Raw genomic sequence first — 56,445 nt, 5'->3', positions numbered from 1 at the left:
AAAACACCGCGCCCCGGGCCTTGTCGGGCCCGGGGCGCGAGTGCTGCATTGGTTCTCTGAGTGCCGTTGCGCGGAACTTACTGCTTGGCGGCGGCCTTCGGCTCCGGGATGGCATGCGGCTTGCACGTCACGTCGTGGGAGTCGACCTTGCCGGTGAGCAGGTAGGAGTCCACGCGCTCGTTGATGCAGGGGTTCACCAGGCCGGTGACACCGTGCGAACCGGCGCCCTGCTCGACGATCAGGCGGGAGCCCTGGAAGCGCTTGTGCAGCTCGACCGCGCCGGCGAACGGCGTGGCGGCGTCACGGGTGGACTGGATGATGAGGGTCTGCGGCAGGCCCTTGTAGGACTTGACGTCCAGCGGGTTCTGCTGCTTCGTCTTCCAGGTCGCGCACGGCAGGTTCATCCACGCGTTGGACCAGGTCATGAAGGGGTACTTCTTGTTGAGACGGGTGTTGTCCCGGTCCCACTTGGCCCAGCTGGTCGGCCACTTGGCGTCGGCGCACTCGACGGCGGTGTAGACGGCGTTGCCGTTCTCCGCGCTGACCGCGTCCTCGGGCTTGGTGGTCGCCGCGTCGACCAGGGCCTGGGTGTCACCGGCGCGGTACTTCTGCCAGGTGTCGGCGACCGAGATCCACACGGTGTCGTAGTAGGCGGCGCTCTGGAAGAAGTTGATCAGCTCGGCCGGGCCGACGAGGCCGCCGATGGGCTTCTTCTTGGCGGCGGCGCGCAGCTTCAGCCACTGCTCGTGCACCTTGGCCTGGGTGTTGCCGATGTGGAAGACGGCGTCGTGCTTGGCGACCCAGGTCTCCCAGTCCTTGAAGCGGGACTCGAAGGCGACGTCCTGCTCCAGGTTGGCCTGGTACCAGATGTTGCTCTGCGCCGGGTTGACGACGCTGTCCACGATCAGGCGGCGGACGTGGGTCGGGAAGAGGGTGCCGTAGACGGCGCCCAGGTAGGTGCCGTAGGAGACGCCCAGGTAGTTGAGCTTCTTCTCGCCGAGGGCGGCACGCACGACGTCGATGTCACGGGCGGTGTTCGGCGTCGTGAGGTACGGCAGGAGCTTGCCGCTGCGCTTGGCGCAGCCGTCCGCGTACTGCGCGGCCAGCTTGCGCTGGGCGCGCTTGTCGGCCTCGCTGCTGGGCACCGGGTCGGCCTTGGGGGCCTTGATGAACGCCTTGGGGTCGACGCAGGAGATCGGGTTCGACCGGCCCACGCCGCGCGGGTCGAACCCGACGAAGTCGTACGCCTTCGAGATCTTCGTGTAGAGGGGGTTCTTGGTCGTGACCTTGCGCGGGAAGCGCAGGCCCGAACCGCCGGGGCCGCCCGGGTTGTAGACGAGGGAGCCCTGGTGCTCCTTGGCGGTACCGGTGGAACGCACCCGGTCGACCGCGATCTTGATCGTCGGCCCGTTGGGCTTGGCGTAGTCGACGGGAACCGTGACGAAGCCGCACTGGATGGGCTTCTCCAGGCCCCAAGCCGCAGGGCAGTCCTGCCACTTGACGCCCGTCTTCGCCGCCTTCGCGGCGGCCACGGCCACGCCCTTCGCCTCGGCGGCGCCGCCCGGCACCGACTCGGTCGCGCCGGCCGACGGAGCGGCCAGGAATCCGGCGACGAGCGCACCGGTCACCACGGTGCCGGCTGCGCCGAATATCGCTTTAGGTCTCACGTAGGAATCCCCCTGCTGGGACCGCCGCACAGGGCGGCGATGATCACGAAGCTGCTGGGAGGATCCTTCCGTCTCCCCTGCCACGAAGGACAGGCCGTCCGGGCGATTCTTTATCAATCTGTAAGGATGACAACATGCCGGCCGGCATGTACGGCGGTGCTCACCGCAGCCCAAATGCCCCGGAATCCAGCAGTTTCCGGAGGCTCAGCGCGTCCGGCGCCACCGCCGTCGTCACCACCGCGGGACCGGCGAGCGGGGTGACGGCCACGGTGGGGCCGGGCGGGCGGGCCGGGGGCGGGGCGGTGGCGAAGGCCGGATCGACGACGAGGAGTTGGCCCACGGCCCGGTGGCCGCCCAGCACGGCGCCGCCGTCCCAGCCGGGTGCGCCGGGCCCGTAGCGGAGTTCCTGGTCGTAGAGCGTGCGCCCGCCGCGGCGGATGGTCAGCCGGGTGGTGAGCCTGCCGGTCGGCTCGCCCGCCCTGCCGAGGACCTGTTCCTCGCGCAGCACCAGCCGGGCGGTCGGGGCGAGGTCGACGCGGGTGGTCATCCGCAGGTCGCTGCCCCGGGCGGAGATGAGGGGCTCGGGGAACCAGCGCAGGGCGGCGCCGTCGCCGACCGTGATCCGGGTGTCGTACGCGGCCGGTGCGCCGGTGCGGCCGGGCAGCGCGATGGTGGCGGCCGTGGTCGTGAAGCGCAGCGAGGCGCCGTCCTCGAGGTGCACGGTGAGGCCGAGGAGGTCGCCGCCGAGCGGTGCGCTCATGGCGCCGACGAGGCAGACACGGGCCTCGCGGCCGTCCGGGCGCAGCCGGCGCAGGGCGAACGGGCCGTCGCCGTCGAGGACGGGCAGGGCCGTGCCGCCCCGCCCGTCGGGCGCGGCGACGATGCGGGCGGCGGCCCGTACGGCGGTGGCGGTCACGGCGGTGGCGGTCACGGCGGTGGCGGTCACGGCGCCTCGGGAGCGGTCCAGGCGGCGAGCCGCTCGCGCACCCAGTCGCGTACGGGGGCGACGCCGCCCTCGGTGGCGAGGGAGGTGAACGCGACGGGGAGATCGCCGCGTTGGGCCTTGGCGTCGCGGGCCATGCCCTCCAGGTCGACGCCGACGTGGGGTGCGAGGTCGGTCTTGTTGACGACGAGGAGGTCGGCGGTGGTGATGCCGGGGCCTCCCTTGCGGGGGATGTCATCGCCGCCCGCGACGTCGATGACGAAGATCTGCGCGTCGACGAGGCCCTTGGAGAAGGTGGCGGTGAGGTTGTCGCCGCCGGATTCGACGAGGACGAGATCGAGCGGGCCGACCGTGTCCTCGAGGTCCTCGACGGCCTCGAGGTTGGCGGAGATGTCGTCGCGGATCGCGGTGTGCGGGCAGGCGCCGGTCTCGACGGCGGCGATGCGCTCGGGCGGCAACACGGCGTTGCGCAGCAGGAATTCGGCGTCCTCACGCGTGTAGATGTCGTTGGTGACGACGGCGATGGACAGCTCGTCGCGCAGCGCGCGGCACAGCGCGGCTACGGTCGCGGTCTTGCCGGAGCCGACGGGCCCGCCGAGGCCGATGCGCAATGCCCTGCGGGCGCCGTCGGGGCGGAGGGGTTCCGCCGCGCTGTAGGTGTGGCGGTGAGGGAAGGTGTCGTTGGAGTGGTCGAGATGCATGGCGCCTCCATATCAAGCCCGTCCGGCGATTGACGGTGAAAGGGTGGGTCAGGGGCACAACTCCCCCTACGACGCGAACAGCCGCACAGCCCAACCCGCGTGCTGTTCGGCCGTGATGTCGAGCAGGGGTGCCGATGCGGCGGGCAGGGCGTCGGTCCCCTCGTACGCCGCGCGCAGCACGGCCTCCGCGGCGCGCTCGGCGACCCGGTCCAGCTCCGGGGCCAGCCGGGCGAGCACGGCGGTCGCCTCGAACGGGTCGAGGCTCAGCAGCCGTACGACCGCCGTGGCCGGGCCGCCGACCGACTCGTACGCGGCGGCGTACGCCGCGTCGAGCGGCCCGAGTCCGGCCGCGCGGGCGGCGAGGCCGAGCACGACGGGCTGGTGCGCGCCGCGTGGCCGGGCGCCGGCGAGGGCGTCGAGCGCGGGGGACGGCCAGGCCGCCCGTGCGGCGCGCATCATCTGCCGGCCGAGCCGGCGCGCGGCGGCGCGCAGGGCGGGCGAGGGGGTACGGGCGTCGGCGGCGTCGTCGAGTTCGAGCGGGTCGATCCCGGCGGCGGCCGCCGCGGCGAGCCCGGCGGAGGTGAGCCCGGCGGTGTGCAGCCGGCCCCGGCAGAAGTCCTCGAGGCCGGCGGCGTCCCGGATCCGTCCGGCCTTGACGGCCGCCTCCGCGCCGCCGGAGTGCGCGTGCCCGCCGGCGGGGAAACGGCCGTCGGCGAGGACGAGGAGAGCTGCCCGGGTGGCCATCAGAAGAGGAAGTACCGCTGTGCCATGGGCAGTTCCACTGCCGGCTGCGGCTCGACGGGGTCGCCGTCGATGGTGACGGTGAAGGTGTCGGGGTCCACCTCCACGTGCGGGCGGGCGTCGTTGTTGCGCATGTCGGCCTTGGTGACACCACGGGTGCTGCGGATGGGGACGAAGCGCTTGCCGAGGCCGAGGCGTTCGGGAAGGCCGTCGTCCAGGGCCCATGAGGTGGTGAAGTTGAGGGAGTTGGCGGCGGGCGCCCGGCCGAGTGCGCCGAACATGGGGCGCGGCAGCACCGGTTGCGGGGTGGGGATGGAGGCGTTGGCGTCGCCCATCTGTGCCCAGGCGATCTGCCCGCCCTTGATGACGAGCAGCGGTTTGACGCCGAAGAACGCCGGTTCCCACAGCACCAGGTCGGCGAGCTTGCCCTCCTCCACGGAGCCGATCTCGTGGTCGAGGCCCTGGGCCACGGCCGGGTTGACGGTGTACTTGGCGACATAGCGGCGGGCCCGCTGGTTGTCGGCGGGGCCGTCGCCGGGCAGGGGGCCGCGGCGCCGCTTCATCACATGGGCGGTCTGCCAGGTGCGCAGTACGGTCTCGCCGATGCGGCCCATGGCCTGGGAGTCCGAGGAGATGATCGAGATGGCGCCGAGGTCGTGCAGGACGTCCTCGGCGGCGATGGTCCCGGGCCGGATGCGGGATTCGGCGAAGGCGAGGTCCTCGGGGACCGTGGGGTTGAGGTGGTGACAGACCATCAGCATGTCGAGGTGCTCCTCGACGGTGTTGACGGTGTGCGGGCGGGTCGGATTGGTGGAGCTGGGCAGGACGTTGGCCTCGGAGACGACGGTGATGATGTCGGGTGCGTGCCCGCCCCCCGCGCCCTCGGTGTGGTAGGCGTGGATCGAGCGCCCGGCGATGGCGGCGAGGGTGTCGCCGACGAAGCCCGCCTCGTTGAGCGTGTCGGTGTGGATGGCGAGCTGGGACCCGCTCTCCTCGCACACGTGCAGACAGGCGTCGATGGCGGCGGGGGTGGCCCCCCAGTCCTCGTGAATCTTGAATCCGACGGCTCCGCCGCGCAGTTGGGAGCGCATCGCGTCGTACGAGACGGTGTTGCCCTTGCCCAGCAGGCCGATGTTGAGGGGGTAGGCCTCCATCGCCTCGAACATCCGGGCAAGGTGCCAGGAGCCGGGGGTGATGGTGGTGGCCTTGCTGCCCTCGGCCGGACCGGTGCCGCCGCCGACGAGGGTGGTGACGCCGGAGGCGAGCGCGGTCTCGGCGGCCTGGGGGCAGATGAAGTGGACGTGCGCGTCAATGGCCCCGGCGGTGAGGATGCGGCCGTTCCCGGAGATGATCTCGGTCTCGGGGCCGATCACGAGGTCGGGGTGGACCCCGTCCATGGTGTCGGGGTTGCCCGCCTTGCCGATGCCGGTGATCCGGCCGTCGCGGATGCCGATGTCGGCCTTGACGATGCCCCAGTGGTCGAGAACGACCGCACCGGTGATGACGGTGTCAGGCGCGCCGTCGGCGCGGGTGACGCGGGACTGGCCCATGGACTCGCGGATGACCTTGCCGCCGCCGAAGACGGCCTCGTCGCCGGCGTGGCCGGGGCCGCCGCTGCGGTCCTCCTCGATCTCGACGACCAGGTCGGTGTCGGCGAGGCGGATGCGGTCCCCGGTGGTGGGGCCGTAGAGGTCGGCGTAGGCGGCGCGGCCGAGTATCGAGGGGTCGGACATCAAGGGGTCAGACATCGAGAGGGCCCCCGCATGCGCCGCGCAGTCCCCCGACGATCCGCTTGCCCGCGAGGGGGACGAGGGTCACCTCGGCCGGGATGCCCGGCTCGAAGCGCACGGCCGTGCCGGCCGCGATGTCCAGGCGCTTGCCGTGGGCGGCCGGACGGTCGAATTCCAGGCCGGGGTTGGCCTCGGCGAAGTGGTAGTGCGAGCCGACCTGTACCGGGCGGTCGGCGGTGTTGAGCACGGTCAGCCGGGTGCGGTGCAGGCCCTCGTTGAGGCGCACGGGACCGTCGGCGTAAAGGATCTCTCCGGGAATCACCGGTGTCCCCCCGTCAGGAAATGGGCTCGTGGACGGTGACGAGCTTGGTCCCGTCCGGGAAGGTGGCCTCGATCTGGACATCGCGGATCATCTCCGGGATGCCGGACATCACCTCGTCGCGGGTGAGCACCTTGCGCCCGGAGGACATGAGCTCGGCGACGGTGCGGCCGTCGCGGGCGCCCTCGAGGATGTGCGCGGTGATCAGGGCCACCGCCTCGGGGTGGTTGAGGAGCAGTCCGCGGCCGCGGCGCCTCTCGGCGACGTCGGCGGCCACGTGGATGAGCAGCCGTTCCTGTTCATGCGGGGTCAGTTGCATGCGCCCACCTCACTGTCGTTCTCGAGCGGCGGGACATCACCCGGGCTCAACAGGATGTTGACCTTTGGGAATCCCCGTCGGGAAGAGGTGATTGCACGTTAGTGCTCAAGCTTTTCCGGCACGTTAACTGTTGCTTTGCCGCACCATGGCGCAGGCCGGGCGTCAGTGACGCATGGTGCCCCCGGGGTCGCGGTGCTCGGCGGCGATGCCGAACCGCCGGCGTTCGCCGGGAGCGGACGGCAGGGGGCGCACACCGGACACCGTGCTGATCACCTGCTCCTCCGCCTCCGCTCCGCCCTCCTCGAGTCGCTGCAGGTCGGCAGCGGACACCAGGGCGACAAGCGGCTTCCCGTGGCGCGTGACGACCACCCTCTCCCCGCCATAGACGACGCGGTTGATCAGGTCCGCCAGCTCGGCTCGGGCTTGCGTCACAGGAATCTCGTAGGCCATGCTCCCATTCTAACTGGATGTACGTCCTGTACATTTTTTACAGAAACACAGGCGCACAGACGCCGAGGAGCGAGGAGCCGTCATGCATCCGTTCAGCGCCCGCCACGTCCTGCCGGAGTTCACCGAGCGCACGGCCACCGGAACCCGCACAACGGACCCGTACTCGAAGCTGCTGTCGGAGCGGATCGTCATGATCGGCACCCCGATCGACGACACCACCGCGAACGACGTGATGGCGCAACTGATGCATCTGGAGCACGCGGCGCCCGAACAGGACATCTCGCTGTACATCAACTCCCCCGGCGGCTCCTTCTCCGCCATGTGCGCCGTCTACGACACCATGTGCTTCGTCACCTGCGACATCGAGACGATCTGCCTGGGCCAGGCCGCGTCGGCCGCCGCCGTGCTGCTGGCCGCGGGCACCCCGGGCAAGCGGGCGGTGCTGCCGCACGCTCGGGTGCTCATCCACCAGCCCGCTCTCGCCGAGCCGGTCCAGGGCACGCCGTCCGATCTGGAGCTGCACGCACGGGAGTTGGAGCGGGTCCGGGAGCTCCAGACCGGGATCCTGGCCCGGCACACCGGGCAGAGCACAAAGCGCGTCGACACCGACACCGACCGCGATACGGTCTTCGACGCCGCCGCGGCGGTGGCCTACGGGCTGGCCGACCGGGTGATCGGCAGCCGGAAGCACGACCTCGCGCTGCCCGGGGCCAGGTGAGCGCCGTGCTGCCGCCCCCGCTGCCGCCGCTGCCCGCGCTGACCCGGGCGGAGGGCGAACTGGTGGACCGCTATCTGGAAGTACTGGATCTCCTCGGCCGGATCAACCCCGCCCGCGCACGTGACACGTACAGCGGGCTACGAGCGGCGCAGGCCCTGGTGTCCGCCGCCACGGCACTGCGCGAGGCACTGACGGTCATGTACGAGCGAGGTGAACGGGAGGTGTACGCGGGCACGTTGGCACAGGCGATGCGGATCCTGGACGGCGAACGGCGGGCCGGGCGGGTGATGTCGCCACCGCCGTCGGCCGGTTGAGAAACGAAAACGCTTTTCGACAGGTTTCCTCCAGACGTCGGAGGCGTACGTAGACACCACGCAGCGATCATCCCGATCGGAGCGCGCATACCGCGCTCGGGTGATCCGTAGCCCGCGCAGGTGGCGGACTCAGCAGCCCCGTTCACCGAGTCCCAAATGCCCTCGCGTCCACCTGAATTGCCCACAGGTGATGAGGCTCACATATCGCTGGATCCGCTCGGAATCGGCGCCGCGGCTGCGCCAAGATCCTCGGGACGACAAGACCCCGCCACACGGCGGGGCGGTCCGGGCGGACGCCGAACCCTGCCGCCGCCCGGCCGGTGGGTCGAAGGAGTGCACCGGCAGGGGTGGAGGACCCGAGCACGACGGGGCGCTGGGGGTCATGACAGCGCTCCTTGGGGTGAAGCCGCTCAGGCGGCCGGGCATTCTTCGCCTGCCCGAACCCGACAGGTCACCCTTCACAGGCGACTGACGAAGGGTTCGCGCATGGGCAAGCACAAACGACCGCCAAAGCTGTCCAAGGCCAAGGCCGCTTCGGCCCTGACCCTCGCCGCCGTCGGCGCCACGGTGCTGGCGCCGGGCAACACCTCCAGGGCCGAGGCCGTGTCGGTCCCGGTCCGGGCACTCCAGATCGCCGCCTCCAAGGTCGGCTCGCCCTATCAGTGGGGCGCCACGGGCCCGTACCGCTTCGACTGCTCCGGGCTGACCCAGTACTCCTTCAAGCGGGCCGGCAAGAAGCTGCCCCGCACCGCCGAGGAGCAGTACAACCGCACCCTGCACATTCCCCGTTCGGTCCGTGAGCGCGGGGACCTGGTGTTCTTCCACCACGGGGGCGCGGTCTACCACGTCGGGATATATGCCGGGAACGGCCTGATCTGGCACGCGCCCAAGACCGGCGCGGCCGTCCGTCTCGAGCGGATCTGGAACCGCAACGTCTGGTACGGCCGCGTGGCGGACTGAAGTCCGCTCCGCCGCACGGCGGCACCACACCGACCGCCGCCCGGCGACCGGCCGGCACGACCGGCCCTCCTCCTGCGAGCGCGTCACGAGCGCGCCGGGCGGGTGGCGTACGGCCAGGAGCTCCCAGCCGTACGCCACCCGCCCTCCCGTCCCCGGCGTCAGCGCACGGGCACGGTCCACGGCAGGCAGATCCACACGGTCTTGCCCCCGTCGGCGGTCGGGGTCACCGAGACCCTGCCACCGCGCTCGGCGGTGAGGCAGCGGATGATGACCATGCCGCGCCCGTTGTCCTGCTGGACGGCGGCGGGCAGCCGCCGCGGATGGCGCGGATGGCTGTCCGTGACACCGATGCGCAGCCGCTCGTCCCGCTCGAGACGGACGTCCACGGTGAAGGTCGGCGACTGGCCCCGTGTGTGCTGCACGGCGTTGGTGGCCAGCTCGGAGACGATCAGCCGCACCCTGTCGGCGTCCTCGGTACCGTCCGGCATGCCCCATTCCGCGAGGACCCCCGCGACATAGCGGCGGGCCGTGGAGACCGAGGCGGGGGCGCTCGGCAGAGTGACGGAAGCTTCCTGGTGATCTGCCATGGCGCTGTCCCTTTCCCGCCCGAGACCGGTACGGCTCTGCGCGACAGACTGCCACCGACAACGCCCGTGATGGGAGCGATCCACCGAGATATGCATATATCTGTCCCTCGAAGCGGTGAACTCTGCTACGAGAGACCGGATTTGGCAGCCAACATGGTCTATTGACTCTGACGTGTGGATTTGGGGCACCGCAGACAGGCCCCGGGAAAGGAGGGGCGGCAGATGCGCTACGGACCCGCGGTGCGCCGTCGCAAGCTCGGCGCGGAACTGCGCCGCCAGCGCGAGCTGACCGGGCTGACCAGCCGGCAGGCCGCGGAGGCGGTCGGCTGGCACCAGTCGAAGGTGAGCCGGATCGAGACGGGCAGCAGCGGTGCCAAACCGTCCGACGTGGCCCGGCTGCTCGATGTCTACCAGGTGTCGGACCCCGAACTGCGCGCCCTGCTGGAGGCGTTGTGCGGTGCGGACCGTACAAGCGGCGGAGGCGCCAGGCGCGCGCCGCGCCGCGGCTGGTGGTACGCGTACCGCGATCTGCTGCCGTCCGCCTATCTCGACTTCATCAGCCTGGAGTCGGAGGCGTCCCGTTCGCGCACGCTGGAAACGACCGTGGTGCCGGGCCTGTTGCAGACGCCGGAGTACGCCCGCGCCGTGACCCGCGCGGCCCTGGGCGACCCGCCCGCGCAGCAGGTCGAGGAGCTGGTGCGGGTGCGGATGGCGCGGCAGTCCGTGCTGCACGGCGACCGTCCGCTGGAGCTGTGCGCCGTGCTGGACGAGGCCGTCCTGCGTCATGAAGTGGGCGGCCCGGAGGTGATGTCGGGACAGCTGCGGCATCTGGTGGAAACGGGTTCACTGCCGCATGTGCGGCTCCATGTCCTTCCCTTTTCACAGAGCAACCACATTGGCATCACCGGCCCTTTCGTTATTTTTTCCTTTCCTCGCATCGCCGATCTGGACGTGGTTGTTCTCGACCACTTGACGAGTAGCCTCTACTTAGAGCGGAAAGAGGACCTCCGGGCGTACAGCTCGGCTTTCGGCATGCTCCGGGCGCACGCCCTCTCGCATGAGAACTCGCTGGATTACATCGCCGGGATCCATGGCAGCGCGTAAGAATCACGCAGGGAGGCGCAATGTCCGCACCAACGTGGCGCCGAAGCAGCTACAGCACCGGAATGAACAACTGCGTCGAAGCCGCGAGGGTCGCGCCGGAACTGCTCGCGGTGCGCGACTCCAAGTACGCCCGCGGTCCGGCCCTGTTACTCTCCCCCGCCGCCTGGACCCCCTTCGTCAGGGGCGTGTGCGACGGCGGGTTCGACGAGTTCCCGCGCGGGGTCTGAGCGGTCAGAGGCCCGGCGCCGTCCGCACGATCACCTCGGCGGCGGCGGCCACTTGGCGGTCCGACAGGTCCGCGCGGGCGGTCAGCCGCAGCCGCGAGACGCCGTCCGGCACGGACGGCGGCCGGAAGCAGCCCACCGCGAGCCCCGCCTCCCGGCAGTCGGCGGCCCACCGCACCGCCGCCTCGGGCGAGGGGGCCCGTACGGAGACGACGGCCGCGTCGGGGCGTACGGCCGTCAGCCCCGCCTCGGTCAGCCGGCGGTGGAGCTCGCGGGCGACGGACCGGACCCGGGAGGCGCGCCACGGTTCGCGGCGCACCAGTTCCAGGGCGGCCAGGGCCGCGCCGGCCGCGGCCGGTGCGAGGCCCGTGTCGAAGATGAAGGTGCGGGCGGCGCTGACGAGATGCCTGATGACCCGCTCGGGACCGAGCACCGCACCGCCCTGGCTGCCGAGCGCCTTCGAGAGCGTCACCGTGGCCACCGTGTCCGGGGACCCGGCCAGGTGGGCCGCGTGCAGTGCGCCGCGCCCGCCCTCGCCGAGCACGCCGAGCCCGTGGGCGTCGTCCACCAGCAGCGCGGCGCCGCCGTCCCGGCACGCCCGGGCGAGGGCGGGCAGCGGGGCGGCGTCGCCGTCGACGGAGAAGACGGAGTCGGTGATGACGAGGGCGCGTCCGTCGTGCGCGGCGAGCGTCTTGGCCACGGCCTCGGGGTCGGCGTGCGGGACGACGGCCCTCGGGGCCCGGGCGAGCCGGCAGCCGTCGATCAGCGAGGCGTGGTTGCCCTCGTCCGAGACCAGCAGGGTGTCGCCGTCGGGCGCGGCCGAGAGCGCCGTCACGGCGGCGAGGTTGGCGGCGTACCCGGAGGAGAAGACGAGGGCGGACTCGAAGCCGCAGAACGCGGCGAGTTCCCGCTCCAGCCTGGCGTGCAGTTCCGTGCTGCCGGTGACCAGGCGGGAGCCGGTGGCCCCCGCGCCCCAGCGCCGGGCCGCCTCGGCGGCGGCCTCGGTGACCTCGGGGTGACGGGTCAGGCCCAGGTAGTCGTTGCCCGCCAGATCGGTGCGGCCGTCGTCCGCCGGACGGGGGCGCAGGGTGCGGACGAGCCCGGCGGCGCGGCGCCGCTCGTGCTGCTCGTCGATCCAGTCGAACACATCGGCACCGGCCATGGATTGTCCTCGGCTTCTGTGGGGTTCGCATAAAACCGTATGGGGGCACACGGGGGACGGGGCCCCAACCTAGCCGCCATCCAGGCTGGTCAGGGTGTGGTGATCCACACACCCCAGACACCCCCTGTTGTTGGGTCTCCACCTTGGCCGGGCATGGGAGCGTAGGCAAGGATCACCGCCATGGACCTGCTCAACACGCTCGTGGACAAGGGGTTGCGGCGCGAGCTGCCGACCCGCGAAGAGGCGCTCGCCGTGCTGGCGACCTCCGATGACGACCTGCTCGACGTGGTGGCCGCGGCCGGCAAGGTGCGCCGCAAGTGGTTCGGGCGACGGGTGAAGCTCAACTACCTGGTCAACCTCAAGTCCGGCCTGTGCCCCGAGGACTGCTCGTACTGCTCGCAGCGGCTCGGCTCCGAGACCGGCATCCTGAAGTACACCTGGCTGAAGCCGGAGGAGGCCTCGAAGGCGGCCGCCGCGGGGGTCGCCGGGGGCGCGAAGCGCGTCTGCCTGGTGGCCAGCGGCCGCGGGCCGACGGACCGGGACATCGACCGCGTCTCGAAGACCATCGAGGCGATCAAGGAGCAGAACGAGGACGTCGAGGTGTGCGCGTGCCTCGGGCTGCTCTCCGAGGGCCAGGCGGACCGGCTGCGCGAGGCGGGCGTCTACGCGTACAGCAACAACCTCAACACCTCCGAGGCGACGTACGCCGACATCACCACCACGCACACCTACGCCGACCGCGTGGACACCGTGCGCAAGACGCAGGCGGCGGGCATGTCCGCCTGTTCCGGGCTGATCTCCGGCATGGGCGAGACCGACGAGGACCTGGTCGACGTGGTGTTCGCGCTGCGCGAGCTGGACGTCGACTCGGTGCCGGTCAACTTCCTCATCCCGTTCGAGGGCACGCCGCTGGCGAAGGAGTGGAACCTCACCCCGCAGCGGGCGCTGCGCATCCTGGCGATGGTGCGGTTCGTCCACCCGGACGCGGAGGTGCGGCTGGCCGGCGGGCGGGAGATCCACCTGCGCTCGCTGCAGCCGCTGGCGCTGCACCTGGCCAACTCGATCTTCCTGGGCGACTACTTGACCAGCGAGGGCCAGGAGGGCAAGGCCGACCTGGCGATGATCACGGACTCGGGCTTCGAGGTGGAGGGCATGGGCACCACGACGCTGCCCGCCCACCGGGCCGACGTCGCCGCCGGCGCGGGCTGCGGCGGCGGGAGCTGCGGCCCGTGCGGGGACTCGGGGGACGCCGGGGACGGCGCTGCGGAGGCCACGGCCTCCGACGAGGCGCGGACCGACCTGGTCGCCGTGCGCCGCCGCGGCGCGGGAACGGACCTGCCGCCCAATGCCTGAGCCCCTCTCCCCCGCCGAGCTGCTGGCCCTCGACCGGCAGCACGTGTGGCACCCCTACGGGCCGATGCCCGGCCGCCAGGACCCGCTGATCGTCGAGTCCGCGTCCGGCGTACGGCTGCGGATCACCGAACCGTCCGGGGAATCCCGCGAGTTGGTGGACGGGATGGCGTCGTGGTGGTCGGCCCTGCACGGCTACAACCACCCCGTGCTGAACGAGGCCGCCCACGCCCAGCTGGAGCGCATGAGCCATGTGATGTTCGGCGGGCTCACCCACGAGCCCGCCGTCCGGCTGGCCGCCGAGCTGGTCGGGATCACGCCCGAGGGGCTCGAGCACGTCTTCCTCTGCGACTCCGGTTCGGTGTCGGTCGAGGTGGCCGTGAAGATGTGCCTGCAGTACTGGCGTTCGGCCGGGCGGCCGGAGAAGCAGCGGCTGATGACCTGGCGCGGCGGCTACCACGGGGACACCTGGCAGCCGATGTCGGTCTGCGACCCCGACGGCGGCATGCACACGCTGTGGTCGGGAGCCCTGCCGCGGCAGGTGTTCGCGGACGCTCCCCCCATCGGCTTCGACGCCGGTGTGGACCCGGCGTACGAGGCCCACCTCCGCGAGCTGATGGAGCGCCACTCCCACGAGGTCGCCGCGATGATCGTGGAGCCGGTGGTGCAGAACGCGGGGGGCATGCGCTTCCACTCCCCCGGCTATCTGCAGGTGCTGCGCCAACTGTGCGACGAGTTCGACGTGTTGCTGGTGTTCGACGAGATCGCCACCGGCTTCGGCCGTACGGGCGCGCTCTTCGCCGCGGACCACGCGGGCGTCACCCCGGATGTGATGTGCCTGGGCAAGGCGTTGACGGGCGGCTATCTGACGATGGCCGCGACCCTGTGCACGCCCCGCGTCGCCGACGGCATCTCGCAGGGCGAGGTACCGGTGCTCGCGCACGGCCCCACGTTCATGGGCAACCCGCTGGCGGCGGCGGTGGCGTGCGCGTCCCTCGGCCTGCTGACCGGACAGGACTGGCAGGGCGAGGTCAAACGCATCGAGGCGGGCCTGCGGGAGGGCCTGTCGGGCGCTCTCGGCCTGCCGGGCGTACAGGACGTACGGGTGCTCGGCGCCATCGGTGTCGTCCAGCTCGACCACGACGTCGACATGGCGGCGGCACGGCGGGCCGCGGTGCGCGAGGGCGTCTGGCTGCGGCCGTTCCGCAACCTCGTCTACACCATGCCGCCGTACGTCACCGGGGACGCGGACCTGGAACGCATCTGCGCGGCCGTGCACGCCGTCGCCCGGGAAGCCTGAGGCTCCCGTACAAAGCCCGTACGAAGAAAGGGGAACTGTCGTGTCAGTACTGATCGTCTCGGGCACGGGCACGGAGATCGGCAAGACGATGACCACCGCCGCGGTCGCCGCGGTGGCGCTGTCCCAGGGGCGCTCGGTGGCCGTGCTCAAGCCCGCGCAGACAGGCGTCTCGGCCGGCGAGCCGGGGGACATCGCGGAGGTCGAGCGGCTGGCCGGTCCCGTGACGGGCGTCGAACTCGCCCGTTTCCCCGAGCCGTTGGCGCCGGGCACGGCCGCCCGTCGGGCGGGCCGGGCACCTGTGCGGCCGCGGGAGATCGAGCGGGAGGCGGCGCGGCTGGCGAAGGACCACGACCTGGTCCTGGTCGAGGGCGCGGGCGGACTGCTGGTGCGCCTCGACGACGCGGGCGGCACCCTCGCGGACGCGGCCCGGCTGCTGGACGCGCCCGTCCTGGTCGTCGCCCAGGCGGGCCTCGGCACGCTCAACGTCACCGCGCTCACGGCGGAGGCGCTGCGGGCGCGGGGGCTGCGCTGCGCGGGTGTGGTCATCGGCAGCTGGCCCGCCGCACCGGATCTCGCGATGCGCTGCAACCTCGGCGACTTCCCCCGGGAAGCGGAGGCCCCGCTGGTGGGCGCGATCCCCGAGGGCGCGGGCGCCCTGGCACCGGGCGCTTTCCGCGCGGGGGCGCCCGGCTGGCTCGCCCCGGAGCTCGGCGGCGTCTGGGACGCCGCCCGGTTCGCGGCGGACGGGCAGGGCTGAGGGCGTACAACTGGCACCGCCGCACGGAAGGTTGCGGCGCGGCGGCGGTGCCGGCCGGCGCGGCCGGGGGAACAATCGCGGTAGCCGTCGTACCTCCGGGAAGAGGTGTGCCATGCCGCTCCGCAACGCGAGAACGCCGCACGACGCCGTGCACCATCCGGTCTTCGCACGGGTCTGGGCGAAGGTGAGTCCGGTCATGGACGAGCGGTCCGGGATGGCGGCGTACCGGCGCGAGCTGCTGACCGGGCTGTCGGGCCGGGTGATCGAGATCGGTGCGGGGAACGGCCTGAACTTCGCCCACTATCCGGGTGCCGTCTCGGAGGTGGTCGCGATCGAACCGGAGCGGGAGTTGCGCAGGCTGGCCGCGGAGGCCGCGGTACGCGCCGGGGTTCCGGTGGACGTGGTGCCGGGCGCGGCGGAGGCGCTGCCCGTCAAGAGCGAGGCGTTCGACGCGGCGGTCGCGTCCCTGGTGCTGTGTTCCGTACGGGACGTGCGGCGGTCGCTCTCGGAGCTGCGGCGGGTGCTGCGGCCCGGGGGCGAACTACGGTTCTTCGAGCACGGGATCGCGGAGGAACGGGCGCTGGCGACCGTGCAGCGTGCTCTGGACGGCACGGTGTGGCCCCTGTTGTGCGGCGGCTGCCACACCTCGCGGGACGTGCTGGGGGCACTCGAGGCGGCGGGCTTCGCGCCCGTCACGTACCGCAGGCTGCGGATGCCCGACACCCGGATCCCGCTGCCGGCTTCCACGTGCGTACTGGGAACAGCGGTGCGGCCGACGGTTATCGGAGATACCTTCCGATAACCGGTCTGACCTCTTTCGCCCGCTAGGTGACCTCAACAGGTGGGCATCGGAGGAGGCCCAGTAAAGGCCGAACACAACAGCCCGGGGCTGTCGTTCGACTCGCCGCGCGAGCGGGTCGCACACCGTCACCGAGCTGAAGCGACTGCTCGGCGACCCCGAGCACAAGCCGGGCGTCGCGCAGTCGCCGTTCCCGCCGCTGATGCTCGGCGGCAACGGCGACCGGGTGCTGTGGCTCACCGCACAGCACGCGGACATCGCGGCCTTCACCGGAGCGGTGGAAGATGCCGAGGGCACGCTGAAGCTCATCAGCCCCTCCGCGCTCGAGGAGCGCGTCGCGCGCTACCGGGGCTTCGCGGCGGACCGCGAGTCGCCCGCGGAGCTCAACTACATCGTGCAGGTCGTGTTCGCCACGTCCGACCGGCGCGCCAAGGCCCGCGAGCTGGTCCCGCGCGCGCAGGGCCTCGGCGAGGACGAGCTGCTCGAGCACCCGGCGCTGCTGATGGGCTCGGCCAAGGAGATGGCCGAGCAGCTGCGCGCGCACCGGGAGCGGTTCGGCTTCACCTACTTCACCGTGCTGGAGCCCGGCGCCGACGCCTTCGCCCCGGTGATCGAGGAGCTGCGGGGCAGCTGATCACTGGCCGACCGGTCACGGCCGACGGCGGGGTTTGCCCATCCTTTACGATGGATCGTTGTCCTCCCCGTCGATCCCGTCGATCAGTGAAAGGTGTGAGCGTCCGCCCATGGGCGAGCCTCCCAGTACCGTGTTCCTCCGGCCCGTATCCGATCATGGGGCGGAGGTGACCCGATGACTCACGCGCTCCTGCTGGTGCTCGCCCTGCTGCTGACGGTCGCCTGTGCCGTCTTCGTGGCCGCCGAGTTCTCCCTGACCACCGTCGAGCGCAGCGAGCTGGAGCGGGCCGCCGAGAGCGGCGACCGAGGTGCGCAGAGCGCCCTCAAGGCCGTCCGCGGACTCACCTTCCAGCTCTCCGGGGCCCAGCTCGGGATCACCCTCACCGGGCTGGTCATCGGCATGGTCTCCAAGCCGTCCGTGGCCGCGCTGCTCACCGGCCCGGTGGAGGCGCTCGGGCTGCCCGCCTCGGTGTCCTCCACGGTCGCGCTGATCCTGGGCACCGTGCTCTCCACCGTGGTGCTGATGGTCATCGGCGAGCTGGTGCCCAAGAACTGGGCGATCTCCCGGCCGCTGCCGGTGGCGAAGAAGGTCGCGGGTCCGCAGCGCGCGTTCACCGCGGCCTTCCGCCCGCTGATCCGGCACCTGAACAACACCGCCAACCGCTCGCTGCGCAGGATGGGCGTGGAGCCGGCCGAGGAGCTGGCCACCGCGCGCGGTCCGCAGGAGCTGATCGCGCTGGTCCGCCACTCCGCCCGGGAGGGCGCGCTGGAGGCCGACACCGCCGAGCTGTTCGTGCGCACGCTCAACCTCGCCGACCTGACCGCGGAGAACGTCATGACCCCCCGGGTCCAGGTCACCGCCCTCGACGCGCGGGCCACCGCCGAGGACGTCGCGAACGCCACCCGGGACACCGGCCTGTCCCGCTTCCCGGTCTACCGGGGCAATCTGGACACGGTCATCGGCATCGCCCACATCAAGGACGTCCTGGCCATACCGGCCGACCAGCGCCCGCTGCGCCCGGTCACGGCCTTCCTGCGCGAGCCGCTGCTCGTGCCGGAGTCGCTGACCGTGGACCGGCTGCTGGACCGGCTGACCGCCAAGCGCAGCATGGCCGTCGTCATCGACGAGTACGGCGGCACGGCCGGCGTGGTGACCTTCGAGGACATCGTCGAGGAGGTCGTCGGCGAGGTGCGCGACGAGCACGATCCCGACGAGCTCCCCGACCTGGCCCCGGCCGGCGCGGACGCCGAGGGGCGCATGCTCTACGACGCGGACGGCGCCGCCCGGACCGACGACCAGCTCGAGGCGATCGGGCTGCGGGTGCCGGAGGGGCCGTACGAGACGCTGGCGGGCCTGATCGCCACCGAGCTCGGCCGCATCCCCGCCGAGGGCGACACGCTCGAGGTGGCGGGCTGGCGGATCGAGGTGACCGACGCCTCCGGGCGGCGCGCCGCGCGCGTCCGGCTGACGGCGCCGGCTTCCGGGGAGGCGGCCCGATGACCATCGTCCAGTTGCTCGTGGGCCTGGCGACCCTGGTCGTCAACGCCTTCTTCGTGGGCGCGGAGTTCGCCCTGATCTCGGTCCGCCGCGGCCAGATCGAACCGCTCGCCGAGGACGGCGACCGGCGTGCCCGCAGCGTGCTGTGGGGTCTGCGGCACATCTCGGCGCTCATGGCGGCGGCGCAGCTCGGCATCACGCTGTGCACGCTGGTGCTGGGTGTGGTGGCCGAGCCGACCATCGCCGGGCTGCTCGAGCCGGTCTTCGACGCGGCGGGTGTCCCGTCGGGCCTGACCCATGTGTTCTCGTTCGTGATCGCCCTGGCGGTGGCGACGTACCTGCACATGCTGTTCGGCGAGATGGTGCCGAAGAACGTGGCGCTCGCCGAGCCCGTGCGTACGGCGCTGCTGCTGGGTCCGCCGCTGGTGGGGCTGGCACGGGCGCTGCGCCCGGTGGTCTTCGCCATCAACCAGCTGGCGAACGCGCTGCTGAAGCTGCTGCGGGTGGAGCCGAAGGACGAGGTGGCGGCCGTCTTCTCGGACGACCAGCTCGCCCGGATGGTCACCGACTCCAGCGAGGCCGGTCTGCTGGACGCCCGGGCCACCGAGCGGCTGCAGGACGCCCTGGAGCTGGGCAAGCGTCCGGTCGTGGACGTGGTGATGCCGCTGGAGCGGGTCGTCTCCGCGCGGCTGGGCGTCACGCCCGAGGGGCTGGAACGGCTCGCCGCCGCGTCCGGCTTCTCCCGCTTCCCGGTCACCGACACCGCCGACCGCATCCTCGGCTATCTGCACGTGAAGGACGCGCTGGACGCCGAGCCCCGCGACGTGCCGTTCCCCCGGGAGCGGATGCGCCCGATCGCCCGGGTGCGGGCGGACACCCCGCTCGACGACGTGATCACGGCGATGAGCGGCACCGGTGCCCACCTCGCCGCGGTGATCGGCGAGGACGACCGGCTCAGCGGGCTGGTCACGCTGGAGGACGTGCTGCGCGAGCTGGTGGACCGCCGGCCGTGACGACTGGCGGTCCGTAAGGTTGAATGAGCAAGTGATTGCTCCGTACACCAGTTTTGTCGCGGTCGGCGACTCCTTCACCGAGGGCATGTCCGACGAGCTGCCGGACGGTTCGTACCGCGGATGGGCCGACCTGCTCGCCGCGCGCCTCGCGGCCCGTACGCCCGGCTTCCGCTACGCGAACCTCGCGGTGCGCGGCAAGCTCATCGGGCAGATCGTGGACGAGCAGTCGGCGCCCGCCGCGGCGCTGGGCGGCGACCTGGTGACGCTGGTCGGCGGGCTCAACGACGTGCTGCGGCCGTCGTGCGACATGGACGTGGTGTGCGGCCGCCTCGGCGAGGCGGCCGCGCGGCTGGCCCCGGGCTGCCGGCAACTGGTGCTGATGCGCAGCCCGGCCCGACAGGGACCGGTGCTGGAGCGGTTCCGGCCGCGGGTGGAGCGGCTGTTCGATTTCGTGGACGAACTGGCCGAGCGGCACGGTGCCGTGGTCGTCGACCTCTTCGGCGCGCGTGCGCTGAGCGATCCCCGGCTGTGGGCCGAGGACCGTCTCCATCTGAACGCCGAGGGGCACCGGCGGGTGGCGGAGGCGGTCTGGCAGGCCCTCGGGCACGCGCCGGAGTCCGACTGGCACACCCCGCTGCCGCCGGCCGTGCGCCCGGGCTGGGCCGCCCGGCGCGGCTCCGACCTGCGCTTCGCCCGCGAGCACCTGCTCCCGTGGATCGGGCGCCGGGTCACCGGCCGCTCGTCGGGCGACGGCAGGACGGGCGCCCATGTCGACGCCGCGTCGGGGCGGGCGTTCTGGGTCACGCCCGAGGACGGCGGCCCGGTGGCGCGGTGGCGGCGGGTGCCCGCCTCATAGCAACCCACAACCCGGGCCATGGCGCTGGCCTGCACGAACCACCAGTGCTGTGCCATCCCGGGGGACAACCCCCGGACCCCCGGCCAGTAAGATTCCGTCACGTGACTGCAAAGCCCCGCATCCCCAACGTCCTGGCCGGCCGCTACGCCTCCGCCGAGCTCGCCGTCCTGTGGTCCCCCGAGTACAAGGTGACGCTGGAGCGGCGGCTGTGGCTCGCCGTGCTCCGCGCCCAGAAGGACCTGGGCGTCGATGTGCCCCAGGCGGCGCTCGCCGACTACGAGCGGGTGCTCGACCAGGTCGACCTCGCCTCGATCGCGGAGCGCGAGAAGGTGACCCGGCACGATGTGAAGGCGCGCATCGAGGAGTTCAACGCGCTCGCCGGGCACGAGCAGGTCCACAAGGGCATGACGTCCCGCGACCTCACCGAGAACGTCGAGCAGCTGCAGATCCGGCTGTCGCTGGAGCTCGTGCGCGACCGGGTCGTCGCCGTGCTGGCCCGGCTGGGGAAGCTGGCGGCCGACCACGCCGAGCTGGTCATGGCGGGCCGTTCGCACAACGTCGCCGCCCAGGCCACCACGCTCGGCAAGCGTTTCGCGACCACGGCCGACGAACTGCTGGTCGCCTACGGGCGGCTGGAGGAGCTGCTGGGCCGCTACCCGCTGCGCGGGATCAAGGGCCCGGTCGGCACCGCCCAGGACATGCTCGACCTGCTGGGCGGGGACGCCGCGAAGCTGGCCGATCTGGAGCAGCGCATCGCGCGGCACCTCGGTTTCGGGCAGGCCTTCACCTCGGTCGGCCAGGTCTACCCGCGCTCGCTCGACTACGACGTGGTGACCGCGCTGGTGCAGCTGGCCGCCGCCCCGTCCTCGATGGCGAAGACGATCCGGCTGATGGCCGGGCACGAGCTGGTCACCGAGGGCTTCAAGCCCGGCCAGGTCGGCTCGTCGGCGATGCCGCACAAGATGAACACCCGTTCCTGCGAGCGGGTCAACGGCCTCATGGTGATCCTGCGCGGCTACGCCTCGATGACGGGCGAGCTGGCGGGCGACCAGTGGAACGAGGGTGACGTCTCCTGCTCCGTGGTGCGCCGGGTGGCGCTGCCGGACGCGTTCTTCGCGCTCGACGGCCTGCTGGAGACGTTCCTGACGGTGCTGGACGAGTTCGGCGCGTTCCCCGCGGTCGTCGCCCGTGAGCTGGACCGCTACCTTCCCTTCCTCGCCACCACCAAGGTGCTGATGGGCGCGGTGCGGGCGGGTGTCGGGCGCGAGGTGGCGCACGAGGCGATCAAGGAGCACGCGGTCGCGTCCGCGCTGGCCATGCGCGAACAGGGCGCCGAGCGCAACGAGTTGCTGGACAAGCTCGCCGCCGACGACCGCATCCCGCTGGACCGTGCCGCGCTCGACGCGCTGATGGCCGACAAGCTGTCCTTCACCGGTGCCGCCGCCGACCAGGTGGCCTCCGTGGTCTCCCGGATCGAGGAGATCGCCAAGCGCCACCCGGAGGCCGCCGCGTACGCGCCGGGGGCGATCCTCTGACGCCCGCCGAGTTGGAGGCCGCCCGCGACCGCATCGTTCCCGATGTGGTCGGGGGCGGCCTCCGCGTGCTGTTCTGCGGTATCAATCCGAGCCTGATGACGGCGGCCACCGGTCACCACTTCGCCCGGCCCGGCAACCGATTCTGGCCGGTCCTGCACGCTTCCGGTTTCACTCCGCGCCGTCTGCACCCGTCGGAGCAGGGGGTGCTGCCGGAGTACGGGCTCGGCATCACGAACGTGGTGGCGAGGGCGACGGCCCGCGCGGACGAGCTCTCCGCCGAGGAGTTCCGCGTGGGCGGGATCGCCCTCGCCGACAAGGTGGCGCGGTGGAAGCCGCGTTGGCTGGCGGTCGCGGGCGTGACCGCCTACCGGGCCGCATTCGGTGAGAAACAGGCACGAATCGGCGCCCAGGAGCGGACGTTCGGGACAACCCGGATATGGGTTCTGCCCAACCCCAGCGGTCTCAACGCGCATTGGTCGCTCGCGGCGATGGCCGAGGAGTACGGACGACTGCGGGAGGCCGCCGAAGCGCCGGAGTGACTCCCGCCCTCGCCACCCTCCTGCTCACCGGCTACGATCCGGAACGCAAAGAGCACGCAAAGCGAGGAGGCGGCGACGTTGGGGCGGCTCACCGGTGGGGATCCGTCCCTGCTGCGGCGAATCAATTCGGCCGTTGTGCTGCACGCGCTGCGCGCCGCCGGGTCCCCGGCGGCACCCACGCTCAGCGATCTGGTCAGGGTGACGGGGCTGTCCCGGCCCACCGTCGAGGGCGTGGTCGAGGGACTGATCGGCAGCGGTCTGGTGGCGGAGGCGTCCGCCGAGGAGGGCACGGCACGGCGGCAGGGCCGCCCGGCGCGGCGGTTCCGGTTCCGGGTGGAGGCCGGCCATCTGCTGGGCGTCGAGATCGGGCCGCACCGGATCGCCGCGCTGCTCGCGGACCTCAGCGGGCGGGTGACGGGCGCCGAGTCGGCGGAGGTCTGCGAGACGGCTTCGGCGGACGAGCGGCTGGAGCGGGTGCGCACCACCGTCACCACGCTGCTGGAGCGCACGCAGGTGCCGTGCGACGCGCTGCGGGCCGTGGGCGTGGCCACTCCCGGCATCGTGGAGGCGGGCGGAACGGTCCGGCTCGGGACGGCACTGCCCGACTGGACGGGCCTGGCGCTCGGCGAGCGGCTGCGCAGCGCGTTCCGCTGCCCGGTGCTGGTGGAGAACGACGCCAACGCGGCCGCGGTGGCCGAGCATTGGAAGGGCGCCGCGATCGGCTGCGACGACGTCGTGTTCGTCCTCGCGGGGCTGAGCCCGGGGGCCGGGTCGCTCATCGGAGGGCGGCTGCACCGGGGGTACGGCGGCGCGGCCGGGGAGATCGGGGCGCTGCATCTGCTGGGCCGGGAGGCCACGCCGGAGGAGGTGCTGTCGACCACCGGGGAGCCGTTGCACCCGCTGGACGAGGCGCAGGTGGCGCGGGTGTTCGCGCTGGCCGGGGCGGGCGACGAGCGGGCGCGTGCCGCCGTGGACCGGTATCTGCGGCGCCTGGTGCACGATGTGGCCGCGCTGGTGCTGGCGCTCGATCCGGAACTGGTCGTGGTGGGCGGCTGGGTGGCGGGCCTGGAGGGCGTCCTCGACCCGCTGCGCACCGAACTGGCCCGCTACTGCCTGCGCCCGCCGCGGGTGGCGCAGTCGCTGCTCGGCGACTCGGCCGTGGCGACGGGCGCGTTGCGGCTGGCTCTCGACCATGTGGAGGCGGAGCTCTTCGCGGTCGAGAGCACGGTGACGGCGCGGCGCTGAGCGCAGGGGGTGTCCGGTGGGTCGGCGCGGGCCCTTGGTTCAGCCGACGAGCAGCCGTACGTCTCCGAAGGTGAGGCGGCAGGTGTCGGCCCGGTAGGTGGCCATGGCCACGGCCGCGGTGCGGCCGCCCGCGAAGTAGCGGGTGGTGACGATCAGTACGGGCGCGCCGGGCAGCCGGTCGAGCTGCTTGGCGTCGTCGGCGCGGGCCGAGCCGAGCTCCACCGCCCGGTCCTGGCCCTCCAGTTGGAGCTGCTGGAGTTCCCGGAGCACGGCACGGGCGCGTGCCGTCGCGGGGAGCGCGCCGAGTCCGGCGAGCGCGGGCACGCTGTCCCCCGGTACGTACAGCAACTCGGCGGCCACGGGCTGGCCGTGGGTCTTGCGGCTGCGGCGCACGGTGTGCACGGTCTCGCCCTGTTCCGTGCCGAGGAGCCGGGCCACCACGTGGGGCGGGGCCGCCTCGGTGCAGTCGACGGGCTGCCAGGAGTCGGCGGCCGTGCCGGGCCAGGCGTGTTCGGGGTCGCCGACGGCCACGCCCATGCGGGGCGGTGCGACGGTGGTGCCGACGCCACGGCGGCGCTGGAGCCGTCCCTCCAGCTCGAGTTGCTCGAGGGCCTGCCGGAGGGTGGCCCGGGCGACGCCGAAACGGGCCGCGAGCTCACGCTCGTTGGGCAGGATCTCGCCGACCGCGAACTCGGAGTCGAGCGCGTCGCTGAGCACGGTCTTCAGGTGCCAGTACTTCGGTTCCGGCACCGTCGCCGACTGCGTGGTCCCCACCCTGATCCTCCGCAAGCTCTTTTCGCGCGCTTCTTTATTAAAGGTTGTTGCAGTATGCCTGTGACCATAGGACGGTGTGCCCACTTGGTCAAGACCAATGCAGGGCCCGGGGATCGTCCCACCGACGCTCTACCGATCGGTAACCGTTGCTGACATCCTGTCCAGTAACTGTCGGCCGCGGATGACCCGGAGTGCGCTCATGCCCGAGAAGATCTCCTTCCCCCTCGACACCCCTTCCGGGCCGCGGACGGCCGAGGTGGTGTACGAACGGGTCGGCGGCGGCGAGCCGTTGGTGCTGCTGCACGGCATCGGTCATCATCTCCAGGCCTGGGACCCGGTCATCGGCGCCCTCGCTGCCGAACGCGACGTCATCGCCATCGACTTGCCCGGCTTCGGCCTCTCCCCCGCGCTCCCCGACGGCGTCGCCTACGACCTGCGGGGCGTGCGCTCCACGATCCGCGCGTTCTTCGGGGCGCTGGGCCTGGAGCGCCCGCACATCGCGGGCAACTCGCTCGGCGGCCTGATCGCCCTGGAACTGGGGCACGCGGGGCTCGCGCGGTCCGTCACCGCACTGTCCCCGGCCGGATTCTGGACCAACCCCGAACGCCTCTACGCCTTCATGGTGCTGAGCGGCATGCGCTACGGCGCCCGGCTGCTGCCGCCGGAGACCGCGGCCCGGCTGGCCCGTACGACCGCGGGCCGCGCGGCGATGACCAGCGCCATCTACGCCCGTCCCGGCAGACGGTCGCCGGAGGCGGTGGCAGCGGAGACCCAGGCGCTGCGCGAGGCGACCGGGTTCGAGGCCACCCTCGCCGCCGGGCAGACGACGCTGTTCGCGCACGATATCCCGGACATTCCCGTCACCATCGGCTGGGGCACCAGGGACCGGGTGCTGCTGCGCCGACAGGGCATACGCGCCAAGAACGTGATCCCCGGGGCCCGGCTGGTGCGCCTGCCCGGCTGCGGCCATGTGCCGATGAACGACGACCCGGCCCTCGTGGCCCGCGTCATCCTCGACACCACGCGCGTCGCCCTCGACACCACGCGCTGACGAGGCGCCGTCGCGCGCGCCCGGCCCCGGGGGCATCCTGGCAGGGAGGCCCCCGGAGAGCAGGGAGGCAAGGGATGGCCGAGCAGGTGGACGTCGTCGTCATCGGCATGGGCCCCGGTGGCGAGCATGTGGCGGGGCGGCTGGCGGAGTCCGGGCTGGCCGTGGTCGGTGTGGAGGCCGAACTGGTCGGCGGCGAGTGCCCGTACTGGGGGTGCGTGCCGAGCAAGATGATGATCCGGGCCGGGAACCTCCTGGCGGAGGCGCGGCGCGTGCCCGGCATGGCGGGGGCGGCGCAGGTCGCCGCCGACTGGGCACCGGTCGCCGCCCGGATCCGCGACGAGGCGACCGACGACTGGAACGACAAGGTCGCGGCCGACCGCTTCACCGGCAAGGGGGGCCGCCTGGTGCGCGGACGGGGCCGGCTCGCCGGCCCGGGCCGGGTGGCGGTCGGCGACGAGACGTTCGAGGTGCGGCGCGGCGTGGTGATCGCGACCGGCTCCCGCCCGTGGACTCCCCCGGTGGCCGGCCTGGCGGACGTGCCGTACTGGACGAACCGGGAGGCGATCGCCGCGAAGGAGCCGCCGCGCTCGCTGCTGGTGCTCGGCGGCGGCGCGATCGGCGTCGAACTCGCCCAGGTCTACGCCCGGTTCGGCACCGCCGTCACCATCGTGGAGGCGCTCGACGGGCTGGTCTCCGCCGAGGAGCCCGAGGCGGGCGCGCTGCTGGCCGAGGTGCTGGGCGCGGAGGGCCTGACGCTGCGGACGGGCGCACGGGTGGCCGCGGCGCGGCACGAGGGCGGCATGTTCACGCTGGCGCTGGAGAACGGCGAGGAACTGACCGGGGAACGGCTGCTGGTGGCCACCGGCCGCCGGCCGGATCTCTCCGCACTGGGCCTCGAGACCGTGGGCCTGGACCCGTCCGCGCGGGCCCTGCGGACGGACGGGCAGATGCTGGCGGCACCGGCCCTGTGGGGCGTGGGCGATGTGACCGGGCACGGGGTGTTCACCCATGTGGCGATGTACGAGGCGGAGATCGTGGTCCGCGCCGTGCTGGGCGATCCGGGGCCCGAGGCCGACTACCGCGCGCTGCCGCGCGTGACGTTCACGGACCCGGAGGTCGGCGCGGTCGGCCTGACGGAACGTCAGGCCCAGGAGCGGGGGCTCGACGTACGTACGGGCCTGTCCCGCGTGCCCGCCTCGGCGCGTGGCTGGATCCACAAGGCGGGCAACGCGGGCCTGGTGAAGCTGGTCGAGGACGCCGCCCGCGGCGTGCTCGTCGGGGCGACCACGGCGGGGCCGATGGGCGGTGAGGTGCTCTACGGGCTGGCCGTCGCCGTCCAGGCAGAGGTGCCGGTCGCCTCGCTGCGGCACATGATCTACGCCTATCCCACCTTCCACCGGGGCGTGGAGGACGCCCTGCGCGATCTTGCGGAATCAGGGTGACAATTCCACCAAGGCGGACTTAACCCGTCGGACACAGGCCGTTCGTGATCACGCAACACCGCTTCGCCAGGGTGGGCGGCATGACGGACGAGACCCCCGCGCAGTACACCCGCCGCCCCCACCACTGGCGGCGGGAACTGACGGAACTGGCCGCCCTCTTCACCGCCGTGGCCGCCGCCGACTGTGCGGCCAACACAGTGGCGCACGTGCCCCAGGGCCCGATGCTGCTCGTCGGCTCCGCCGCCGCGCTGCTCGCCGCTGCCGGCATCCACACCTGGTGGGCGCGCCGGCAGCGCCGCCGGGACTCCGAGCCCCTCTCCCGGCCGTCCGGCGGCAACCCGCGCGACGCGGGCGGCACGGCGCTGTGGCGGATGCGGACGACCGTGCGGGACGAACCGGGCAGCCTGGCCGCGCTGTGCCTGGCCCTGGCCCACCGCGACGTCGACATCCTCTCCCTGCAGACCCACCCGCTCGCCGAGGGCACGGTGGACGAGCTGCTGCTGCGCGCCCCGGCCGCGCTGGCGCCCGCCGAGCTGACCCGGGCCGCCGCCAGTGGCGGCGGAAGCGGGACCTGGCTGGAGCGGGCGGACGCTCACGACCTCGTGGACGCCCCGGCCCGGGTGCTCGCCCTCGCCACCCGCATCGCCCTGGACACGGCCGAACTCCCCCTGGCACTGCGGCAGTTGCTCGGCCGCTGCACGATCCGCTCGACGCCGTCCGGCACGGCCTGCGACATACCGCCGGAGGGCGCCTGGGAGGAGAGCGTGATGCGGCTGCGCGACCCGTCCGGCGGTGCGATCACCATCGAGCGCCCTCATCTGCCGTTCACCCCCACCGAGTTCGCCCGCGCCCGGGCCCTGGTGGAGCTGGAGGCGCGTCTGGGCCCCCGCGCGCCGCGGCACAGCGACGTGCTGACGCTGCCCGAGGGCAACGCGATCACCATCCGCCGGGCCGGCGCGGGCGACTTCGCGGCGGCGCGCGCCATGCACGAGCGGTGCACCCCGGCGACGCTGGCGCTGCGCTACCACGGACCCGTACGGGACGTCCGGGCCGCCGACCGCTACCTCGGCCACCTGCTCAGCCCGCGCTTCGGCCGCACCCTGGCCGCCTGCACGGCCTCGGGCCGCCTGGTGGGGCTCGGCCATCTGCTGTGGGACGGCGAGGAGACCGAGGTGGCACTGCTCGTCGAGGACGCGTGGCAGCGGCGCGGGGTAGGCGGCGAACTGCTGGCCCGGCTGGTGGGCATGGCGCGCGAGGCGGGCTGTGAGAGCGTCTACGCCGTCACCCGGTCCTCCAACACCGGCATGGTCGCGGCGATGCGCGCCCTGGACCTGCCGCTCGACTATCAGGTGGAGGAGGGCACACTGGTGATCACGGCACGGCTCGCCCCGGTCCGGGCGACGTCGGGGTCACGGGTCCGGGGCGATTGAGGGCCGACCCCCGATGACGCGGCGGCACCGCACGTACGAGGATGTACACATGCCGAACACCACCAGCGCCCCGCTGCCCCGCCAGGTCGCCGACGCCTATGTCGACGCCCTCGTCGAACTCGACCCCATCACCGGCACCTATCTGGGAGTGGCGGCGAGCTCCTCGAAACTGCCCGACTACTCGCCCGCGGGGCAGGAGGCCCTCGCCGGCCTGGCACGCACGACGCTGGAGCGGCTGGCCGAGGCCGAGCAACGGCCGGGCGCGGAGAGCGATATCGAGCGGCGCTGCGCCCGCCTGCTGCGCGAGCGGCTGACCGCGGAGCTGGCGGTGCACGAGTCGGGTGAGCCGCTGCGCGCGATCAGCAACATGCACTGTCCCCTGCACGCGGTGCGGGAGATCTTCACCCTGATGCCCATGGAGACCACCGAGGACTGGGCGGCGATCGCCCGGCGGCTGCGCGCGGTGCCCGCCGCCCTCGAGGGCTGGCAGGCTTCCCTCGCCGAGGGCCTCAAGCGCGGTCTGCCCGGCGGCCCGCGCCAAGTCGCCACCGTGCTCGAGCAGTTGGCCGAGTGGATCGACACGGGCGCCGGCTGGTTCGCGGACTTCGTCGCCGAGGGTCCGAAGGAGCTGCGCGCCGAGCTGGACGAGGCCGCGGCCGTCGCCGCGGCGGCACTGGCCACGGTCCGCGACTGGCTGCGGGATGTCTACGCCCCGGCCGTGGCGGACGCCCCGGACGTGGCCGGCCGCGAGCGGTACGCCGTCTGGGCGCGCTACTGGAACGGCACGGACATCAGCCTCGAGGAGGCGTACGCCTACGGCTGGTCCGAATTCCACCGCATCCTGGGCGAGATGCGCGCGGAGGCCGGCAAGGTCCTGCCCGGGGCGGGCTCCCCGTGGGAAGCGCTGGCTCACCTGGACGCGCACGGCACGCACATCGAGGGCGTCGAGGAAGTGCGGGACTGGCTGCAGAGCCTGATGGACGAGGCCATCGAGGCACTGGACGGCACGCACTTCGACCTCGCCGAGCGCGTCAAGCGCGTCGAGTCCCGCATCGCCCCGGCGGGCAGCGCGGCGGCGCCGTACTACACCGCGCCGTCGGAGGACTTCTCCCGTCCCGGCCGCACCTGGCTGCCGACCATGGGCGAGACCCGTTTCCCGGTGTACGACCTGGTGTCCACCTGGTACCACGAGGGCGTGCCCGGCCACCATCTCCAGCTCGCGCAGTGGGCCCACGTGGCCGACCGCCTCTCGCGGTACCAGGCCACGGTGGGCATGGTCAGCGCCAACGCCGAGGGCTGGGCGCTGTACGCGGAGCGGCTCATGGACGAGCTGGGCTTCCTGAGCGACCCCGAGCGCCGGCTGGGCTATCTGGACGCGCAGATGATGCGCTCCGTGCGCGTCATCATCGACATCGGCATGCACCTGGAGCTGGAGATCCCCGCGGACTCCCCCTTCCACCCCGGGGAGCGCTGGACGCCGGAGCTGGCGCAGGAGTTCTTCGGTCTGCACAGCAGCCGCCCCGCGGACTTCGTCGAGAGCGAGCTGGTGCGGTACCTGGGCATGCCGGGCCAGGCCATCGGCTACAAGCTCGGCGAACGCGCCTGGCTGACCGGCCGGGAAGCGGCCCGTGCGGCGCACGGCGACGCCTTCGACGCGAAGGCGTGGCACATGGCCGCGCTCTCGCAGGGTTCGCTGGGCCTCGACGACCTGGTGGCCGAACTCTCCGCGCTCTGACGCCGCGTAGGGTTCCGGCCATGGAACCCCTGCTCCTCCTGTGCCGCGACCCGCTCAACCCCCGCCGCGCCGACCCGCATTTCGCGCACGAGGCGAAGGCCGCGCGCGAACTGGGGCTGCGGGTCGCGCTGGTCGACCACGACGCCCTGCTCGCCGGGGACGCGGACGCCGCCGTCGCCGGGGTGCCGCGCGATGCGGGAGCGGCGTGGTACCGAGGGTGGATGATGCCCTCGGAGCAGTACGCCGCGCTGACAGAGGCACTCGCCGCCCGCGGGGTGCGGGCGGCGACCTCGGCGGACCGTTATCGCCGGGCGCATGAACTGCCGGGCTGGTACGCCACGTTCGCGCCGCTCACCCCGCGGAGCGTCTGGCTGCCGGCCGGGCCGGGCGCGGCCCCCTCCCGGCAGGAGCTCGCGGTCTGTGCGGCACCGCTGGGCGGTGGCCCGGCGGTCGTGAAGGACTTCGTCAAGTCCCGCAAGCACGAGTGGGAGGAGGCCTGTTACGTGCCCGACCTCGCGGACACGGACCGCCTGGCGTCCGTGTCCGCCCGGCTCGTGGAACTGCAGGGCTCCTTCCTCGCGGGCGGTGTGGTGATACGCGCCTTCGAGCACTTCCCGGATGCGAGCGAGGCCCGCGTGTGGTGGGTGGACGGCACCCCGGCCCTCACCACCGCGCACCCCGACAGCCCCGACCGCCTGCCGCAGCCGCCGCTCGGCGAGGTGGCGCCGTATATCGCCGCGCTCGGCTGCCGGTTCGTCACCACGGACCTCGCGCTGCGCGAGGACGGGGTGTGGCGGGTCGTGGAGGTCGGCGACGGCCAGGTGAGCGAACTGCCGCGCGGAGCCGATCCGGTGCGGCTGCTGGAGGCGCTGGCCGACGCGTACGCAGGCCCGTACGCATCTGAGTAGCGAGCTGAGTACGCGTGCTCAGGGCCGAGCCGCTCCCGGCCCGGATGCTGGGGGCATGACCACGCCACTTCTCCCCAGCCAGCCGCCCTGCCCACCCCTGCCCCCGGCCAGGCGTCCGGGAAGCCGCCGCATGGTGGTGGCCGGCCTCGTCGCCGGGCTCGTCCTCGTGCTCGCCGGAGGAGCCGCCTGGTGGCTGACCGACGAGGACGGCTCGTCGCTGGCCGGTCGGCCACGGGTCACGGACGGTGCGACGGGACTCTCCTACGCGGTGCCCGAAGGCTGGGAGCCCAGCAAGAAGCGGCTGATCTCCGCCTTCACCTCGGCCATCGGCGCGAAGGACACCGGCAGCCGGAGCTACGCCACCGTCCTCACCGGCCCGGTCAGGGCCCTGCCGCAGTCCGCGCTGAGGCGCGAGGCGGAGAGAGCGGCCCGGTCGAACGCCGTGTTCTTCTACCCCGACGGGAATTCGGCGGTCGAGGAGTCCCGGGCAACGACGGTGAGCGACCGCCCGGCGCACACGGTGGCGATGAAGGTGCGCGACGGCCATGGCGGCACGGCCCACCTCCGGATGACAGTCGTCGCGGCGCGTGACGACCGCGCGGCGTTCCTCCTCGGCATCAGCCGGCCGTCCGCGACGGAGCGGAGCCAGGAGGTCGACGCGGTGCTGGAGAGCGCCTCGGTGATGTGAACGGCGGTGAGGCCTCAGCCGTCCGTCCCCGCCGTCCGGTGGCAAAGGGCCGATCCCGAGCGGCCTTTGACGACCTCGAGCTGGGCCGGGACGCGGCGGCGGAGGTCGGCGACGTGGCTGACGATGCCGACCGCACGGTCGCGTTCGCGCAGGGAGTCCAGGACGTCCAGGACCTCGTCGAGGGTCTGTTCGTCCAGGCTGCCGAACCCCTCGTCGATGAAGAGCGTGTCCAGCCGGGTGCCGCCCGCCTCGTCCGTGACGACGTCGGCGAGGCCGAGGGCGAGGGCGAGGGAGGCGTAGAAGGTCTCCCCGCCGGAGAGCGTGGCGGTGTCGCGTTCGCTGCCGGTCCAGGAGTCGATGACGTGCAGGCCGAGGCCGGAGCGCCCGCGTCCGCCGGTCCGGGCGTCGGAGTGCACGAGGGCGTAGCGGCCCGCGGACATGCGCTGCAGCCTGGCGGTCGCGGCGGCGGCGACCTGCTCCAGCCGGGCGGCGAGGACGTACGACTCCAGGCGCATCCTCCGCTCGTTGGAGGTGGACGTACCGGCGGCGAGCGTGGCGAGGTGGGCCACGCGGTGGTGCTCCTCGCGGAGCGGGGCGAGCCGGTGGGCGTCCCTGAGGGCCTGGCCGGACAGCTTGTCGAGTTCCGCGCAGCGCTCACGGGCGGCTGCGTCGCGCGCCGCGGCGTCCCGCAGCGCGCGGGTGGCGGCCTCGGCGGCCGCGTGGGCGGCCGAGGGGTCGGCCGGGGGCCGGCCGGCGGCGTCGGGCACCGCCGGGTCGTCGAGCTCGTCGAGGCCGGCGGCCTCGTCGCGCTGCCGCCGCTCGAGCCGGTCGCGCAGTTCGCGCTGCGCGACCGCGCCCAGCAGTGCGTGCGCGGCGAGGGCCGGGGTGGCGAACCCGGCGCGGTAGGAGGCGTCGGCGAGCCGTGCGTCGGCCTCCTTCAGCCGCGTCGCCGCGCTCTCGGCGGTGCGTACGGCCTCGGCGGCGTGGGCCAGCAGCGCCGCCTGCCTCTCCAGCAGCGCGGCGCGTTCGGCGACCGTCGCCGCTCCCCCGCGCGCCTCGGCCAACTCGGCCGTGAGGGTGTGCAGTTCGCGCTCGAGCTGTTCCCGGCGGGAGGCGTGGCCGGCGATGCGCAGCTGTGCCTCCTGCAGGGCTCCGCGCCGCTGCTCGCATTCGCGCTCGGCGGCGTCGAGTGCCTCGCGGGCGGCCGGGAGGTCGGAGGCGGCGCGGTGCGCCCGGTCGAGGGAGCGGTGCGCCTCGTCGGCGAGGCCGGTCAGTTCGGCGGCCGTGGCCGTACCGGCGGCGGCTGTGGCGGCGGCGAGGTTTTCGCGCACGTCATGGAGGTGCCGGGCGGCCTTCTCGCGTACGGTGTCGGCCTGTTGGGAGGCGTCCAGGGCGGCTTCTTCCGCCACGCTGTCCACCTGCCCGTCGGCCGGGCGGGCGGGGGCGGGGTGTTCGGTGGCGCCGCAGACGGCGCACGGTGTGCCGGCCCGCAGCCCGGCGGCCAGTTCGGCGGCGATGCCGCGCAGGCGGCGGTCCTTGAGGTCGAGCCAGTGCTCACGGGCGGCCGCCGCGTCCTCGCGGGCGCGCAGCAGGATGCCTTCGGCGGCCTCGGCCTGCCCGGCGAGGGTGTCGCGTCGGCGGGCATCCTCGAGGCGCCGCAGCGCGGACTCGGCCTGGGCACCGAGCTGTTCGACCCGGGTGGCGGCCTTCTGTGCCAGGTCCACACGCTCCTGGCGGGTACGGCGCCCGGTCTCCCACTCGGCGAGCCAGGCGGCGTCCTCGGCCCGGGCCTCCTCGGCGCCGCGCGTCTCGCGCTCGAGGCGCGCGATGTCGGCGGCGAGGGCGTCGGCCTGCGGCTCGGCGCGACGGGCGGCGGCCAGGGCACCGAGTTCCTCGCGGAACGTGCGCTCGAGGGCGGCCAGTTGGCCTCCGCCCGCCTCCTGGTACTCGGCGGGCAGCTGTGCACGGGCGTCCCGCTCGGCGGCCGCCGCGGCCCGGTGGACCTGCTCGGCCTCGTCGCGCAGCTCGAGGGCGGGTGCGACGGAGTCGGCCGCGCGGGCCCGCTCCAGCCGCTCGCGGTCGGCGTCCCGCGCGGCGCGGTGCTCCTCGAGCGCGTCGGCGCGCTGCCGGGCGTCGGCGTACCGGCGCTGGAGGCCCGCCAGTTCGCGTACGTCATCGGTGTGCCGCCGGGCGGCGTCGTGGTTCCGTTCGGCGGTGCGGAGTCCGGCCGCGGCGATGTCGCGCCGCTCGCTCGCGCCGGTACGGGCCAGGGCCGCCCACTCCAGCACCGCTTCGGCCACCCCGGGTTCGCCGGCGACGAGCGCCGGTGCGGCGCCGGCGGCCGTGGCGGGCGCGGGAGTTCCCACCTCCGGCAGCGACGGGTCGGCGGCGGCCTGCCGCATCCGGTGCCCCAGGGCGAGCAGTTGCTCGTCCCCCGCGCGCACCCGTGCCTCCGCCGCGCGGCGCAGCTCGGCGAGGCGTTCCTCGACCGCGCGGAAGCGGCTGGTGTCGAAGAGTTTGCCGAGCAGCTTGCCGCGGGCGTCGTCCTCTGCGCGCAGGAAGCGGGCGAAGTCGCCCTGGGGCAGCAGGACGACCTGGCAGAACTGCTCCTGGCTCATGCCGAGCAGTTGCCTGATCTCCTCGCCGATCTCCTGGTGGGAGCGGCTGCTGCCCTGCCACCGCCCGTCGGCGGTGCGCTCGCGCAGGGTGCTGTGGGCCTTTTCCCGGGTGAGGCCGGTGCCCCGCTTCTTGGGGCGGAACTGTTCGGGCCGCCGGGTGATCTCCAACCGCCGTTCGCCGACGGTGAATTCGAGGACGACCTCGGTGAGGACGTCCGGTGCGGCGTGGTCGCTGCGCAGGGCGGTCCCGCCGCTCTGGCGGGCGCCGGGGACGCCGCCGTAGAGGGCGTAGCAGACGGCGTCGAGGACGGAGGTCTTGCCCGCGCCGGTGGGTCCGTGCAGCAGGAAGAGACCGGCGCCCGACAGTTCGTCGAAGTCGACGTGGTGTGTGCCGCCGAAGGGACCGAAGGCGGTGAGCCCGAGCCGGTGCAGCCTCATGCGTGCCCCTCGTCCCCGGCGGCGACCCGTACGTGGTCGAGGGCCTCCGTGAGCACGGCGCGCTCGGTCTCGTCCGGCCCCTGCCCGCCGCGGACGTGCGCCACGAAGTCCTCGGCGATCTGCTGGTCGGTGCGGCCGTGCAGCCGCGTGGCGTAGGAGGCGAGCGGATCCTCGGGGGCGCGCTCGGGCGCGAAGACGAGGCTCAGCACGTGCGGGAAGCGGCGGGCGAGCCGGGCCATGGGTTCGCGGGGGCGCACCGGGTCGGTGAGGGTCGCCTCGACCCAGGCGTGTGCGTGCCGCTCGAGGGCCGGGTCCTCCAGCAGTTCGTCGAGCCGTCCGCCGATACGGGCGAGCGGGCGGGGCACCGGGCAGTCGACGCGCTCGGCGGTCACCGCTCCGCCGGCGCCGAGGTCGACCAGCCACATGGTCTTGCGGTGGTCCGTCTCGGAGAAGGAGTACGCGAGCGGGGAGCCGGAGTAACGGACGCGCTCGGCGAGGGTCTGGCAGCCGTGGAGGTGCCCGAGGGCCGCGTAGTCCACTCCCTCGAAGATCTCGAGGGGCACGGAGGCGACGCCGCCGACGGTGATGTCGCGCTCGCTGTCGCTCGGCTCGCCCCCGGTGACGAAGGCATGGGCGAGCACCACCGACCGGGTCCCGGCGGGCCGCTCCGCGAGGTCGGCCCGTACCCGGTCCATCGCGGCCCGCAGGACGGCCGCGTGAGACGTGCCCTGGGCGCCCAGTGTGTCGCGTACGAGGGCGGGTTCGAGGTAGGGCAGCCCGTAGAAGGCGACGTCCCCGTGCGCATCGGCGAGGACGACGGGCACTCCGCACCCGGCGGGGTCGGTGCGCAGGTGTATCCCGGCCCGCCCGATGAGCCCGGCGCCCACGCCGAGCCGGCGCGGGGAGTCGTGGTTGCCGGAGATCATCACGGTGGGCACCCCGAGCTCCGCGAGCCGGTGCAGTGCCTCGTCGAACAGTTCGACGGCGGGGAGGGGCGGTACGGCGCGGTCGTAGACGTCACCGGCGACGAGCACGGCGTCGACCTCGTGCTCGCGCACGGTGCGGACGAGGTGGTCGAGGAAGCCGCGCTGGGCCTCGAGGAGGCTCACGCGGTGGAACGACCGGCCCAGGTGCCAGTCGGAGGTGTGCAGGAATCTCACGACAGGACTCCGACCTGCATGATTTCTGTTCCTCCGCACTCTCGGCCAGCACCGACCCAGCACGGTACTCGATGTCGGCACCGGCCACATCAGCACCGGACGGAACGCGGTCCGTCACCACACGCGGTCAGCGGGCCCGGGCGCCGGCCTCCTGGGCGGCGGCTGCGGGCCGTGCGTCGCGGGTGGTGCACAGGATCGGCGCGGCCAGCAGCAGTGCCCCGACGCCGAGGACGGCGACGGCGTACCACCCTCCCGTGTTCCAGATCTGGGAGCCGATGAGGGAGCCCGTCGCGATCCCCAGGAAACGGGTGGTGAAGTAAAGGGTGTTGAGCCTGCTGTGCTGCCCTGCCTCGAGCTTGAAGAGCATGGCCTGGTTGACCACCTGGTTGCCCCACACCCCGACGTCCAGCAGGACGACGCCGAGCACCATCAGGACCAGCCAGTCCTTGCCCCCCGCGAGTGCCGCCCAGCCGGCCAGCGAGACGACCAGCAGCACCGTCTGGGCGTAACGGCCGCCCTTGCGGTCGGCCAGCCGGCCGGCCCGCGGCGACCCGAGCGCGCTCGCCGCGGCGACCAGGCCGAACAGGCCCGCGACGCCCGGACCGTAGCCGTAGGAGTCCTGCAGGACGAAGGCGAGCGTCGTCCAGAAGGCGCCGAAGGAGACGCCCACCAGCGCCCCGGACATACAGACCCGGCGCACCAGCGGACTGCCGCCGAACAGCTCCGGCAGGCTCCTGAGCAGATCGCCATAAGACATCGCGGCGCTGCCGGTGATGCCCTTGGGCAGCGCGAAGAACAGCAGCACCAGCAACATCGTCATCAGCGCGACCGAGCAGCCGTACACCCAGCGCCAGCCCACCAGATCGGCCATCGCCCCGGCGTAGGCGCGGGAGGCGAGCAGGCCGACAAGCAGGCCGCCCTGCAGGACGCCGACGACCCGGCCCTTGGCCCCGCAGCCGGAAAGCGCCACGGCGAGCGGGACGACGATCTGCGGAATCGGCGTCAGTGCGCCCAGCAGGAAGCTGACGACGGTGAGAACGGTGAGGTCGGGGGAGAGCGCGGCGGCGGCCAGCGCCACCGTCGTCGCGGCCCCCAGGGACAGGATCAGCTTCCGGCGGTCGCGGGTGTCGCCGAGCGGGACGAGCAGCAGGATGCCGAGCGCGTAGCCGAACTGGGTGGCCGTCGGGACCGAGCCCATCGCGCCCTCGGAGACCCCGAAGGAGCTCGCCATATCGGTCAGCATGGGCTGGTTGATATAGATGTTGGACGAGGTGATCGCACAGGCCAGGGTGAGCACGACCATCAGCGACCGGCCGAGCGGACCGCCCGCCGTGCCGCTGTTCGTGGGGCCGTCCGGAGACGTCATGGCAGGATCCCGGCACCGACGGCGGCGACGAGCCTTTCAGAGGGCCCGGATCTTTCCTTGACCGCGTTCACCCGACGAGCGTAACAACCAAGATCTTTTGCGCCCACCCCCGAATTCGGCCACCCCGCGGCGCCCTGCCGTGGCGGTGGCGCCGGCGGTCGTCAGGCGTCCCCGTACGCCTCGCCGCCGAGTTCGAGGACCGCCGTTCCCGCGGTGGCGTCCGCCAGCCAGGCCCGGAACGCCTCCACGTCCGCGTCCGGCAGCCCGATCCCGATGCGTACGGCCGCTCCGTAGCTCACGTCCCGCACCGCCCGGCCGGTCGCGCGCAGGTCGTTCTCGAGCTTGCCCGCCCGCTGGTGGTCGACGGTGACCGTCGCCAGGCGGTAGCGCCGCCGGGTCACCGTGCCGAGGGTGTCGAGCGCCTCGCCGACGACGCCGCCGTACGCGCGGATGAGCCCGCCCGCGCCGAGCTTGATGCCGCCGAAGTAGCGGGTGACGACGGCGACGACGTACCGCACCTCGCGACGCACGAGCATCTGGAGCATGGGCACCCCCGCGGTTCCGCCGGGTTCGCCGTCGTCGCTCGCCTTCTGGACCGAGCCGTCGGCGCCGAGGACGTAGGCGAAGCAGTGGTGCCGGGCGGACGGGTGCTCCTTGCGGATGCGCGCGATGAAGGCCTGGGCCTCCTCCTCGGTAGCGGCGGGCGCGAGCGCGCAGATGAAGCGCGACTTGCTGATCTCGATCTCGTGCACGCCCTCGTGGGCCACCGTGCGGTACTCGTCCTGCATCCCGCAAGCCTATGCGGAGTTCGGGAATGCTCTTGCAGGCCCGCACGTTGAGCGGGCATGTACGCGGAACCGGGGATCATCCGGAAGATCATCGAAGAGAGCGGCGACACCTGGGCGGTGGTCGGCCTGTCGTCCAACGAGCAGCGTGCGGCGTTCGGCGTCGCGGAGGTGCTGCAGCGTCACGGCAAGCGCATCGTGCCCGTGCACCCGAAGGCCGAGGCGGTGCACGGGGAGCAGGGGTACGCCTCGCTGGCGGAGATTCCCTTTCCCGTCGACGTGGTCGACGTGTTCGTCAGATCCGAGCTCGCGGGGGCCGTCGCGGACGAGGCCGTCGCGGTCGGCGCGAAGGCGGTCTGGTTCCAGCTGGGCGTCATCGACGAGGAGGCGTACGAACGGACGCGGAAGGCGGGGCTGTCGATGGTGATGGACCGCTGCCCGGCGATCGAGTTCCCCCGGCTGGGGCGGCCGTGACGGCCGTACGCGCCGCGCGCCCCGAGGACGCGCCCGAGGTCATACGGCTGCGCCGCGCGATGTTCACCGCCATGAACGCCCATGACACAGGCGGCGGTTGGGAGGGCGCCGCGGAGGAGGTCATGCGGCGTCAGCTCGCGGTACCGGATCCGGTGCTCGGGGCGTTCGTCGTGGACGGCGGCCCCGCCGCGGAGGGGCCGCGTCTGGCCGCGTGTGCGGTGGGGCGGATCGAGGAGCGGCTGCCGGCGCCCGGTCATCCGACGGGGCGGTTCGGCTTCGTCTTCAACGTGTGCACGGATCCCGGTTACCGGGGGCGGGGGTTCGCACGGGCGACGACCGAGGCGCTGCTCGACTGGTTCGCCGGGCACGGCGTCACACGCGTCGATCTGCACGCGACGGATGACGCCGAACACCTCTACCGGAGCCTCGGCTTCGCCGAGCACTCGACCGCCCTGTCGCTCGACGTGTCGAGGCGGGTGAAGGCGGTCTAGCCGGTCCAGCGTCAGGCGGCGAGCCCGTCGAGCACGGTGGCGCCGGGCAGTTCGGCCAGCGCCTTGCCCGGCACGATGAGCTTGCCGCGCCGGCTGCCGCTGCCGATGAGCACGTACGGGGCGTCGGCCACCGCCGAGTCCACCAGCAGCGGCCAGTCGGCGGGCAGGCCGATCGGCGTGATGCCGCCGTACTCCATGCCGGTCGCCTCGACCGTGGCGTCGAGGGGCGCGAACGAGGCCTTGCGCGCGCCGAGATGACGGCGTACGACGCCGTTGACGTCCGCGCGCGTGTGGCCGGGGACGAGGCAGGCGGCGAGGGTGGTGTCGCCGCCGCGCCTGGCCGCGATGACCACGCAGTTGGCGGACTGCTCCAGCAGCCACGCCCCGTAGTGCTCCACCAGGACGGCCGTGTCGGCCTTCTCCGGCGGGGTGTCCACGTGCCGCAGTTCCTCGACGGGGACCGGCCCGCGCCAGGCCCGGATCGCGTCGGCGACCGGCGGCACCAGCAGGTCCAGGCGCTCGAGGGCGGGGCGGACATCGTCGAAGGCGTCCATCGGCGTTCTCGTCATGGCCCCAACCTATGTCAGCGCAGGGGCGGTACGGCCACCACCATGGTCATCTCGACGGCCCGCTCCCCGTCGTTGCGGTAGGTGTGCGGGACGTTCGCCTCGAAGGTCGCCGCGGTGCCGGCGGGCACGGTGTGCTCCTCGCCGTCGACGACGAGCGTGAGCTCTCCGGCCGTGACCCGCAGGAGTTCCATGGTGCCCGCCGGGTGCGGGTCCGAGGTGCTGCTGTCGCCGGGTTCGATGCGCCAGTCCCACAGTTCGAGCGGCCCGGGGGTGTCCGTCCCCACCAGCAGCGCGGTGTGGCTGCCGGCCTCGGTGGTCCATAGGCGCACCGCCTGCTCCTCGGGCACGAGCCGGACCCTCGAGCCGCTGTCGTAATCGAGGAGGGTGGTGATGCTGATGCCGAGCGCGTCGGCGAGCTTGACGGTGGTGCCGACGCTGGGGTTCGTCCGCGCCTGCTCGATCTGGATGATCATGCCGCGGCTGACCCCGGAACGGGCCGCGAGGGCGTCGAGCGTGAAGTGGCGCTCGTTGCGCCAGTGTTTGAGGTTGCGGGCGAGCGACTGGGTGAGCTGATCGAGGTCCGTCACATTCCCGTCCAAGATATTCGATGAGACAGTCAAGCAGATTGCACTACAGTGTGGTGCGCTCCAGCATTCATCACACTGTACTGCGAGGTTCACCCCATGACACCGCTCTTCGCCCTGGCCACCAGCTTCCTGTGGGGGCTGGCCGACTTCGGCGGCGGACTGCTCACCCGGCGCATGCCTGCCCTGACCGTGGTACTGGTCTCACAGTTGCTGGCGGTGGGTGCGCTGGGCACGATCGTCGTGGCGACCGGCGGCTGGTCGGAGGCCGGGCCGCAGCTGTGGTTCGCGGTGGCGGCGGGTGCGGTGGGCACGGGCGCGATGCTCTGCTTCTACCGGGCCCTGTCGCTCGGGCCGATGGGGGTCGTGGCCCCGATCGGCGCGCTCGGCGGCGTCGTGGTGCCGGTCGGTGTCGGCCTCGTCCTCGGCGAGCGTCCGGGCCCGCTCCAGTTCGCGGGGATCGCGGTCGCCGTGGCCGGAGTGGTCCTGGCGAGCGGGCCGGGCGGGGGCGGTGCGCGCGTGCAGCGGCAGACCCTGATGCTGACGCTGATCGCGGCGGCCGGCTTCGGCCTGACGATGTCCCTGATCGCGGAGGCGTCGCACACGCTGACCGGGCTGTTCCTCGCCCTGTTCGTCCAGCGCCTGAGCAACGTGGCGGTGGGCGTGGGGGCGCTGTACGCGTCCGCGCGGCGCGGCACTCCGGCACTGCCCGACGGCGGCCTGGGCGCGATCCGCCAGGCGCTGCCCGCGCTCGCCTTCGTGGGGCTGGCGGACGTGACCGCCAACGGCACCTACGCGCTGGCCGCGCAGAACGGTCCGGTGACCGTGGCCGCCGTCCTCGCCTCGCTCTACCCCGTCGTCACCGCACTGGCCGCGCGCGGCCTGCTGAGCGAACGGCTGCGCACCGTCCAGGCGTCCGGCGCGGGACTGGCTCTCGTCGGCACGGTGCTGCTCGCGACGGGTTGACGAGCTACGACGGGTCAACGGATTGACGGGTCAAGTGCCGCGTATCGGCGGAACCCAGCCCTCCGTCTCGTCCCAGCGCCGTACGACCTTGGCGGGGACCCCGGCCACGACCGCGTGGTCGGGCACCTCGCCGCGGACCACCGCGCCCGCCGCGACGACCACGTTCCGCCCGAGCCGTGCGCCGGGCAGGATCACCGCCCCGGTGCCCAGCCAGCTCCCGGAGCCGATCGTGACGGGCGCGCTGCGCGGCCACTGCCGGCCGATGGGCTGGGTGGGGTCGTCGTAGGAGTGGTTGTCGCTGGTGACATAGACGTAGGGGCCGCAGAACACGTCGTCGCCGAAGGTTATCCGCTGGGACGCGATCACATGGCTGCCCCGGCCGAGCACGACGCCGTTGCCCAGGCGCAGCACGGGCTCCGGGCCGAGGTCGAGGTCCGGCATCATCCCGGCGGTGAGGGTGACCTGTTCGCCTATGACGCAGTGGTCGCCGATCTCGATCCACCGCTCACCGAACACGGTCCCGAGCGGGAACGCGAGCCGGGTGCCGGTGCCCATCCTGCTGAAGCGGTACGGGCCGGGGCGCTCCGCGGTGACCGACCCGGCGTCCTGGACCCAGCGCCAGCCGCGGTGGACGGCGCTCGAGACGGCCCGGCGCCGCCAGGCCCGGAGGGCCACGACGGCGCCGGACGAGAACGTGTTGCGATTCTTCGGCACCCGCTCACCGTACTCAGCGCCCGGCGGGCCGGACGGCACGGGCCCTGTGATCTTCGACCCACGGCGGCACGGGCCGTGGCCACGTCACATACGGTGCCCGTGGGACGAGCGAGGAGAGAGCCATGACCGAACGGGCGTTGATTTCCGGTGTGTGCGGCAAGGAGCCGAGGATCGATCCGCGCGCCTTCACCGCGCCGACGTCCGTCGTGCTCGGCGACGTGACGCTGGGGGCGGGTTCGAGCATCTGGTACCACGCCGTGCTGCGGGCCGACGGCGGACCGATCACGATCGGCGCGGACAGCAACATCCAGGACAACTGCACCGTGCACGTGGACCCCGGCTTCCCGGTGAGCGTCGGGGAGCGGGTGACCGTGGGCCACAACACCGTTCTGCACGGCTGCACCGTGGAGGACGACGTCCTGGTCGGCATGGGGGTGACCGTCCTCAACGGCGCGCGGATCGGCGCCGGTTCGCTGGTCGCCGCGCAGGCGCTCGTCCCCCAGGGCATGGAGGTGCCTCCGGGCTCGCTGGTCGCGGGGGTGCCGGCCAAGGTCAGGCGACAGCTGACCGCCGAGGAGCGCGAGCACATCAAGCTCAACGCCGCGACGTACGTGGAGCTGGCGCAGGCTCACCGCGAGGCGACGTCCTCGAACTGACGCGACGTGCTCCCCCGCGGCGGACGCCCGGCACGGCGGCCGTGCCGGGCGTCCGCCGCCCCCAACACTAAGGCAGCACGACGATGTTCGGCTTCCCCGTGCGCGGATGCCGGGTGACCTCGGCGGTCACCCCGTAGACCTCGGCGATCAGTTGGGGCGTGAGGACCTCTTCCGGGGTTCCGGCGGCGGTCAGCCGCCCGCCGTGCATGACGCAGACGCGGTCGCAGAAGGCGGCCGCCAGGTTGAGGTCGTGCAGGGCGATGACGGCGGTGACCCCGAGCTCGCGCACCAGCCGCAGCGCGTCGAGCTGGTGGCGCAGGTCCAGGTGGTTGGTCGGCTCGTCCAGCACCATCACCGACGGCTCCTGGGCCAGCGCCCTGGCGATCAGCACCCGTTGCTTCTCACCGCCGGAGAGCCGGTCGAAGCGCCGCTCGGCCACGTCGGCCACACCCAGCGCCTCCAGCGCGGAGCCGACGGCCCGGAGGTCGTCCCGGCCGTCGCCCCGGAAGGCGCGCTGGTACGGGGCGCGTGCCATGGACACCACGTCGCGGACCGTCAACTCGAATTCGGCCGGGGTCTGTTGCAGCACCGCGGCGAGCCTGCGGGCGAACTGCCTGCCGGGTATCCGCCAGATGTCCTCGCCGTCCAGCAGCACCCGGCCGGAGCTCGGGCGCAGCGCCCGGTAGCAGGTGCGCAACAAGGTGGACTTGCCCGCCCCGTTCGGGCCGACCAGCCCGAGCACCTCGCCGGGGGCGGCTCGTAGCGAGACCTCCTCGACCAGGGCGCGTCCGTCCGCGCGTACGGTCACCGCTTCGGTGCGCAGCTCGCTCATGCCAGCCCCTTGCGGTACATCAGCCACAGAAAAGCAGGACCGCCGACAAGGGAGGTGACGATGCCGACGGGGATCTCCTCGGGCCGGATCACCATGCGGGCGAGCAGGTCGGCGGCGATCAGGAAGACCGCGCCGAGCAGGGCGGCGACGGGCAGGGCGCGCCGGTGGTCGGCGCCGACCAGCAGCCGGGTGATGTGCGGAATCATCAGGCCGACGAATCCGATCGCGCCGCTGACCGCCACGATCACCCCGACCAGCAGCGCGCAGAGCACGAACAGCAGCGCGCGGAAGCGGCCTACGTCGAGGCCGAGTGCGGCGGCGGCTTCCTCCCCGGCCAGCAGCAGGTTGAGCTGCCGGGCCGTACCCAGCAGGACGACGGTGCCGAGCAGGACGGCGGCCGCGGGCAGCCACAGGCGGTCCCAACCGGTACCGCCCAGCCCGCCGAGCATCCACTGCATCGCGGACTGTGCCTTCTGCGGCTGGTCGGAGGTCACGATCAGGAAGCTGGTCACGGCGAGCAGCACATGCTCGGTGGCGACCCCGGCCAGGATCAGCCGGAGGGTGGTCATCCGGCCGCCGGCCCGCGCCAGGGTGTAGACCACCACCAGCGCGGCCAGCCCGCCGAGGAAGGCGGCGGCGGACAGCGAGTACGTCCCGAACAGGGTGACCCCGGAGACGACCACCAGCACCGCGCCGACGCTCGCCCCGGAGGAGACGCCGAGCAGCGCCGGTTCCGCGAGCGGATTGCGGACGAGGGCCTGGAGCGCCATGCCGCAGACGGACAGCCCCGCCCCCACGGTGCCGCCGAGCAGCACCCTGGGCAGCCGGACGTCCGTCACGATGGTTTCCCGGACCTGCGGCCAGTCGCCACCGCCCGACGACGGTACGAGCCGGTGCCACAGGATCTGCCAGACCTGTCCGGGCGGCACCGTGACCGAGCCCAGTGCGACGCCGAACGTGACCACCGCGCACAGCAGGACGAGCAGCCCCGCCACCACCGACCAGTACCGGGTGTTCCGGGTCACCGGAAGGACTCCGGGTGCAGCTGCCGGGCCAGCGACTCGACCGCCGCGGGCACCCGTACGCCCAACACCGTGGAGGAGAGCGGGAGTACGACGAAGCGCCGGTCGCGGATCGCGGGCACGTCCTTGAGCGCCGGGTTCGACAGCAGGAAGGACTTCTTGGCCTCGACGGACTGATCCCCGTAGTCGTAGATCACGACAACCTCGGGGGCCCGCTGGGCGACCTGCTCGAACGACACGTTGCCGAAGCGCTTGTCGAGGTCGGCGAAGACGTTTCTGCCACCGGCCAGTTCGAGGATCTCGTTGCCGATGCCCGCGCCGCCGGCGGTGAACGCGGTCTGCTCGCCGCTGTCGTAGACGAAGGCCTTCACCGGTTTCGCCTGGGCGAGGCGGGACTTCACCCGGTCCAGGGTGGTGTGCATCGAGGCGACCAGCGCCTTGGCCCGGCCCTCCGCCCCGAAGATCCGGCCGACGGTCAGGATCTCCTGGTCGTCGGTGGCCGTGGTCACGCGGCCGGAGGGGCAGTTCTCGATGCTGAGGTGGGTGTTGACGCCGCTCTTGGCGAGCGCGGCACGGCCGCGTCCCTGCGACTCGTCGAAGGCGCTGCCGAACCCGGCGTAGACGAAGTCGGGTTCGGCGGAGAGCAGAGTCTCCTGGGAGGGATACTGCTTGGCGAGCACCTTGACCGAGTCATAGGCGGCCCGGTACTCGGGCAGTACGGCGTCGTCGAGGTAGGCGGTGCCCACCATGGACTTCTGCAGGCCCAGCGCCAGCATGATCTCGGTGGCGTGCTGGTTGAGCGCCACCGCACGGGTGGGCGGGTGCTGATAGGTGGTGGTGACACCGCAGTTGCGCACGGTGTAGGGGAAGCCTTCGGCGGTGTCCGTGTCCGCCGAATCGGTCCTGGGCGCGGCCGAGCCGCAGCCGGCGACGAGCAGCAGACAGACGGCTGCCGCCAGGCCGGGAAGCATGCGTATGCGAATGCGCATGGTGCTGTGTGGGTCCTCTCACCGGAACCGGGCCGGGGGTCGGGGCATGGCAAGCGGGCCAGTCTCCTGACTCCCGGATCAGCACTCCCCTCGGCCTTCCCGCCTTGCGGCCGTGGCCTTCGTCGAGGTTCGCTCCCCGGTCACAGTGGCGCGACCGTGCCGGAATTGCACCGGCTTCCTGGCATCCACGGACATCTTAAAGGGATGTTCAAATGGCCCTGTGACAGGCTCTCAACCGATGCCGTATTCCCTGGCCGACTTGGCCGACTTGAGGCGCTTCTTCAGCGTCAGTACCGGTCCACCGCCCCACGACGCCCGCCCCTGGGCCGATTTGGCAACCGACCGCAGCGCGCTCGCCGGCCGTGTCGACGGTGTCGCGCGACGCCTCGCCCTGACGGAGCGGCGGGTGGCCGCCTCCGTGATGTTCCAGGGCCTGGCGGCCCGGGTCTGGTCCCCGCTGATCGGCGCGCACCTGTGCCACGGGCTGCTGCTCGACCTGCCGGGCGGGGAGTTGTACTGGCTGCCCGCACCGGGCGGTGCGGTGCCGTTGCACCTGGCCCGGCCCGCGGGGCACTGGAAGGCGGCTTCGCCGGAGGAGGTGTACGCGCAAGGGCATGCGCTGCTGGAGCCGGTCGCGGACGCGTTGCGCGAACTCCTGCCGATCTCCCCGAAGGTCCTGTGGGGCAACTCGGCCTCCACGGTGGCGGAAGCACTCGATGCCGTCGCAGCGGCCCACCCCGAACGGGCGGCACACGCGCAGGCCCTGGGCCGCGAGCTGACGGGCCTCGGCAGCCACCACGGCCTGGCCGAGTGGCCCGGATCGGCCTTCCGGCGGCGCAGTTGCTGCCTCTACCACCGCAAGCCCGGCGCCGCGCCGTGCGGGGACTGCGTACTGGGCCGCCGCTGAGCGCACCGAACGCACACAGCCCGCGCACGACGGTTGTCGTACGCGGGCTGCGGAAGCGGCGGGTCGCCCTATCGCCCTATTCGGCGACGGCGGCGGTCTCGGTCTCGGCGGCCTCCATCGCCTCGGCCTTCGCCGCGGCCTTCTTGGCCTTCATCCGCATCACGACGAACGAGCCGATGCCGAAGAGGACGGCGGCGGCGAGACCGAGGTAGGAGAACTTGCCGATCCACTCCTCGGCGGCCTTGCCCACCGTGTAGATGAGCGCGACCGTACCGCCGGCCCAGACGATGCCGCCGAGCACGTTGGCGATGAGGAACTTCCAGTACGGCATCTTCAGGACGCCCGCGAGCGGTCCGGCGAAGATGCGCAGCAGCGCGATGAACCGGCCGATGAAGACGGCCCACATGCCCCACTTCGTGAAGGCCTGCTCGGCGGTGGCCACATGGTGGGGGCCGAAATGCTTGGGGAACTTACGGCCGAGCCGGTCCAGCAGTGGTTTGCCGCCCTTGCGGCCGATCAGATAGCCGCACGAGTCTCCGATGATGGCACCCGCGACGGCACAGGCGCCGAGGATGTAGGGGTTGATGTGGTCGCCGCCGGTGGCAGCCATCAGCGTGGCGCTGACAAGAACGATCTCACCGGGAAGCGGGATGCCCAGACTCTCCAGGCCGATGACCCCGCCCACCAACAGGTAGACGGCGACCGCCGGCACCGATTCGAGCCACTCCTGCACGTGCAAAGCCGGTTCCTCCCCGGTTAATGACCAATGCCCGGCGCGCGCGATGCGGGCGCACGCCGGGGAAGCCTACTTGAGTAAAGACTCCGCATCGGCGCCATCGGTTGAGCGCGAGCAGTTATTTGTTCGTCCGCCGGGCGCAAGTAGTAACTGTGTGCAAGAGAGCGGTCACTCTCCTCGGGCGTTCCCGGGCGGAGCCCCGGTTGCCGCGCTCGCTGAAAGCCGTGGCCGCGGGATCGGCCGGCAACTTCATCGAGTGGTACGAGTTCGGCGTCTACGGCTACTTCGCGACAGTCGTGGCGGCCAATTTCTTCGCCTCCCGGGGCGGCGGGGAGGCGGAGGCCCTGGTCCGGACGTACGGGGCGTTCGCCCTGGCGTTCTTCTTCCGGCCGGTGGGCGCCCTGCTCCTCGGCCGGGCCGGTGACCGGTTCGGGCGCAGGCCGGCGCTGATCGCGGCTGTCGTGACCATGTCCTGTGCGACGGCACTCATCGGTGCGCTGCCCACGTACGCGACGGCCGGCGCCGCGGCACCATGGCTGCTGACGGCACTGCGCATCGTCCAAGGCCTGTCGGCAGGTGGGGAGTTCGGCGGTGCCGTCTCGCTGCTGACGGAGCTGGCACCGCCGGGCAGGCGGGGGCTGTACGGGGCGTGGCAGTCGTTCACCGTGGCGCTCGGTCTGCTCGCTGGTTCCGGCGCGGCGGCGCTGGTGGCCGCGGTGCTGTCGGAGGGGCAGGTCACGTCCTGGGGGTGGCGGCTGCCGTTCCTTGCGGCGCTGCCCATGGGGGCAGTGGCCCTGCTGATGCGTCTGGGGCTGGAGGAGACACCGTCTTTTCGCCGGGCGCCACAAGCAGAGGCACGGGCCTCGGTGGCGGCCATGGCGCTCGGGGCCGGGCGGCTCATGGCATGGGCGGCGGCCGGATACACGTTCCTCGTGGTGCTCCCCTCGTACCTTCAGAGCGTTCTGGGCGCGAGCCTCCGGCAGGCACTGGCGGCCACCGTCTTCGCCAACCTCGGCTTCGCCGCCGTGATCCTCCCCGCGGGCGCGCTGAGCGACCGGATCGGACGGCGGGCGGTGATGCTGACCGGTGCCGTCCTGTCGGCGGCGTCGGCGTTGCCGCTGCTCGGGCTGGTGCGGGACCCGGCGGCCCCGGTGTGGCTGAAGGGCGGCGCGGTGGCAGTGGCAGGTGCTCTGGTGGGACTCATGGCGGGGCCCGGGCCCGCGATGCTGGCCGAGATGTTTCCCACGCGGGTCCGCTGTACGGGCCTGGGCGTGGCGTACGCGCTCTCGAACGCGGTGTTCTCCGGCTGTGCGGGACTGCTGATCACCGAACTGGGGCGGCGCACCGGCAGCGCCGACATCCCGGCCTACTACGTCATCGCCGCCTGCGTCCCCGGGGCTCTCGCGCTGGCCACGCTGCGGAGCGACGATCACCGGCGCGCGCTGCGCGACTAGGACTGGTGGCAGCCCGGATATCCGCAGGTCACCGACCCGCGGCGAACTGCCTGTCGCAGCCGTCCTCCGGGAGCGCAGCGCGCCACAGCCGTGCGTAGTGACCGCCGTGGGCGAGCAGTCCGGCGTGACTGCCCTCCTCCACGATGCGGCCGCCGTGCAGGACCACGATGCGGTCCGCGCGCGCCGCTGTGGTGAGGCGGTGAGCAACTATCAGGGAGGTGCGGCCGGCGGCGAGCCGGGAGACGGCGCCGGAGACGGCCGCCTCGGTGGCCGGGTCGAGGGCGGAGGTGGCTTCGTCGAGCAAGAGCACATCAGGGTCGACGAGTTGGGCTCGCGCCAGGGCGATGAGCTGACGCTGCCCGGCGGAGAGGTTCCGGCCTCCCTCGCCAATGGGGTGCCGGTATCCGCCGGGGAGTCCGGAGAGCAGCTCGTGGGCGCCGACAGCCCTCGCCGCCGCCTTCACCTCGGCCCGGGTCACCCCGGGGCGGCCGTATGCGATGGCGTCGTGGACCGTCTCGCCCGGCAAGTGGATCTCCTGGGGGACGATGCCGAGGCGGCGGCGGTAGTCCGTGAGTTCCAAGGTGCGCAGGTCGTGCCCGTCGACGCGAACGGCGCCCGCTGTGACTTCGTAGAACCGCCCCACCAGCTTGACGAGTGTCGACTTGCCCGCGCCGGTCTCTCCGACCAGCGCCACCGTCTGGCCGGCCGGCACACTCAGGCATACGCCGTGCAGTGCGTCCCGGGGCGCGCCGGGGTAGCGGTAGCAGACGTCCGCGAAGTCGATGGTTCCCTTCAGCTGTCCTACGGGGAGTGGGCGTTCAGCTCTCGGAGTGCCGGTCGGGGTGCGGAACAGCTCCAGGATTCGGCTGAGACCGATGGATGCCTGCTGGTATCCGTCGAAGACCTGGGAGAGCTGCAGGACGGAGGAGAACAGGACGTCGGCGTAAAGAAGGAACACCACGAGCAGGCCCATGGTGAGGGTGCCGTCGCCGGCTCGGTCCGCGCCGAAGGCCAGGACGCACGCGGCGGTCGCGCCGGGCAGGAATTCCACAAAACCGAAGTAGCCCGCCGCGTAGCGCTGAGCGCGCAGCCGGGCGGTACGGTAGGCGGCGCTCTTGCGGGCGAACCGCTCGGCACCGCGCTCGGCCTGCCGGAACGCCTGGACAATGCGCAGGCCCGCGACGTGCTCCTGCAGCTCCGCGTTGACCGCGCCGGACGTGTCGCGAGCGGTTCCGTATGCCGCAGCGGCCGCCCGCCTGAACAGGAACGTGGCGCCGGCCAGCACCGGCAGGGCCGCGCACACCACCAGGCCGAGCCGCCAGTCCAGGACGAGCAGCACGGTGAGCACGGTGACGGTGGAGACGAGACTGACGACCGCGGTGGCGAACCCGGTCTGGGCGAACGCCGCGACCGCGTCCACATCCGCGGTCATCCTGGTCATGATGCGGCCGGATGGCTCGCGCTCGTAGTAGGCCAGGTCGAGGCGTTGCAGATGGGCGAAGCCGCGCAGGCGCAGCACATAGCGGATGCGCTCGCCGAGGATGCCGTTCGTCCTGATCTGGGCCATGCTGACCGCCCAGCCCACGAGTACGACGGCCACGGCAGCGACGGAGGTGGCCAACACCACCCGGGACGCGGCTCGTTGGATGCCGCTGTCGATGCCGGTGCGGATGAGCAGGGGCACGAACACGCTCACCAGCGCGTCGAGCAGGACAAGCACTGCTCCCAGGGCGATGGCGCGGCGGAAGGGGTGCAGCAGGCGGCGGAGCCCGAAGGCGGGGTCCGCATCGACAGCGGGTGCAAGAGCGGCGAGTTGGGGCAGGGGGCCCGGCTCCGAGGTCTCCTCGGCGACGCCCGGGCCGGTGTCCATCGCGAGCGGGGTGTCCCCGCGTCCCGCCGGCCCGCCGCGTTCGGTGGCCGCGCCGCCCGGGTCAGGTCCGGCGGCGAACAGCGCCCGGTACGCCGGTGAACGCGCCGCCAGTTCGTCGTGCGTACCGGTGTCGACGACCCGGCCGCCCTCCAGGAAAGCGATCCGGTCGGCGAGTTCGAGGGTGCTGCGGCGGCGGGCGACCAGCAGAGTGGTCCGGCCGTTCATCGCCTGGCGGAGCGTGGCGTGGATCTCCGCTTCGGTACGCGGGTCGACGGCCGAGGTGGCATCGTCGAGCAGCAGGACGAGCGGGTCGGTGAGCAGCGCGCGGGCCAGCGCGATGCGCTGCCGCTGCCCACCGGAGAGAGTGAAGCCCCGTTCACCGACCACGGTGTCGTAGCCGTGCGGCAGTTCGCGGATGAAGCGGTCGGCGCAGGCTGCCGCGGCGGCTGCCGCGACCTGCTCGTCGGTGGCCTCGGGGCGGCCATAGGCGATGTTGTCGTGCACGGTGCCGGAGAAGAGGAAGCTGTGCTCGGGCACCAGGCCGATGGCGGATCGCAGCGAGTCGAGGTCCAGGCTCCGCACATCGCTGCCGCCGAGACGCACGGCTCCGCCCTGCACGTCGTAGAAGCGGGGCAGCAGAAGCGACACCGTGGACTTGCCGGAGCCGGGCGCGCCGACCAGGGCGAGGGTCTCGCCGGGTCGCACGGTGAGGGAGAGCCCGTGGAGCACGGGCTCGGCGCGCCCCTCGTCCCCCTCGTATCCGAACGTCACATCGGCCAGCTCGACGCCCACGGGCCCGGGCGCCAGCCTCCGTGCGGCGGGCGGGTCCGCGACGAGGGGCCGGGTGTCCACTACCTCGAAGACCCGGACAACGCTGGCGCGTGCCTGATGGAGGCCGGTCACCACGGTGGCCAGGCCGCGCAGCGGGGAGACGATCTGGGCGACGTATGTGGAGAACGCCACGAATGTACCGAGCGAGATGGCGCCACGAGAGGCCATCCAGCCGCCAATGGCGAGGATGCCCACCTGGCCGAGGAAAGGCAGCGCCTGCAGCGTCGAGCCGTACAGGGAGTTGAGGCGCACCACGCGGCGCCGCGCCGCGAACAGGACGTTCGCAGCGGCGCCGAGCCTGTACTGTTCCCGTTCCTCCTGCCCGAACCCTTTCACTACGCGGACCCCGGCGATCGCGCCGTCGACGACCGAGGCGACGGCGGCCTCGCGCTGCCGCGCCTCCAGGGTGGCCGGGTACAGGCGTCTGCTGCTGTGCCAGGCCGTGTACAGCAACGGCGGCAGGACAACCAGCATGACCACGGTGAGGAGTGGTGACAGGACGAACATCACCGCGAGGGACAGCACCAACAGCAGGACTCCGGCGAAGACGTCCGGCAGCATCGCGAGCAGCCCCTGCGCCATGGACAGGTCGTAGATCGACCGGCTGACGATCTGTCCGGTCTGCAGCCTGTCCTGGCCCGTGCCGTCGAGCCGGGACAGCGCGGCGAAGACGCGCATCCGCAGGTCGTGCTGGACGTCGCAGGAGAGCCGCGCCGCCAGGGAGCGCTGCGCGGCGCCGGCCCCGAAGCGGATGAGTCCGGCCAGGACCAACATCGACAGGCAGGGCCACAGCGGCAGTTCGTCCGCGGTGATGACCCGGTCCACGATGGCCCGGGAGATCAGCGGCACGGCCGCGGCGGCCGCGATGGCGGCCATGGCGGCTCCCAGGGTGAGCGCGACGGTGCGACGGTAGCGGTGGCAGCAGCCGAGGAGGCGCCGGATCGGCGAGCCGGACGCAGCCGGCCCACTGATACGGCGCGAGCCTCGCCGCCGGGCGGAGAGCGTCACCGGCCGCCCTCGTTCCCCGCGAGCTGGTCGAGCTTCCGGGCGACCGCCTCGGAGATCTCCTTGAGCGGCCCCGACGTGGTCATGTCGCTGTGCTCGCAGTCGACGGGGTGGTCGGTGATGTGTCCCTCCACATGCGGAGCCCACAGGGAATGGGCGTCGAGCCGGTCGGGGCGGCCCGCGGCGGCCGTGAAGAACTCGATGTCGCCGCGGAATGCCGCCGGACGGAACCGGGTGGAGATGCGTGCGCCGTTGGCGCAGACGGCGACCACCCTGGCCAGCGTCTTCTCCTCGAGCCCGGTCAACGCGCCGCCCTGGCGGCGCAGCAGATCCGCTGCCTTGGCCAGCGGGGGCACGGTGTCATCGCGCAGGTCGTCCTCGATGCCCATGTCGCGCAGGAGAGCCCGGAGGATGGCCACTTCATCCGGCTCGTCCGCCGTCTCCGCTGTCTCCGCGTCGTCCCCGTTGTAGGGATATCCGTCGAGGAGCGCCAGGAACGCGACGGCCTCGCCCTGTTCCTGGAGCGCGGTCGCGACAGCGTACGCGGCGACGGCGCCGAAGGACCAGCCGAGGAGGTGGTACGGGCCCGACGGCTGCACGGTGCGGATCTGTGCCACATAGTCGGCGGCCATCTCCTCCAGGGAGCCGGGCAGCCGCTGTTCCTCGGCGATGCCGCGCGCCTGCAGGCCGTACACCGGCTGGTCGGGCCCGAGGTGCTGCAGCATGCCCGCGTAGGCCCAGCTGAGGCCGCTGGCCGGGTGAACGCAGAACAGCGGGGGCCGACTGCCCTCCGCGCGCAGCGGCATCAGCACGGCCAGGCCGTCACTCGAGTCACCGCCGTCGAACCGCTGCACCAGGCGCGCGACGGTGGGGGCCTCGAACAGCGTCCGCAGCGACATGCGCACGCCGAACACCGTCCTGATCCGGGTGATCAAGCGAGTGGCGAGCAGCGAGTGGCCGCCAAGATCGAAGAAGTTGTCGTCGATCCCCACCCCGGTCACGCCCAGAACCTCCGCGAACAGGCCGCACAGGGCCTCTTCCTGGGGGTTGCGCGGGGCACGTCCGGCGACGGCCGGCACATCGGGCGCCGGCAGGGCGCGCCGGTCCAGCTTGCCGTTGGGCATGAGCGGGAACGCGTCCAGGGCCACCACAGCCGTGGGCACCATGAAGTCCGGCAGGACGGCGGCGAGGCGGCCACGCAGCTCGCCGAGGTCGAGCGGGGCGCCGTCGGCGGGCACCACATACGCCACCAGGCGTCTGTCACCGGGCCGGTCCTCCCGGACCAGGACGGCAGCCCGGGCGATCTGCCACTGCGCCATCAACGCGGCCTCGATCTCTCCGAGTTCGACACGGAAGCCGCGCAGTTTGACCTGTTCGTCGACACGCCCCAGGAACTCCAGGTCGCCGGTGCGCCGCCGGCGCATCAGGTCGCCGGTGCGGTACATGCGGGCGCCCGGGGGCCCATAGGGGTCGGCGACAAACCGTTCGGCGGTCAGGCCGGTCGGACCCGTGTAGCCGCGTGCCAGCTGATCGCCGGCCAGGTACAGCTCGCCGGGGATGCCCACGGGCACCGGCCGCAGCCGATCGTCGAGGACATAAGCGCGGACGTTCCACACGGGGCTGCCGACCGGCAGGTACGCATCGCCGCCCCGGCCGGTGCCCGAGGTGTTGGGCCGCGCCTCGTAATGAGTGACCTGGACGGTGGACTCGGTGGGCCCGTACAGGTTGACGCAAGGTACGCCACAGGTGTCCTGAGCCAGCTCCGCCAAGGCAGCGGGCAGCGGTTCACCGCCCACGAAGAGCCTTCGCAGCGACGCGGTGCAGTCCGCTGCTACGGCGGCCGCGCACAGCTCGGACAGCAGGGAGGGCACGACCTGGGCAACCGTGATGCGGCGTTCGGCGATGTAGTCCGCCAACCGGTGCGGGTCGGCGGCGACTTCGGCGGTGGCCATGTGCAGGGCGGCGCCCGTGACCAGTGGCAGCCATGTCTCCCACACGGCCGCGTCAAAGCTGAACGAGGTCCGGGCGAGCATCTTGTCCGTGGCGTCGAGCGGGTACGCCGCCGCCATCCACCTCAGGTGGCCGCTGACCGCCTCCTGAGTGACCACGACGCCCTTCGGCCTTCCCGTGGAGCCCGAAGTGTAGATCAGGTACGCGGGGTGGCCGGGCAGCAGGCGGCTGCGCCGGTGAGAGTCCGGTACGTCGGCCCCGGACTCACGGGCGACCGCCTCGGCAGCCTCCTCCAGCACGATGGCACCGTACGGGACGCGGCCGCGTTCTTCTGCCGTGGTGAGCACCACCACGGGCTGGGCATCCTCGAGCACGTACGCGATGCGCTCGGCCGGGTATCGGGGGTCCACCGGCAGATAGGACGCACCCGCCTTCAGCACCGCCAGCATGGCCACCAGCATGTCCACGGAGCGCGGCAGCACCAGGGCCACTGTGTCCTCCGGGCCGACCTCGTGTCCGATCAGGAACCGGGCAAGGCGGTTGGCCCACGTGTTCAGCTCCGCATAGCTGAGCTCGATGTCCTCGAAGACGACGGCTGTTGCCTCCGGGGTGCGCCCCGCCTGTTCCTCGAAGAGCTCTGACAGCAGCTGCGGCGCGAGGTCGATGTGGGGGCCCTGCCAGCCGGTCAGCAGCTTCTCGCGCTCCTTCACGGACAGAATCTCCAGGTCGCCGACCGGCCGGTCGGGGTCGCCGACCGCCGCGGCCAGGAGTCGTGCGAACTGTCCGGCGAGCCCCTCGACCGTCACCCGGTCGAACAGGTCCATCGCAAACTCGAAGGACCCGACGAGCCCCGCCGGTCCGCCATCCGCACCCTCCGTTTCGCGCATGCTCAGCGACAGATCGAACTTCGCGGTGGCGGTGGGTGTGACCTCCTGCTCCAGCGTCATGCCGGGGAGCCGTATGTCGGCCTGTTCGTTGTTCTGGAAGGTCAGCATCACCTGGAACAGGGGGTGCCGGGAGGTGGAGCGGGTGGGGTTGAGGACCTCCACCAGGTGCTCGAACGGCACATCCTGATGCGCGTACGCGGCCAAGTCGGCCTCACGAACCCGCCCGACCAACTCACGGAAACTCGGATCACCCGACACATCCGTACGCAACACCAGCGTATTCACAAAGAACCCAACAAGATCGTCCAACGCCTCGTCCATACGCCCGGCGACCGGTGAACCGATCGGGATGTCCGTCCCGGCCCCGAGCCGCGACAGCAGCGCGGCGAACGCGGCCTGCACCACCATGAACATGCTGGCACCCGACCGCCGGGCCAGTTCGGCCAGTCGCCCATGCAGCTCTGCGTCCAGTTTGAACGCCACATGATCGCCCCGGTAGGAGGCTTCCGCGGCCCGGGACCGGTCGACGGGAAGCTTCAACTGCTCGGGGAGGTCGTCCAGTTGCGCCTTCCAATACGCGACCTGCCGACTGAGCGGACTGTCCGGGTCGGACTCATCGCCGAGCAGCTGCCGCTGCCACAGCGCATAATCGGCGTACTGCACCGGCAACGGCTCCCACTCTGGAGCACGGCCAGCGGTACGCGCCTCATACGCCGCGGCCAGGTCGCGGGCCAGCGGCACCATCGACCAGCCGTCACCGGCGATGTGGTGCAGCACCACCATCAGGACATGGGTGGCGTCATCCAGCACGAACAGCCTTGCCCGCAATGGGGGTTCGACCGCCAGCTCGAACCCTCGCACCGCCTCGGCCGCCAACACGTCGGAGAGCTCTGCCTGGGATACCGGCACCGCCGACAGGGCAGGGCAGGCATCATCGGTGTCCAGGACGTGCTGGACCGGTGAGCCGTCCGCGCCATCGGGGAACACGGTGCGCAAAGACTCGTGCCGTGCGACCACGTCGTGGAGAGCCGCCCCCAGTGCCGCGTGGTCCACGTCTCCCGTCAGCCGCAGGGCGATGGGCATGTTGTACGCCGATGCCGTTTCGTCCTCGAAGCGGTTGAGGAACCACAGCCGCCGCTGGGCGTAGGACAGTGGCGCTTTGGCCGGGCGGTCCATCGGCACCAGCGCCGGCCGCGCCGCTCCGGCGTCAGCGACCCGCTCGGCGAGCCGGGCTACCGTCGGCCCCTCGAAGAGGGCACGCAGGGGCAGTTCCACGTTCAGAACGGTGCGGATGCGGCTGATGAGGCGGGTGGCCAGCAGGGAATGGCCACCGAGATCGAAGAAGCTGTCATCGATCCCGACCCGCTCCACACCCAGTACCTCGGCGAAGGCCGCGCAGAGGACCTGCTCATGCCCGTTGCGCGGACCGCGCCCGGATGCCGGGGCGTCGTACTCGGGTGCCGGCAACGCGCGTCGGTCCAGCTTGCCGTTGGGGGTCAGAGGCAGTTCCGGCAGCGGAACGACCGCGGCCGGCAGCATGAATTCGGGGAGGCGACCGCTGAGGAAGCGGCGTACTTCGGCGCCGTCGACCGTGCCACCCGCGGCAGGAACGACATAGGCGACCAGCCGCTTGTCACCGGGACGGTCCT

The 56,445-nt window shown here is 72.5% G+C and carries 52 protein-coding genes and 2 riboswitches; of the genes, 28 read left to right on the top strand and 24 right to left on the bottom strand.

The window, feature by feature from the left end:
* Positions 1–77: 77 nt before the first annotated feature.
* From ACV530_RS33275 to ACV530_RS33240, 8 genes are all read right to left on the bottom strand, one after another.
* A complete protein-coding gene (locus tag ACV530_RS33275; protein WP_494336427.1) occupies positions 78–1,667 on the bottom strand; it encodes an alpha/beta hydrolase in 1,590 nt (529 codons plus the stop codon).
* A gap of 160 nt (positions 1,668–1,827) precedes the next feature.
* Entirely contained in the window at positions 1,828–2,613 is a 786-nt protein-coding gene (locus ACV530_RS33270; RefSeq protein ID WP_494336426.1) for an urease accessory protein UreD, read from the bottom strand.
* A complete protein-coding gene (gene ureG / locus ACV530_RS33265; protein ID WP_494336425.1) occupies positions 2,610–3,311 on the bottom strand; it encodes an urease accessory protein UreG in 702 nt (233 codons plus the stop codon). The genes ACV530_RS33270 and ureG overlap by 4 nt, the downstream gene beginning before the upstream one ends.
* A 66-nt stretch (positions 3,312–3,377) precedes the next feature.
* The gene (locus ACV530_RS33260; protein ID WP_494336424.1) at positions 3,378–4,055 is read right to left on the bottom strand and encodes an urease accessory protein UreF; all 678 of its coding nucleotides are present in this window, start codon (positions 4,053–4,055) and stop codon (positions 3,378–3,380) included.
* Positions 4,055–5,800, bottom strand: a complete 1,746-nt coding sequence (locus ACV530_RS33255) for an urease subunit alpha (RefSeq protein WP_494336423.1) — start codon at positions 5,798–5,800, stop codon at positions 4,055–4,057. The genes ACV530_RS33260 and ACV530_RS33255 overlap by 1 nt, the downstream gene beginning before the upstream one ends.
* A complete protein-coding gene (locus ACV530_RS33250) occupies positions 5,793–6,104 on the bottom strand; it encodes an urease subunit beta (protein WP_494336422.1) in 312 nt (103 codons plus the stop codon). The genes ACV530_RS33255 and ACV530_RS33250 overlap by 8 nt, the downstream gene beginning before the upstream one ends.
* A gap of 13 nt (positions 6,105–6,117) precedes the next feature.
* A complete protein-coding gene (locus ACV530_RS33245) occupies positions 6,118–6,420 on the bottom strand; it encodes an urease subunit gamma (RefSeq protein WP_494336421.1) in 303 nt (100 codons plus the stop codon).
* Between the two features lie 162 nt (positions 6,421–6,582).
* On the bottom strand, positions 6,583–6,870 hold the full coding sequence (locus ACV530_RS33240) for a type II toxin-antitoxin system Phd/YefM family antitoxin (protein ID WP_494336420.1): 288 nt from the start codon (positions 6,868–6,870) through the stop codon (positions 6,583–6,585).
* Between the two features lie 82 nt (positions 6,871–6,952).
* On the opposite strand from ACV530_RS33240, the gene ACV530_RS33235 reads away from it, so the two are divergent.
* The 3 genes from ACV530_RS33235 to ACV530_RS33225 all read left to right on the top strand — a co-directional run bounded on the left by ACV530_RS33235 (position 6,953) and on the right by ACV530_RS33225 (position 8,862).
* Entirely contained in the window at positions 6,953–7,588 is a 636-nt protein-coding gene (locus tag ACV530_RS33235; RefSeq protein WP_494336419.1) for an ATP-dependent Clp protease proteolytic subunit, read from the top strand.
* 5 nt (positions 7,589–7,593) lie between these two features.
* Entirely contained in the window at positions 7,594–7,902 is a 309-nt protein-coding gene (locus ACV530_RS33230; RefSeq protein ID WP_494336418.1) for a hypothetical protein, read from the top strand.
* 284 nt (positions 7,903–8,186) lie between these two features.
* Positions 8,187–8,384: riboswitch (cyclic di-AMP (ydaO/yuaA leader) on the top strand.
* A 4-nt stretch (positions 8,385–8,388) separates the two neighbouring features.
* Positions 8,389–8,862 (top strand): C40 family peptidase, encoded by a 474-nt coding sequence (locus ACV530_RS33225; protein ID WP_494336417.1) that lies wholly within the window; start codon positions 8,389–8,391, stop codon positions 8,860–8,862.
* Positions 8,863–9,020: 158 nt separating this feature from the next.
* Here the strand turns inward: ACV530_RS33225 and ACV530_RS33220 are convergent, their stop codons facing one another.
* Complete coding sequence (locus tag ACV530_RS33220) at positions 9,021–9,449, bottom strand: ATP-binding protein (protein WP_494336416.1); 429 nt, start codon at positions 9,447–9,449, stop codon at positions 9,021–9,023.
* Between the two features lie 222 nt (positions 9,450–9,671).
* Here ACV530_RS33220 and ACV530_RS33215 point away from each other — a divergent pair, with 222 nt between their 5' ends.
* On the top strand, positions 9,672–10,553 hold the full coding sequence (locus tag ACV530_RS33215; RefSeq protein ID WP_494336415.1) for a helix-turn-helix domain-containing protein: 882 nt from the start codon (positions 9,672–9,674) through the stop codon (positions 10,551–10,553).
* Between the two features lie 20 nt (positions 10,554–10,573).
* Positions 10,574–10,780 carry a DUF397 domain-containing protein gene (locus ACV530_RS33210; RefSeq protein WP_494336414.1) on the top strand — a complete coding sequence of 69 codons (207 nt, stop codon included), beginning with the start codon at positions 10,574–10,576 and terminating at the stop codon, positions 10,778–10,780.
* Positions 10,781–10,784: 4 nt separating this feature from the next.
* Here the strand turns inward: ACV530_RS33210 and ACV530_RS33205 are convergent, their stop codons facing one another.
* Positions 10,785–11,939, bottom strand: a complete 1,155-nt coding sequence (locus tag ACV530_RS33205; RefSeq protein WP_494336413.1) for an 8-amino-7-oxononanoate synthase — start codon at positions 11,937–11,939, stop codon at positions 10,785–10,787.
* Between the two features lie 180 nt (positions 11,940–12,119).
* Here ACV530_RS33205 and bioB point away from each other — a divergent pair, with 180 nt between their 5' ends.
* The 11 genes from bioB (at position 12,120) to ACV530_RS33150 (ending at position 23,464) form a co-directional block, all read left to right on the top strand.
* Positions 12,120–13,292: a biotin synthase BioB gene (gene bioB, locus ACV530_RS33200; RefSeq protein WP_494336412.1), complete on the top strand. Its 1,173-nt coding sequence runs from the start codon at positions 12,120–12,122 to the stop codon at positions 13,290–13,292.
* On the top strand, positions 13,285–14,589 hold the full coding sequence (locus tag ACV530_RS33195; RefSeq protein WP_494336411.1) for an adenosylmethionine--8-amino-7-oxononanoate transaminase: 1,305 nt from the start codon (positions 13,285–13,287) through the stop codon (positions 14,587–14,589). Before bioB ends, ACV530_RS33195 begins: the two co-directional genes overlap by 8 nt.
* Positions 14,590–14,629: 40 nt before the next feature.
* Positions 14,630–15,346: a dethiobiotin synthase gene (gene bioD, locus ACV530_RS33190; RefSeq protein ID WP_494336410.1), complete on the top strand. Its 717-nt coding sequence runs from the start codon at positions 14,630–14,632 to the stop codon at positions 15,344–15,346.
* A 112-nt stretch (positions 15,347–15,458) separates the two neighbouring features.
* A complete protein-coding gene (locus tag ACV530_RS33185) occupies positions 15,459–16,148 on the top strand; it encodes a class I SAM-dependent methyltransferase (RefSeq protein WP_494336409.1) in 690 nt (229 codons plus the stop codon).
* Between the two features lie 199 nt (positions 16,149–16,347).
* Positions 16,348–16,779 (top strand): LLM class oxidoreductase, encoded by a 432-nt coding sequence (locus tag ACV530_RS33180; protein ID WP_494336408.1) that lies wholly within the window; start codon positions 16,348–16,350, stop codon positions 16,777–16,779.
* Between the two features lie 174 nt (positions 16,780–16,953).
* A complete protein-coding gene (locus ACV530_RS33175) occupies positions 16,954–18,279 on the top strand; it encodes a hemolysin family protein (RefSeq protein WP_494336407.1) in 1,326 nt (441 codons plus the stop codon).
* On the top strand, positions 18,276–19,289 hold the full coding sequence (locus ACV530_RS33170) for a hemolysin family protein (RefSeq protein ID WP_494336406.1): 1,014 nt from the start codon (positions 18,276–18,278) through the stop codon (positions 19,287–19,289). The genes ACV530_RS33175 and ACV530_RS33170 overlap by 4 nt, the downstream gene beginning before the upstream one ends.
* A gap of 31 nt (positions 19,290–19,320) precedes the next feature.
* The gene (locus tag ACV530_RS33165; RefSeq protein ID WP_494336405.1) at positions 19,321–20,145 is read left to right on the top strand and encodes an SGNH/GDSL hydrolase family protein; all 825 of its coding nucleotides are present in this window, start codon (positions 19,321–19,323) and stop codon (positions 20,143–20,145) included.
* 101 nt (positions 20,146–20,246) lie between these two features.
* Positions 20,247–21,680, top strand: a complete 1,434-nt coding sequence (gene purB, locus ACV530_RS33160; RefSeq protein WP_494336404.1) for an adenylosuccinate lyase — start codon at positions 20,247–20,249, stop codon at positions 21,678–21,680.
* Positions 21,677–22,219: a G/U mismatch-specific DNA glycosylase gene (gene mug / locus ACV530_RS33155; protein ID WP_494336430.1), complete on the top strand. Its 543-nt coding sequence runs from the start codon at positions 21,677–21,679 to the stop codon at positions 22,217–22,219. The genes purB and mug overlap by 4 nt, the downstream gene beginning before the upstream one ends.
* 78 nt (positions 22,220–22,297) lie before the next feature.
* On the top strand, positions 22,298–23,464 hold the full coding sequence (locus tag ACV530_RS33150) for an ROK family protein (protein WP_494336403.1): 1,167 nt from the start codon (positions 22,298–22,300) through the stop codon (positions 23,462–23,464).
* Positions 23,465–23,503: 39 nt separating this feature from the next.
* Here ACV530_RS33150 and ACV530_RS33145 read toward each other — a convergent pair whose 3' ends face one another.
* A complete protein-coding gene (locus ACV530_RS33145) occupies positions 23,504–24,238 on the bottom strand; it encodes a GntR family transcriptional regulator (protein ID WP_494336402.1) in 735 nt (244 codons plus the stop codon).
* A 199-nt stretch (positions 24,239–24,437) separates the two neighbouring features.
* On the opposite strand from ACV530_RS33145, the gene ACV530_RS33140 reads away from it, so the two are divergent.
* From ACV530_RS33140 to ACV530_RS33115, 6 genes are all read left to right on the top strand, one after another.
* Complete coding sequence (locus tag ACV530_RS33140; RefSeq protein ID WP_494336401.1) at positions 24,438–25,289, top strand: alpha/beta fold hydrolase; 852 nt, start codon at positions 24,438–24,440, stop codon at positions 25,287–25,289.
* 74 nt (positions 25,290–25,363) lie between these two features.
* Positions 25,364–26,731, top strand: a complete 1,368-nt coding sequence (locus ACV530_RS33135; protein WP_494336400.1) for a dihydrolipoyl dehydrogenase family protein — start codon at positions 25,364–25,366, stop codon at positions 26,729–26,731.
* A gap of 80 nt (positions 26,732–26,811) precedes the next feature.
* A complete protein-coding gene (locus tag ACV530_RS33130; protein ID WP_494336399.1) occupies positions 26,812–28,161 on the top strand; it encodes a GNAT family N-acetyltransferase in 1,350 nt (449 codons plus the stop codon).
* A 49-nt stretch (positions 28,162–28,210) separates the two neighbouring features.
* On the top strand, positions 28,211–29,896 hold the full coding sequence (locus ACV530_RS33125) for a DUF885 domain-containing protein (protein WP_494336398.1): 1,686 nt from the start codon (positions 28,211–28,213) through the stop codon (positions 29,894–29,896).
* A gap of 20 nt (positions 29,897–29,916) precedes the next feature.
* Positions 29,917–30,804, top strand: a complete 888-nt coding sequence (locus tag ACV530_RS33120; RefSeq protein ID WP_494336397.1) for an ATP-grasp domain-containing protein — start codon at positions 29,917–29,919, stop codon at positions 30,802–30,804.
* A 55-nt stretch (positions 30,805–30,859) separates the two neighbouring features.
* Complete coding sequence (locus ACV530_RS33115; RefSeq protein WP_494336396.1) at positions 30,860–31,492, top strand: hypothetical protein; 633 nt, start codon at positions 30,860–30,862, stop codon at positions 31,490–31,492.
* A gap of 14 nt (positions 31,493–31,506) precedes the next feature.
* Here the strand turns inward: ACV530_RS33115 and ACV530_RS33110 are convergent, their stop codons facing one another.
* From ACV530_RS33110 to ACV530_RS33095, 4 genes are all read right to left on the bottom strand, one after another.
* A complete protein-coding gene (locus tag ACV530_RS33110) occupies positions 31,507–34,548 on the bottom strand; it encodes an AAA family ATPase (RefSeq protein WP_494336395.1) in 3,042 nt (1,013 codons plus the stop codon).
* The gene (locus ACV530_RS33105; protein ID WP_494336394.1) at positions 34,545–35,708 is read right to left on the bottom strand and encodes an exonuclease SbcCD subunit D; all 1,164 of its coding nucleotides are present in this window, start codon (positions 35,706–35,708) and stop codon (positions 34,545–34,547) included. Before ACV530_RS33105 ends, ACV530_RS33110 begins: the two co-directional genes overlap by 4 nt.
* Before the next feature lie 127 nt (positions 35,709–35,835).
* Positions 35,836–37,074, bottom strand: coding sequence for an MFS transporter (locus ACV530_RS33100; protein ID WP_494336393.1), 1,239 nt, complete (start codon positions 37,072–37,074; stop codon positions 35,836–35,838).
* A 161-nt stretch (positions 37,075–37,235) separates the two neighbouring features.
* The gene (locus ACV530_RS33095; RefSeq protein WP_494336392.1) at positions 37,236–37,862 is read right to left on the bottom strand and encodes a YigZ family protein; all 627 of its coding nucleotides are present in this window, start codon (positions 37,860–37,862) and stop codon (positions 37,236–37,238) included.
* Between the two features lie 57 nt (positions 37,863–37,919).
* Between ACV530_RS33095 and ACV530_RS33090 the strand changes: the two genes are divergently transcribed.
* Together ACV530_RS33090 and ACV530_RS33085 are read left to right on the top strand one after the other, a co-directional pair.
* Positions 37,920–38,333, top strand: a complete 414-nt coding sequence (locus ACV530_RS33090) for a CoA-binding protein (RefSeq protein WP_494336391.1) — start codon at positions 37,920–37,922, stop codon at positions 38,331–38,333.
* Positions 38,330–38,824, top strand: a complete 495-nt coding sequence (locus ACV530_RS33085) for a GNAT family N-acetyltransferase (protein ID WP_494336390.1) — start codon at positions 38,330–38,332, stop codon at positions 38,822–38,824. The genes ACV530_RS33090 and ACV530_RS33085 overlap by 4 nt, the downstream gene beginning before the upstream one ends.
* Before the next feature lie 11 nt (positions 38,825–38,835).
* Here ACV530_RS33085 and ACV530_RS33080 read toward each other — a convergent pair whose 3' ends face one another.
* Both ACV530_RS33080 and ACV530_RS33075 read right to left on the bottom strand, forming a co-directional pair.
* A complete protein-coding gene (locus ACV530_RS33080) occupies positions 38,836–39,378 on the bottom strand; it encodes a YbaK/EbsC family protein (RefSeq protein ID WP_494336429.1) in 543 nt (180 codons plus the stop codon).
* A gap of 29 nt (positions 39,379–39,407) precedes the next feature.
* Positions 39,408–39,980 (bottom strand): helix-turn-helix domain-containing protein, encoded by a 573-nt coding sequence (locus ACV530_RS33075; RefSeq protein ID WP_494336389.1) that lies wholly within the window; start codon positions 39,978–39,980, stop codon positions 39,408–39,410.
* 96 nt (positions 39,981–40,076) lie between these two features.
* On the opposite strand from ACV530_RS33075, the gene ACV530_RS33070 reads away from it, so the two are divergent.
* Positions 40,077–40,943 (top strand): EamA family transporter, encoded by an 867-nt coding sequence (locus ACV530_RS33070; RefSeq protein WP_494336388.1) that lies wholly within the window; start codon positions 40,077–40,079, stop codon positions 40,941–40,943.
* 30 nt (positions 40,944–40,973) lie between these two features.
* On the opposite strand, the gene ACV530_RS33065 is transcribed toward ACV530_RS33070, so the two are convergent.
* Complete coding sequence (locus tag ACV530_RS33065; protein WP_494336387.1) at positions 40,974–41,657, bottom strand: acyltransferase; 684 nt, start codon at positions 41,655–41,657, stop codon at positions 40,974–40,976.
* Positions 41,658–41,779: 122 nt separating this feature from the next.
* Here ACV530_RS33065 and ACV530_RS33060 point away from each other — a divergent pair, with 122 nt between their 5' ends.
* Positions 41,780–42,313: a gamma carbonic anhydrase family protein gene (locus tag ACV530_RS33060; RefSeq protein ID WP_494336386.1), complete on the top strand. Its 534-nt coding sequence runs from the start codon at positions 41,780–41,782 to the stop codon at positions 42,311–42,313.
* A 67-nt stretch (positions 42,314–42,380) separates the two neighbouring features.
* On the opposite strand, the gene ACV530_RS33055 is transcribed toward ACV530_RS33060, so the two are convergent.
* From ACV530_RS33055 to ACV530_RS33045, 3 genes are read right to left on the bottom strand one after another with little or no spacing between them, the layout of a single operon-like run.
* Complete coding sequence (locus ACV530_RS33055) at positions 42,381–43,145, bottom strand: ABC transporter ATP-binding protein (RefSeq protein ID WP_494336385.1); 765 nt, start codon at positions 43,143–43,145, stop codon at positions 42,381–42,383.
* Complete coding sequence (locus tag ACV530_RS33050) at positions 43,142–44,170, bottom strand: FecCD family ABC transporter permease (protein WP_494336384.1); 1,029 nt, start codon at positions 44,168–44,170, stop codon at positions 43,142–43,144. Before ACV530_RS33050 ends, ACV530_RS33055 begins: the two co-directional genes overlap by 4 nt.
* Positions 44,167–45,156, bottom strand: coding sequence for an ABC transporter substrate-binding protein (locus tag ACV530_RS33045; RefSeq protein ID WP_494336383.1), 990 nt, complete (start codon positions 45,154–45,156; stop codon positions 44,167–44,169). The genes ACV530_RS33050 and ACV530_RS33045 overlap by 4 nt, the downstream gene beginning before the upstream one ends.
* Positions 45,157–45,194: 38 nt before the next feature.
* Positions 45,195–45,392: riboswitch (cobalamin riboswitch) on the bottom strand.
* 23 nt (positions 45,393–45,415) lie between these two features.
* Here ACV530_RS33045 and ACV530_RS33040 point away from each other — a divergent pair.
* Complete coding sequence (locus tag ACV530_RS33040) at positions 45,416–46,063, top strand: (2Fe-2S)-binding protein (RefSeq protein WP_494336382.1); 648 nt, start codon at positions 45,416–45,418, stop codon at positions 46,061–46,063.
* Between the two features lie 76 nt (positions 46,064–46,139).
* On the opposite strand, the gene ACV530_RS33035 is transcribed toward ACV530_RS33040, so the two are convergent.
* Positions 46,140–46,802: a DedA family protein gene (locus tag ACV530_RS33035; protein ID WP_494336381.1), complete on the bottom strand. Its 663-nt coding sequence runs from the start codon at positions 46,800–46,802 to the stop codon at positions 46,140–46,142.
* 221 nt (positions 46,803–47,023) lie between these two features.
* Here ACV530_RS33035 and ACV530_RS33030 point away from each other — a divergent pair, with 221 nt between their 5' ends.
* Positions 47,024–48,253, top strand: coding sequence for an MFS transporter (locus ACV530_RS33030; RefSeq protein WP_494336380.1), 1,230 nt, complete (start codon positions 47,024–47,026; stop codon positions 48,251–48,253).
* Between the two features lie 28 nt (positions 48,254–48,281).
* Here ACV530_RS33030 and ACV530_RS33025 read toward each other — a convergent pair whose 3' ends face one another.
* Both ACV530_RS33025 and ACV530_RS33020 read right to left on the bottom strand, forming a co-directional pair.
* On the bottom strand, positions 48,282–51,962 hold the full coding sequence (locus ACV530_RS33025) for an ABC transporter ATP-binding protein (RefSeq protein WP_494336379.1): 3,681 nt from the start codon (positions 51,960–51,962) through the stop codon (positions 48,282–48,284).
* On the bottom strand, positions 51,959–56,445 hold a 4,487-nt coding region (locus tag ACV530_RS33020; RefSeq protein ID WP_494336378.1), incomplete at its 5' end, for an amino acid adenylation domain-containing protein. The genes ACV530_RS33025 and ACV530_RS33020, both read right to left, overlap by 4 nt.

The organism is Streptomyces sp. SX-6 (genome assembly GCF_059089585.1).
The sequence above is the reverse complement of the archived record's forward strand: the minus strand, read 5'-3'. Positions and strand labels throughout refer to the sequence as shown.

What these genes read in the sequence shown, in the direction of transcription:
- ureG (WP_494336425.1), bottom strand. Translation starts at nt 3,311, where the DNA reads ATGCATCTCGACCACTCCAACGACACCTTCCCTCACCGCCACACCTAC.
- ACV530_RS33120 (WP_494336397.1), top strand. Translation starts at nt 29,917, where the DNA reads ATGGAACCCCTGCTCCTCCTGTGCCGCGACCCGCTCAACCCCCGCCGC.
- ACV530_RS33225 (WP_494336417.1), top strand. Translation starts at nt 8,389, where the DNA reads ATGGGCAAGCACAAACGACCGCCAAAGCTGTCCAAGGCCAAGGCCGCT.
- ACV530_RS33130 (WP_494336399.1), top strand. Translation starts at nt 26,812, where the DNA reads ATGACGGACGAGACCCCCGCGCAGTACACCCGCCGCCCCCACCACTGG.
- ACV530_RS33170 (WP_494336406.1), top strand. Translation starts at nt 18,276, where the DNA reads ATGACCATCGTCCAGTTGCTCGTGGGCCTGGCGACCCTGGTCGTCAAC.
- ACV530_RS33110 (WP_494336395.1), bottom strand. Translation starts at nt 34,548, where the DNA reads ATGAGGCTGCACCGGCTCGGGCTCACCGCCTTCGGTCCCTTCGGCGGC.
- ACV530_RS33060 (WP_494336386.1), top strand. Translation starts at nt 41,780, where the DNA reads ATGACCGAACGGGCGTTGATTTCCGGTGTGTGCGGCAAGGAGCCGAGG.
- ACV530_RS33135 (WP_494336400.1), top strand. Translation starts at nt 25,364, where the DNA reads ATGGCCGAGCAGGTGGACGTCGTCGTCATCGGCATGGGCCCCGGTGGC.
- bioB (WP_494336412.1), top strand. Translation starts at nt 12,120, where the DNA reads ATGGACCTGCTCAACACGCTCGTGGACAAGGGGTTGCGGCGCGAGCTG.
- ACV530_RS33210 (WP_494336414.1), top strand. Translation starts at nt 10,574, where the DNA reads ATGTCCGCACCAACGTGGCGCCGAAGCAGCTACAGCACCGGAATGAAC.
- ACV530_RS33195 (WP_494336411.1), top strand. Translation starts at nt 13,285, where the DNA reads ATGCCTGAGCCCCTCTCCCCCGCCGAGCTGCTGGCCCTCGACCGGCAG.
- ACV530_RS33045 (WP_494336383.1), bottom strand. Translation starts at nt 45,156, where the DNA reads ATGCGCATTCGCATACGCATGCTTCCCGGCCTGGCGGCAGCCGTCTGT.
- ACV530_RS33245 (WP_494336421.1), bottom strand. Translation starts at nt 6,420, where the DNA reads ATGCAACTGACCCCGCATGAACAGGAACGGCTGCTCATCCACGTGGCC.
- ACV530_RS33125 (WP_494336398.1), top strand. Translation starts at nt 28,211, where the DNA reads ATGCCGAACACCACCAGCGCCCCGCTGCCCCGCCAGGTCGCCGACGCC.
- ACV530_RS33260 (WP_494336424.1), bottom strand. Translation starts at nt 4,055, where the DNA reads ATGGCCACCCGGGCAGCTCTCCTCGTCCTCGCCGACGGCCGTTTCCCC.
- ACV530_RS33205 (WP_494336413.1), bottom strand. Translation starts at nt 11,939, where the DNA reads ATGGCCGGTGCCGATGTGTTCGACTGGATCGACGAGCAGCACGAGCGG.
- ACV530_RS33090 (WP_494336391.1), top strand. Translation starts at nt 37,920, where the DNA reads ATGTACGCGGAACCGGGGATCATCCGGAAGATCATCGAAGAGAGCGGC.
- ACV530_RS33235 (WP_494336419.1), top strand. Translation starts at nt 6,953, where the DNA reads ATGCATCCGTTCAGCGCCCGCCACGTCCTGCCGGAGTTCACCGAGCGC.
- ACV530_RS33055 (WP_494336385.1), bottom strand. Translation starts at nt 43,145, where the DNA reads ATGAGCGAGCTGCGCACCGAAGCGGTGACCGTACGCGCGGACGGACGC.
- ACV530_RS33180 (WP_494336408.1), top strand. Translation starts at nt 16,348, where the DNA reads ATGCTCGGCGGCAACGGCGACCGGGTGCTGTGGCTCACCGCACAGCAC.
- ACV530_RS33080 (WP_494336429.1), bottom strand. Translation starts at nt 39,378, where the DNA reads ATGGACGCCTTCGACGATGTCCGCCCCGCCCTCGAGCGCCTGGACCTG.
- ACV530_RS33100 (WP_494336393.1), bottom strand. Translation starts at nt 37,074, where the DNA reads ATGACGTCTCCGGACGGCCCCACGAACAGCGGCACGGCGGGCGGTCCG.
- ACV530_RS33185 (WP_494336409.1), top strand. Translation starts at nt 15,459, where the DNA reads ATGCCGCTCCGCAACGCGAGAACGCCGCACGACGCCGTGCACCATCCG.
- ACV530_RS33220 (WP_494336416.1), bottom strand. Translation starts at nt 9,449, where the DNA reads ATGGCAGATCACCAGGAAGCTTCCGTCACTCTGCCGAGCGCCCCCGCC.
- ACV530_RS33140 (WP_494336401.1), top strand. Translation starts at nt 24,438, where the DNA reads ATGCCCGAGAAGATCTCCTTCCCCCTCGACACCCCTTCCGGGCCGCGG.
- ACV530_RS33095 (WP_494336392.1), bottom strand. Translation starts at nt 37,862, where the DNA reads ATGCAGGACGAGTACCGCACGGTGGCCCACGAGGGCGTGCACGAGATC.
- ACV530_RS33175 (WP_494336407.1), top strand. Translation starts at nt 16,954, where the DNA reads ATGACTCACGCGCTCCTGCTGGTGCTCGCCCTGCTGCTGACGGTCGCC.
- ACV530_RS33115 (WP_494336396.1), top strand. Translation starts at nt 30,860, where the DNA reads ATGACCACGCCACTTCTCCCCAGCCAGCCGCCCTGCCCACCCCTGCCC.
- ACV530_RS33240 (WP_494336420.1), bottom strand. Translation starts at nt 6,870, where the DNA reads ATGGCCTACGAGATTCCTGTGACGCAAGCCCGAGCCGAGCTGGCGGAC.
- ACV530_RS33070 (WP_494336388.1), top strand. Translation starts at nt 40,077, where the DNA reads ATGACACCGCTCTTCGCCCTGGCCACCAGCTTCCTGTGGGGGCTGGCC.
- ACV530_RS33215 (WP_494336415.1), top strand. Translation starts at nt 9,672, where the DNA reads ATGCGCTACGGACCCGCGGTGCGCCGTCGCAAGCTCGGCGCGGAACTG.
- ACV530_RS33255 (WP_494336423.1), bottom strand. Translation starts at nt 5,800, where the DNA reads ATGTCTGACCCCTTGATGTCCGACCCCTCGATACTCGGCCGCGCCGCC.